At 60.7% G+C, this 50546-nt stretch carries 53 protein-coding genes and 1 pseudogene; 24 read left to right on the top strand and 30 right to left on the bottom strand.

Translation table 11 applies throughout. The annotated features are described in order from the left end of the window. Positions 1 to 125: 125 nt before the first annotated feature. The 17 genes from P775_RS15090 to P775_RS15010 all read right to left on the bottom strand — a co-directional run bounded on the left by P775_RS15090 (position 126) and on the right by P775_RS15010 (position 16662). Complete coding sequence (locus P775_RS15090; protein WP_037275426.1) at positions 126 to 779, bottom strand: methyltransferase family protein; 654 nt, start codon at positions 777 to 779, stop codon at positions 126 to 128. After that, positions 779 to 1048, bottom strand: a complete 270-nt coding sequence (locus P775_RS15085) for a DUF2933 domain-containing protein (RefSeq protein ID WP_009820155.1) — start codon at positions 1046 to 1048, stop codon at positions 779 to 781. Before P775_RS15085 ends, P775_RS15090 begins: the two co-directional genes overlap by 1 nt. A 15-nt stretch (positions 1049 to 1063) precedes the next feature. After that, positions 1064 to 3418: a copper-transporting P-type ATPase gene (locus P775_RS15080; protein WP_180287453.1), complete on the bottom strand. Its 2355-nt coding sequence runs from the start codon at positions 3416 to 3418 to the stop codon at positions 1064 to 1066. After that, entirely contained in the window at positions 3415 to 4362 is a 948-nt protein-coding gene (locus P775_RS15075) for a ribose-phosphate diphosphokinase (protein ID WP_099911754.1), read from the bottom strand. The genes P775_RS15080 and P775_RS15075 overlap by 4 nt, the downstream gene beginning before the upstream one ends. Continuing rightward, positions 4359 to 5867: a thymidine phosphorylase family protein gene (locus P775_RS15070; protein WP_099911753.1), complete on the bottom strand. Its 1509-nt coding sequence runs from the start codon at positions 5865 to 5867 to the stop codon at positions 4359 to 4361. Before P775_RS15070 ends, P775_RS15075 begins: the two co-directional genes overlap by 4 nt. Next, entirely contained in the window at positions 5864 to 7246 is a 1383-nt protein-coding gene (locus P775_RS15065) for an MBL fold metallo-hydrolase RNA specificity domain-containing protein (protein WP_099911752.1), read from the bottom strand. The genes P775_RS15070 and P775_RS15065 overlap by 4 nt, the downstream gene beginning before the upstream one ends. Next, positions 7243 to 7608 carry a DUF5676 family membrane protein gene (locus P775_RS15060; protein ID WP_099911751.1) on the bottom strand — a complete coding sequence of 122 codons (366 nt, stop codon included), beginning with the start codon at positions 7606 to 7608 and terminating at the stop codon, positions 7243 to 7245. Before P775_RS15060 ends, P775_RS15065 begins: the two co-directional genes overlap by 4 nt. Positions 7609 to 8074: 466 nt before the next feature. Further along, the gene (locus P775_RS15055; protein WP_180287452.1) at positions 8075 to 9103 is read right to left on the bottom strand and encodes a phospholipase D-like domain-containing protein; all 1029 of its coding nucleotides are present in this window, start codon (positions 9101 to 9103) and stop codon (positions 8075 to 8077) included. A gap of 241 nt (positions 9104 to 9344) precedes the next feature. After that, positions 9345 to 10325 (bottom strand): NAD(P)/FAD-dependent oxidoreductase, encoded by a 981-nt coding sequence (locus P775_RS15050; RefSeq protein WP_099911749.1) that lies wholly within the window; start codon positions 10323 to 10325, stop codon positions 9345 to 9347. Positions 10326 to 10385: 60 nt separating this feature from the next. Next, complete coding sequence (locus tag P775_RS15045; RefSeq protein ID WP_099911748.1) at positions 10386 to 11081, bottom strand: CBS domain-containing protein; 696 nt, start codon at positions 11079 to 11081, stop codon at positions 10386 to 10388. Positions 11082 to 11120: 39 nt separating this feature from the next. Continuing rightward, on the bottom strand, positions 11121 to 11723 hold the full coding sequence (petA, locus tag P775_RS15040; protein ID WP_099911747.1) for a ubiquinol-cytochrome c reductase iron-sulfur subunit: 603 nt from the start codon (positions 11721 to 11723) through the stop codon (positions 11121 to 11123). Continuing rightward, positions 11720 to 12562: an enoyl-ACP reductase FabI gene (gene fabI, locus P775_RS15035; RefSeq protein WP_099911746.1), complete on the bottom strand. Its 843-nt coding sequence runs from the start codon at positions 12560 to 12562 to the stop codon at positions 11720 to 11722. Before fabI ends, petA begins: the two co-directional genes overlap by 4 nt. Then, complete coding sequence (locus P775_RS15030) at positions 12555 to 12734, bottom strand: hypothetical protein (RefSeq protein WP_008282892.1); 180 nt, start codon at positions 12732 to 12734, stop codon at positions 12555 to 12557. Before P775_RS15030 ends, fabI begins: the two co-directional genes overlap by 8 nt. Continuing rightward, positions 12718 to 14511 carry a DUF3141 domain-containing protein gene (locus tag P775_RS15025; protein ID WP_233145761.1) on the bottom strand — a complete coding sequence of 598 codons (1794 nt, stop codon included), beginning with the start codon at positions 14509 to 14511 and terminating at the stop codon, positions 12718 to 12720. Before P775_RS15025 ends, P775_RS15030 begins: the two co-directional genes overlap by 17 nt. Continuing rightward, positions 14501 to 14833, bottom strand: coding sequence for a hypothetical protein (locus P775_RS15020; RefSeq protein ID WP_180287451.1), 333 nt, complete (start codon positions 14831 to 14833; stop codon positions 14501 to 14503). The genes P775_RS15025 and P775_RS15020 overlap by 11 nt, the downstream gene beginning before the upstream one ends. A gap of 91 nt (positions 14834 to 14924) precedes the next feature. Further along, positions 14925 to 15551: an RNA polymerase sigma factor gene (locus P775_RS15015; RefSeq protein WP_099911745.1), complete on the bottom strand. Its 627-nt coding sequence runs from the start codon at positions 15549 to 15551 to the stop codon at positions 14925 to 14927. A 220-nt stretch (positions 15552 to 15771) separates the two neighbouring features. Continuing rightward, complete coding sequence (locus P775_RS15010) at positions 15772 to 16662, bottom strand: DMT family transporter (RefSeq protein WP_088635788.1); 891 nt, start codon at positions 16660 to 16662, stop codon at positions 15772 to 15774. Positions 16663 to 16917: 255 nt separating this feature from the next. Between P775_RS15010 and P775_RS15005 the strand changes: the two genes are divergently transcribed. From P775_RS15005 to P775_RS14995, 3 genes are all read left to right on the top strand, one after another. Then, positions 16918 to 17586: an RNA polymerase sigma factor gene (locus P775_RS15005; RefSeq protein ID WP_008282897.1), complete on the top strand. Its 669-nt coding sequence runs from the start codon at positions 16918 to 16920 to the stop codon at positions 17584 to 17586. 242 nt (positions 17587 to 17828) lie between these two features. Then, positions 17829 to 19169: an SAM-dependent methyltransferase gene (locus P775_RS15000; RefSeq protein WP_099911744.1), complete on the top strand. Its 1341-nt coding sequence runs from the start codon at positions 17829 to 17831 to the stop codon at positions 19167 to 19169. Between the two features lie 5 nt (positions 19170 to 19174). Next, the gene (locus P775_RS14995; protein WP_218967707.1) at positions 19175 to 20260 is read left to right on the top strand and encodes a type II glyceraldehyde-3-phosphate dehydrogenase; all 1086 of its coding nucleotides are present in this window, start codon (positions 19175 to 19177) and stop codon (positions 20258 to 20260) included. A 45-nt stretch (positions 20261 to 20305) separates the two neighbouring features. Here P775_RS14995 and P775_RS14990 read toward each other — a convergent pair whose 3' ends face one another. The 6 genes from P775_RS14990 to P775_RS14965 are packed head-to-tail and all read right to left on the bottom strand — an operon-like array spanning position 20306 to position 28118. Continuing rightward, positions 20306 to 21076: an SDR family NAD(P)-dependent oxidoreductase gene (locus P775_RS14990; RefSeq protein ID WP_008282900.1), complete on the bottom strand. Its 771-nt coding sequence runs from the start codon at positions 21074 to 21076 to the stop codon at positions 20306 to 20308. 18 nt (positions 21077 to 21094) lie between these two features. Next, positions 21095 to 22006, bottom strand: coding sequence for a carbamate kinase (gene arcC / locus P775_RS14985; RefSeq protein WP_099911742.1), 912 nt, complete (start codon positions 22004 to 22006; stop codon positions 21095 to 21097). Positions 22007 to 22008: 2 nt separating this feature from the next. Beyond that, the gene (argF, locus tag P775_RS14980) at positions 22009 to 23010 is read right to left on the bottom strand and encodes an ornithine carbamoyltransferase (protein ID WP_008282902.1); all 1002 of its coding nucleotides are present in this window, start codon (positions 23008 to 23010) and stop codon (positions 22009 to 22011) included. Between the two features lie 23 nt (positions 23011 to 23033). Next, on the bottom strand, positions 23034 to 24263 hold the full coding sequence (locus tag P775_RS14975; protein WP_088635785.1) for an arginine deiminase: 1230 nt from the start codon (positions 24261 to 24263) through the stop codon (positions 23034 to 23036). Between the two features lie 23 nt (positions 24264 to 24286). After that, positions 24287 to 25735 carry a YfcC family protein gene (locus P775_RS14970; RefSeq protein WP_037275431.1) on the bottom strand — a complete coding sequence of 483 codons (1449 nt, stop codon included), beginning with the start codon at positions 25733 to 25735 and terminating at the stop codon, positions 24287 to 24289. Between the two features lie 16 nt (positions 25736 to 25751). Continuing rightward, entirely contained in the window at positions 25752 to 28118 is a 2367-nt protein-coding gene (locus P775_RS14965) for a heavy metal translocating P-type ATPase (RefSeq protein ID WP_008282905.1), read from the bottom strand. A 319-nt stretch (positions 28119 to 28437) separates the two neighbouring features. Between P775_RS14965 and P775_RS14960 the strand changes: the two genes are divergently transcribed. Next, complete coding sequence (locus P775_RS14960; RefSeq protein ID WP_237183598.1) at positions 28438 to 29163, top strand: DUF6629 family protein; 726 nt, start codon at positions 28438 to 28440, stop codon at positions 29161 to 29163. A 46-nt stretch (positions 29164 to 29209) separates the two neighbouring features. On the opposite strand, the gene P775_RS14955 is transcribed toward P775_RS14960, so the two are convergent. The 5 genes from P775_RS14955 to P775_RS14935 all read right to left on the bottom strand — a co-directional run bounded on the left by P775_RS14955 (position 29210) and on the right by P775_RS14935 (position 32669). Then, positions 29210 to 29773 (bottom strand): RNA polymerase sigma factor, encoded by a 564-nt coding sequence (locus P775_RS14955; protein WP_099911741.1) that lies wholly within the window; start codon positions 29771 to 29773, stop codon positions 29210 to 29212. Positions 29774 to 29804: 31 nt separating this feature from the next. After that, positions 29805 to 30728, bottom strand: coding sequence for a prolipoprotein diacylglyceryl transferase (gene lgt / locus P775_RS14950; RefSeq protein ID WP_037275436.1), 924 nt, complete (start codon positions 30726 to 30728; stop codon positions 29805 to 29807). A gap of 96 nt (positions 30729 to 30824) precedes the next feature. Next, positions 30825 to 31511 carry a TVP38/TMEM64 family protein gene (locus P775_RS14945; protein ID WP_099911740.1) on the bottom strand — a complete coding sequence of 229 codons (687 nt, stop codon included), beginning with the start codon at positions 31509 to 31511 and terminating at the stop codon, positions 30825 to 30827. 38 nt (positions 31512 to 31549) lie between these two features. Beyond that, a complete protein-coding gene (locus tag P775_RS14940; protein WP_037275483.1) occupies positions 31550 to 31936 on the bottom strand; it encodes a DUF302 domain-containing protein in 387 nt (128 codons plus the stop codon). A 145-nt stretch (positions 31937 to 32081) separates the two neighbouring features. Beyond that, complete coding sequence (locus P775_RS14935; protein WP_245875707.1) at positions 32082 to 32669, bottom strand: EF-hand domain-containing protein; 588 nt, start codon at positions 32667 to 32669, stop codon at positions 32082 to 32084. Positions 32670 to 32840: 171 nt separating this feature from the next. On the opposite strand from P775_RS14935, the gene P775_RS14930 reads away from it, so the two are divergent. The 11 genes and pseudogenes from P775_RS14930 (at position 32841) to P775_RS14880 (ending at position 42075) form a co-directional block, all read left to right on the top strand. Then, positions 32841 to 33563 carry a response regulator gene (locus P775_RS14930; protein WP_099911739.1) on the top strand — a complete coding sequence of 241 codons (723 nt, stop codon included), beginning with the start codon at positions 32841 to 32843 and terminating at the stop codon, positions 33561 to 33563. After that, positions 33563 to 34969 (top strand): ATP-binding protein, encoded by a 1407-nt coding sequence (locus tag P775_RS14925; RefSeq protein ID WP_099911738.1) that lies wholly within the window; start codon positions 33563 to 33565, stop codon positions 34967 to 34969. Before P775_RS14930 ends, P775_RS14925 begins: the two co-directional genes overlap by 1 nt. Positions 34970 to 35825: 856 nt before the next feature. Further along, positions 35826 to 36413, top strand: coding sequence for a L,D-transpeptidase (locus P775_RS14915; RefSeq protein ID WP_425439914.1), 588 nt, complete (start codon positions 35826 to 35828; stop codon positions 36411 to 36413). 771 nt (positions 36414 to 37184) lie between these two features. Further along, on the top strand, positions 37185 to 37763 hold the full coding sequence (locus P775_RS14910; RefSeq protein ID WP_099911737.1) for a L,D-transpeptidase: 579 nt from the start codon (positions 37185 to 37187) through the stop codon (positions 37761 to 37763). A gap of 32 nt (positions 37764 to 37795) precedes the next feature. Next, positions 37796 to 38254 (top strand): c-type cytochrome, encoded by a 459-nt coding sequence (locus P775_RS14905; protein WP_099911736.1) that lies wholly within the window; start codon positions 37796 to 37798, stop codon positions 38252 to 38254. 397 nt (positions 38255 to 38651) lie between these two features. Further along, on the top strand, positions 38652 to 39215 hold the full coding sequence (locus P775_RS14895; RefSeq protein WP_099911734.1) for a c-type cytochrome: 564 nt from the start codon (positions 38652 to 38654) through the stop codon (positions 39213 to 39215). Position 39216: 1 nt separating this feature from the next. After that, entirely contained in the window at positions 39217 to 40161 is a 945-nt protein-coding gene (locus P775_RS14890) for a c-type cytochrome (protein WP_099911733.1), read from the top strand. Between the two features lie 224 nt (positions 40162 to 40385). Next, a complete protein-coding gene (locus P775_RS29590) occupies positions 40386 to 40592 on the top strand; it encodes a multicopper oxidase domain-containing protein (protein WP_342749655.1) in 207 nt (68 codons plus the stop codon). A 98-nt stretch (positions 40593 to 40690) separates the two neighbouring features. Then, positions 40691 to 40966, top strand: a pseudogene (locus tag P775_RS29585) (cupredoxin domain-containing protein); the annotation flags it as partial. 108 nt (positions 40967 to 41074) lie between these two features. After that, entirely contained in the window at positions 41075 to 41599 is a 525-nt protein-coding gene (locus P775_RS29580; RefSeq protein WP_342749656.1) for a multicopper oxidase domain-containing protein, read from the top strand. Next, complete coding sequence (locus P775_RS14880) at positions 41599 to 42075, top strand: c-type cytochrome (protein ID WP_099911732.1); 477 nt, start codon at positions 41599 to 41601, stop codon at positions 42073 to 42075. The genes P775_RS29580 and P775_RS14880 overlap by 1 nt, the downstream gene beginning before the upstream one ends. 159 nt (positions 42076 to 42234) lie before the next feature. On the opposite strand, the gene P775_RS29905 is transcribed toward P775_RS14880, so the two are convergent. Together P775_RS29905 and P775_RS14870 are read right to left on the bottom strand one after the other, a co-directional pair. After that, entirely contained in the window at positions 42235 to 42378 is a 144-nt protein-coding gene (locus P775_RS29905) for an integrase core domain-containing protein (protein ID WP_099911755.1), read from the bottom strand. 42 nt (positions 42379 to 42420) lie between these two features. Continuing rightward, entirely contained in the window at positions 42421 to 42627 is a 207-nt protein-coding gene (locus tag P775_RS14870; RefSeq protein ID WP_099911731.1) for a heavy-metal-associated domain-containing protein, read from the bottom strand. Between the two features lie 139 nt (positions 42628 to 42766). Between P775_RS14870 and P775_RS14865 the strand changes: the two genes are divergently transcribed. From P775_RS14865 to P775_RS14825, 9 genes are all read left to right on the top strand, one after another. Beyond that, on the top strand, positions 42767 to 45286 hold the full coding sequence (locus P775_RS14865; protein WP_099911730.1) for a heavy metal translocating P-type ATPase: 2520 nt from the start codon (positions 42767 to 42769) through the stop codon (positions 45284 to 45286). A 13-nt stretch (positions 45287 to 45299) separates the two neighbouring features. Beyond that, positions 45300 to 45701, top strand: a complete 402-nt coding sequence (gene cueR / locus P775_RS14860) for a Cu(I)-responsive transcriptional regulator (protein WP_099911729.1) — start codon at positions 45300 to 45302, stop codon at positions 45699 to 45701. A gap of 110 nt (positions 45702 to 45811) precedes the next feature. Beyond that, on the top strand, positions 45812 to 46150 hold the full coding sequence (locus P775_RS14855; RefSeq protein WP_245875706.1) for an ion channel: 339 nt from the start codon (positions 45812 to 45814) through the stop codon (positions 46148 to 46150). A gap of 95 nt (positions 46151 to 46245) precedes the next feature. Further along, complete coding sequence (locus P775_RS14850) at positions 46246 to 46722, top strand: DUF305 domain-containing protein (RefSeq protein ID WP_099911727.1); 477 nt, start codon at positions 46246 to 46248, stop codon at positions 46720 to 46722. A 10-nt stretch (positions 46723 to 46732) separates the two neighbouring features. Continuing rightward, complete coding sequence (locus P775_RS14845) at positions 46733 to 47491, top strand: MauE/DoxX family redox-associated membrane protein (RefSeq protein WP_099911726.1); 759 nt, start codon at positions 46733 to 46735, stop codon at positions 47489 to 47491. A gap of 47 nt (positions 47492 to 47538) precedes the next feature. After that, the gene (locus tag P775_RS14840) at positions 47539 to 47988 is read left to right on the top strand and encodes a hypothetical protein (protein WP_143520919.1); all 450 of its coding nucleotides are present in this window, start codon (positions 47539 to 47541) and stop codon (positions 47986 to 47988) included. 75 nt (positions 47989 to 48063) lie between these two features. Beyond that, positions 48064 to 48285: a hypothetical protein gene (locus P775_RS14835; protein WP_099911724.1), complete on the top strand. Its 222-nt coding sequence runs from the start codon at positions 48064 to 48066 to the stop codon at positions 48283 to 48285. After that, complete coding sequence (locus P775_RS14830) at positions 48285 to 49748, top strand: TolC family protein (protein ID WP_099911723.1); 1464 nt, start codon at positions 48285 to 48287, stop codon at positions 49746 to 49748. The genes P775_RS14835 and P775_RS14830 overlap by 1 nt, the downstream gene beginning before the upstream one ends. A gap of 11 nt (positions 49749 to 49759) precedes the next feature. Further along, on the top strand, positions 49760 to 50546 hold a 787-nt coding region (locus P775_RS14825), incomplete at its 3' end, for a multicopper oxidase domain-containing protein (RefSeq protein ID WP_180287450.1).

Raw genomic sequence — 50546 nt, 5'->3', positions numbered from 1 at the left:
CCATGGCCGAAGAACTCGCGGCCATCAAATCAACCGTCGCACTTCAAACTTGAATCCAAGGTTTGCAGTCTTCCAAAGATGTTTTAGGCACGCAAATAACACATCAGATCGGCTTTCGCTTCCAATCAGCGTTCAACATTCTGCAGAGTGTTAACGTTTGGTATGAAAGCGGGAACCCGGCTGGCATACCTGTCCCAGCCAGCGCCGAACCGTTCTCGGCTGTCCTTCTCCTCGCCGCGGGCCAGCCGTGCGTACATCCAGACCAGTACCGGAAACATGGCCAGCGTCAGGAGGGTCGGCCATTGCACGAGAAAACCAAGCATGATCAGAACGAACCCCACATATTGAGGATGGCGAATGCGGGCATAGGGGCCTGTCGTCGCAAGCAACCCCTGACGCTGCGCATTCCACAGATGGTGCCATGCCACGGATATGAGCCAGAAGCCGCCGCCGATAAAGACGAAGCTCAGGAGGTGGAACGGCCCGAAATGCGGGTTCGATTGCCAGCCGAACATCATTTCGGGGAGATGTCCGCTGTCGTGGGCAAACCAGTCTACCTCCGGCCAGGTCGATTGCAGCCAGCCGGAAAGAAAGAAGATGGTCAACGGGAACCCGTACATCTCGGTGAAGAGAGCTACGACAAAAGCGCTGAACGCTCCAAAACTGCGCCAGTCGCGTTTTGTCTGCGGCTTGAAGAAACTGAAGGCGAAAATGATGAACACCGCCGAATTGATAAATACCAGCAGCCAGAGTCCATAGGAAGTACCTGCATCGGTCATTACTGGTCGTCTCCCTTACCGTGCCCGCCGTGGCCTCCATGACCGCCGTGCATGAAGAAGTGCATTCCAACGCAAAGCAGCAATGGCAGCCAGATCAGCAATCCGCTGCTCAGGATGTGCACCCGGTGCTCGTAACCCAGAAGAAGGCCGCCAACTGCCAGCGCAACGATCAGATAGATGCCGGCGCGTGATCGCCAGAATGAGGGCGGGCGGTGGGCATGCTCCGATTGACTTTGATTAACATGTGATGGATCAGGTTGATGGGTCACGTTGTGGCTTCCTTTCTAGATCTTTGCGCCGCGAAGGCGCAGCGAATTGAGCACCACCGATATCGACGAGGCGCTCATGGCGAAGGCGGCAAACATCGGGCTGATGAGGATGCCGAAGAACGGAAACAGCACCCCCGCCGCGACAGGCACGCCAGAGGCGTTGTAGATCAGTGCGAAGAACAGGTTCTGCCGGATATTACGCATGGTGGCCCGTGCGAGCCGCCGTGCGCGCACGATACCGTCGAGGTTGCCCTTGACCAGCGTGATGCCCGCGCTTTCGATGGCCACATCGGCCCCGGTGCCCATGGCGATGCCGACATCGGCCTGGGCCAGGGCCGGCGCGTCGTTGACGCCATCGCCGGCCATCGCCACCTTGCGGCCCTGCTGCTGCAATTCCTTGATGATCCGCGCCTTGTCCTCGGGCAGCACGTCGGCCCGGATCTCGTCAATGCCGAGACGTGCGCCGATCGCCTTGGCCGTGCGCTCGTTGTCACCGGTGGCCATGATGACGCGGAATCCCAGTGCATGCAGGTCCTTGATGGCGGCGGGCGTGGTCTCCTTCACCGGATCGGCGACAGCGACGAGACCCGCGATCTCGCCATCCAGCACCACGAACATCACCGTCTCGCCCTCGTCGCGACGGGCATTTGCCTTGGCGGTCAGGTCGCCGGCCTCAAGGCCAAGGTCCCGGATCATCGCCAGGTTGCCTAATGCGACCGCCTTGCCGCCCACGACGCCCTTCACGCCCTTTCCTGTGACCGCCTCGAAGTCGTCCGCGTCCGCCATATTCACATCGCGCTCTTCGGCGCCGCGCACGATGGCCTCGGCGAGGGGGTGTTCCGATCCGCGCTCCAGCGATGCGGCGAGACGCAGGACCTCGGCCTCGTCGTGATCGGGTTGCGGCAGGACGGCGACAAGCTGCGGCTTGCCCATCGTCAACGTGCCGGTCTTGTCGACGATCAAGGTATCGACCTTCTCGAACCGCTCCAGCGCCTCGGCGTTCTTGATCAGCACCCCGGCCTGGGCCCCTCGCCCCGTTGCCGTCATGATCGACATCGGTGTCGCCAGGCCAAGCGCACAGGGACAGGCGATGATCAACACGGCGACAGCCGAGATCAATGCGTAGGACAGCGCCGGGGATGGCCCCCAGACCGCCCACGCGATGAAGGACAGGACCGCGATACCGATCACGGCCGGAACGAAATATCCCGCCACCTTGTCGGCATACTTCTGGATCGGTGCGCGCGAGCGTTGCGCGTTCGACACCATCTCGACGATCTGCGCGAGCATCGTGTCGGACCCGACACGCGTCGCCTCCATCACCAGAGAACCGGTGCCATTGATCGTCGCGCCGGTCAGCGGGTCGCCCTCGGTCTTCTCCACCGGCACAGGTTCACCTGAGATCATGCTTTCATCGACCGAGGACCGGCCGTCCAGCACAACGCCATCGACCGGCACCTTGTCACCGGGACGCACGCGCAGCCGGTCCCCGACCTGTACGTCCTCCAGCGGAATCTCCTCTTCGGACCCGTCGTCTCGGATGACCCTCGCGGTCTTGGCCGCCATGTCGAGAAGCGCGCGGATCGCCTTGCCGGTGCCTTCACGGGCGCGCAATTCCATCACCTGGCCAAGCAGCACGAGCGTCACGATCACCGCCGCCGCCTCGAAATAGACGCCGACATGACCTTCGGCGTCGCGAAATCCGTCCGGGAATATGCCGGGTGCCAGAACGGCGACGACGCTGAAGAGCCAGGCCGCGATTACCCCCATACCGATGAGGGAGAACATGTTGAGATTCATCGTCCGGAACGAATTCCAGCCCCGAACCAGAAACGGCCAGCCGCACCAAAGAACCACCGGGGTCCCGAAAACTAACTCGATCCAGAGGGTTGCGCGCTCGCCGAAAATCTCGCGCACTCCCGGAAAGCCGAGATAGGGACCCATGGTGAGGATCAGAAGCGGAATGGTCAGTACCGTGCCAACCCAGAAACGCCGGGTGAAATCCACCAGTTCGGGGTTCGGGCCGTCGTCCATCGGGACCCCGGACTCAAGCTCCAACCCCATTCCGCAGATCGGGCAGGAGCCGTGCTCGACCTGGCGAACCTGCGGGTGCATCGGACAGGTGTAGACAGCGCCGTCATAGCCCTCCGGGACGGTATCATATCTGCCGTCCGCCGGGGCGGCACCAGCGTGATGGTCATGACCGTGGTGATCATGCCCGGCATGGTTGTCGAGCTCCGCCTCGGGCACAAGATGCATCCCGCATTTCGGGCAATCGCCCGGACCGTTCTGCCGTACCTCAGGGTGCATCGGGCAGACGTAAATGTTGGATTCGGTTTCATGTGCAGCATGGCTTACTTGGTCGTTCATTCGGTTGTCCTCTCGGCGGGATTCGGGTCCAGCCTAATTGTTCCAGCAACTGGAAGGTCAAGGGCTGTCACGACCGAAAGGATCGCTTCGGCCAATAGACCGGCAATTCCGATCGCATTCGTTGGATGGGGTATGGTGTCGGTGGTGATGATTCTTGCCGCACCAGCCGACAGAATGGCGTCCTGAGCGCCGTGCGCAAAGACCGCATGGATAGCCAGGCAGACAGGCGCGGCGGTTCCAGCCGCAAGCAATCTTTCGACGGCGCGTGCCATCGTGACGCCGGAAGATGCGATGTCGTCGAGGATCACTGGCGTGCCTTCGCGCAGCGCCGCGCTTTCCGGCACACTGACATCGACACTGCGGTCACCGGATCTCACCTTGCGCAAGACCTCATAGGGCCGTCCGGCCAGCCGGGCCACCTCGGCGACCCATTGCTGGCTTTCGCTGTCAGGGCCCAGAAGAACGGCGTCTGGCAGGTTCGTGCTGATCCAGGTCGCAAGCAGCGGGGCGGATACGGCGCGAATGGCAGGCATCGGGAAGACATCCTGCAGCCGGGCGATGCGGTGCAGATGCGGATCGACACTCACCAGCCAATCGAAGCTTTCCCCCAGGAATTGCGCAAAGAGCGGCGCGCTGACCGCCTGCCCGCGCTCGAAGCGGCGGTCCTGCCGCATGTAGCCAAGATAAGGCGCGATCAATCCGACGCGACGCGCGCCCATCTCGCGCGCCGTCGCCGCGGCGAAGCGCAAGGGCAGGGCTAGGCGGTCGGGATCGCGCAAAGTCGCCAGAAATGCCACATCGGCCCCGTCCAGATCGCCGGGCAGCGAGATCAGGCTTTCGCCATCTGGGAAGTGGTGCCAGTCGAGAGCGAGCAGGTCCGCCCCAAGCGCGGGTGCCAGGTCTTCGGCAAGCGGCCTCATCTCGGGAAACGCGACAAGGATCATGACACTGCCTCGGACAGCGTCAGCACCCCGGTCTGGGACTCCGCGTAAGCCAGGGCATAGGCCAGTTCGCCTGGTGTCTCGGCATGAAGCTCATAAAGCGGCTGGCCCTTGTCCACCCAATCCCCGATCCGCACCAGAAGGCGGATGCCGGCGCTCTTCTGACGCGGGGCCCCGGCCAGCTTGGCGATGCGTGCGATGCGTCGGTTGTCGATGGCGGTCAACTGGCCCGCATGAGGGGCGCGTATTTCGATCTGCTGCGCTGCGGTTCCGGGTTTGCGGAAACCGCCCTGTGCCGCGCAAATTGCCATGAACTTTGCCTCCGCTGCACCACTATCGAGAAGCGCCTGCGCGCGGTCCCGCCCCCGCCCAGCAACGGCGTGCGGTGCGAGGTCCAGAAGATGTCCGGCCAGATCCAGCGCCCGCGCACGCAGGTCGCCAGGTGCATCCGGCGCGCGCCGCAAAACCGCGAGCACGTCGTGCGCCTCCAGCGCCGGGCCCATGCCACGTCCCACCGGGGCCACGCCATCGCTGATATGTAGCGCCAGGTTCAGACCCAACGCCTTGCCCACCGAAGACAGCCGTATCCCGAGTGCCTCCGCCGCTCCGGCAGACCGCACCTTGGCCGTTGGTCCGACCGGCATGTCGATCAGAACATGGGTGGCACCGGCGGCCGCCTTTTTCGACAGTACGCTCGCTACGAGTTGACCGGTGGAGTCGAAATCGAGGGGGCGTTCGACACGGATAAAATGATCGTCGGCAGGACTGAGGGCGAGCCCGCCACCCCAGACGAGGCAACCGCCCTCGGCTTCGACCACCCGGCGCAGCGCGGCGGCGTCAAGCGCGACGGGCGCCATCACCTCCATGGTGTCGGCGGTTCCGGCAGGCGATGTGATCGCACGGCTCGACGTCTTGGGGATCAGATGCCCCGCCGCCGCGACGATCGCGACGACGATGGGTGTCGTCCGGTTGCCCGGCAATCCGCCGACGCAATGCTTATCGAGGACAGTGTGCTGCCCCCAGTCGAGCGTCTGCCCTGCTTCCTTCATGGCGCGGGTCAGCGCCACGGTTTCGGCCTCGTTCAGCCTGTCGCCGGCGCAGGCGGTCACGAAGGCGGCAAGGTCGAGGTCCGATAACCGGCTGTCGAGCGTGTCGTGCACGATCGTCGCGAACCCGGCCCGGTCCAGCCTCTCGCCATAGGCTTTCGCCCGGATCATAGACGCCGAAGCGGGCGGTTCAGGGTGCGAGAAAGCGGCTTCGTCTCCAATCTCAGCGCCAAGCGCGGCCCACGCGGAAACGGACAATGCCGCCTGGTCCACGGCAAGCCATGCTCCGCGGCCGACGACATTCAGGGTCGCGATGATCCAGCGGTCCTTCAGGTCGATCCGTATGCGTGTCTGGGCAGCAAACCCCTCGGAACGGCAAACGTGACAGTCTTCATGCATGTAGACGACCGGCTGCCGGTAGGTGTCGATGCGGGAAGAGACTAGGGCAAGCGTTTCGGTCATCGCGGCCTGTCCAGGTAGACGGATTCGAGATGTTCGGGCACGCGCGCGGATCGCCCTAGCTCGTGTTCGACGCGGAATCGCAGGGTATCGGCGGCGACAGGTTCCCCATGGGTGAGATAGGTCATCTCGGGGGCGGGACCGGCGGACATCCAGCGCAGGATCTCATCGGCATCGGCATGTCCGGAAAAGGACTGGAGCTGAACCACTTCGGCCTCGATCGGGAACTCCCGTCCGAACATGCGCAATGTCCGCGCGCCTCCGGCCAGCGCCGCGCCGCGCGTGCCACCGGCCTGGAAACCGGAGAGCAAGATCGCGTTCCGCCGATCGCCGCCGAAGCTGGCCAGATGGTGCAGGATACGCCCGCCGGTCAGCATTCCGCTGGCGGAGACGATGATCATCGGGCCCTGGCGCGTGTTCAGCTCCTTGGATTGCTCGACCGTGTTTACCCTCTTGGCGATCTCGAACATCGCAATGCAGTCTTCGCGGCTGACGTGGTGCTCGGCGTGATGACGGTGATAGATCTCGGTCGCATTCACCGCCATCGGGCTGTTGAGGAACACCGGGACATAGGGAATATCGCCGCGCTCCATCAATCGCGCAATGTGCAGCATCAGCCCCTGCGCCCGTCCGACGGCAAAGGACGGGATCAGCACCGTGCCGCCGCGGGCAAAGGTGCGTTTGAGGATCGGAGCCAGTTCGGCTTCTGGGTCCACGTCGGAATGGGACCGGTTGCCATAGGTGGACTCGCAGACCAGAACATCTGCTCCGCCGAATGGCTGGGGCGGTCGCATCAGCGGATCGGGATCATGGCCCAGATCGCCGCTGAAATGGACAACCCTGCCGCCGACCTCAAGCCGGATCTGCGCCGCCCCGAGCAGATGCCCCGCCGGAATGAAACGGGCCGCGATGCCGTCGCCTAAATCTATTCGCCGGTCGAACGGTTGAAGATCAAAGCGGTCCAGCGCGGCCTTTGCATCCTTGAGCGTATAGAGCGGTTTTGGCTTCTTGTGTTTGGAATATCCCCTCCGCGCGGCAAAGCGCGCCTCTTCTTCCTGGATATGGCCGCTGTCGGGCAGAATAAGCCCGCACAGATCTGCCGTTGCTTCTGTGCAAAGAACCCGCCCGCGAAACCCCGCCCGGATCAGTGTCGGCAGATATCCCGAATGGTCCAGATGAGCATGGGTGAGCAGCACAGTGTCGATGGTGTTGACACGCACAGGGAAAGGTTTGCGATTGCGCGCCCGCAACTGCTTGAAGCCCTGGAACAGCCCGCAATCGACCAGAATGCGCCGCCCCAGGGCCTCGACCAGATAGCGCGATCCCGTCACCGTCCCGGCGGCGCCAAGAAAGCGCAGTTTCGGACGTGCGGTCGGGATCATGTCGCTGTTCCCCTTGCCGCGATGGCGTTGTAAAGGCCGCCGAAGATCAGCGCGGCGTACCAACCGTAGAGAAAGCTCTCGACCAGCCCGATGATGAAGCCCACCGGGGTCAGCCAGACGAAACCGGGCAGCAGACCGGACCAGGTTTCATACATTGCATAGGCGGGAAAGATCAGATCGAATGCGATGCACACAAGGTAGGTCAGCGCCAGGAACAGGCTCAGCGCCCAACCAAGCGGCACAACCGGCAGACGCACACGCCCTGCCCCGGCAGACCCGCCCATGACGCAGGCCCCGCACATCATGCGCAGGGCCAGGAAAAGGATCACCGCGACTGCGGTGAAATAGAAAATGGGCATCATGGCTTTCTCCCTTCTTGTCGTGGATCCGGACGGAGCGCGAACACAGCCGCTGGACGGCGCCGGTTCAGGATGGGCGCACCAAGCGCCAGACGCCCATCCTGCGGTGGCTTTGCCTCGGCCCTAGCCGCAGCAGCAGCCGGATTTGGCCGGTTTTGCCTTTGCGGGTTCCGCGACCTGCGGTTCGACATTTGCTTTCGGCTGTGCATCGGTCTTGCCACCGCAACATCCGCCCTGTTTTTGCTGTGCTGTGTCTTGCGTCTGAGAAGTTGATCGGTCGTCCATCTGGACCTCCTTTTGTTTGGTTTCGTTCTATAGACGCGCCCCGACCGGAAGCATTACAGAAATTAGCAACCTGTCGGTCTTCGTTAGTACAGGAGCAAGTGTATCGCTCTGCCGTAGGAAGGCGTCGATATTGCAGACAGAGTTACTGCATCCCGGCAGGCTGTCGGCTGACCGGTGCTATAGGTTACAGCAGCCGCCGCGCGGCCCATCCGATCACCTCGAAACCTCGCGCGCGCCAGCTGCGGGAATGCCAAGCCCGAAGAGTGACTTCGCGGGCATCCGAAAGATCTTGCAGATATTGCGCCTGCAACTGCCCTGCCAGGACGCGGTCATGTGCGACCAGAACCAGCTTCTGATTGACGAACAGGCTTCGGTAGTCGAGGGTAGCTGACCCGATGATCGACCAGCCTGTATCGACGACCGACGTCTTGGCATGCAATGGACGGGGCAGATACTCGTAGACGCTCACGCCCGCCGAGAGAAGCTGCGCATATGCCGCCCGCGTCGCCCAGCCAGCGACCATAGGATCGCTCGTGCGAGGCACCAGCAGACGGACGTCCACGCCGCGACGCGCGGCATCCTGAAGCGCCCGGTCGACCACGGTGCCCGGACCGAAATAGGGCGACGTCAGATAAACGCAGGTCTGTGCCATCCCGATCAGTCCCGCGTGCAGACAGGCAAGCCTCTTTTGACACTTGCGCGAATAGCTCGGTACCAGCAGTCCTTCGATTGCGTCGGCCTCTTCGGGAATGGCGTTTGCCGGAAGCGGGCGGGCGTCCTGCCAGAGCCGGTCGAAGTGACTTGCTGCAAGGTTTGCCAACGGCGCCGGGACACGCACATGTGTATCGCGCTGGCGAGTCTCGCCGTGAAGCCGACGCGAGTTCAACCGGCGGATGTTGAAACCGCCCAGGAACGCTTCCCGGCCATCCACAATGAGAAGCTTGCGGTGGTTGCGTTGGAAATATCGCAGCGGGTGTCGGAGATCAAAGGGACGAAACCAGCGAAACCGCACGCCGCTGCGTTCCAGTTCCCGCCGAAACTTATCGAAGTTCCGCTGGCCGGCACCGAAAGCGTCGAGATGCAACCGCACGTCAAGCCCGGTTCGCGCTTTAGCTGCGAGCAAGGCGACAAAACGCGCCCCGACTTCGTCGGCGACAAAGATGTAGGATTCCATCCAGATCGCTTCAGTCGCGCCCTCGATCGCCGCGATCATCGCATCGAAAAGAGCATCTCCCTCGAAGAACAGCTGGAAAGCGCCCCGCCCTTCGCCCAGATTTGGCACACAGATCGCTTGCCGGGCCTGCGGTATCGTCAGGGAATTTTCACGAGGTGCGTGCGAGTTGCTCATAATCGCGGCTTACCGCCCCACCGGTCCAGTCGCAACATCGGCGTCACGACGCCGGCGCTATGCTTGGAACGCGAATTCGCAAGGAAGCACATCCGTCAGGTGTCCGCTACTTCATGCGCGCCGTGCTGGCACCAGACACAATCGCAGTTGTTGTGGCTGCAACTGCGATCCTGCAAAGGGTTGCGATAGCGAAATCGGGCGAGCGGCAGCAGCAGGCGCTTAGGCAATGACAGCCGGTAGGCCTGGCCCAAGGAGTCGTCCGTGTCGTTTGATCCCAGCTTTCCGACCAGGTAGTCGATCCCGCGAGGCCCGCGTGTTCGCCGATCACCGGGTTTCTGCCCTGCATCGCGGTGCGCGGCAATCGGACATTCCCGAAACCCCCGAAGCCTCTCGGTCTTTGCATTTGCAGCCCGGCGTGACGTTCGAAATATGCCACCGTCGCGGCAAGATATTTTGCCTGATCGCGAAAGCCCGAGAACATGCAACTGGCCACCGTGCCGCGCCCCTGACGCACGAGCAGATAGGCGTAGCCCTTCGGGGCAATCTCCGCCCCGAACGCCAGCCACGTGCCATCGGCCATGGTCGTGTCAAAGACATAGCCCACGGCGATGATATCGGCCCGCCGCGGCCCGCCTGCCAGGATCATATTGCCGGCGGTTCTCTTCACGCGATCATTGAATCGCACCTCTACCCCCGCCGTACGCGCCTGATCCAGCAAGGCCCTGTCGAGCGTTCCCGCTGCATTGCCGCACCGCAACAGGTAGAACAGGGGTTGCGATCCATGCACCCGGTGCGCTGTGGCGCGGCTATCAAAGACGACCCCTTCCGTCACGCCAAGATGATCGAAATCCGCGGCGACCCCTACCTCCGCCAACTCGCCCAGAACGTTCCCGGCGGCGGTCCAGTTTTCAAGGCCTTGAAAGTCGTCGTGGAACCGATGGCCGACATCTTCGTGCCACTCTCGCACCACGACCCGACGATTGGCCTTGGCCAAAACGATTGCACAGACCAGACCTGCGGGACCGGCCCCGACGATTTCAATCGTTTTGTCTTCAGGGTCGGCGGAACCTGGCGTTAGCGCCATCATACGAACCCTCCTCGATGCGATCGACGTCCTGACAGGCCGGGTTTATCTCCGCAATGTGAGTCAGATCCCGTAAGCCCAGGCCGGCAGTCGTCCCATATGGACCTCAACCGTCCTGACACCGGGCACGTTTTCGACGGCAACCCGGATCGCATTCTCCTCGAAATCGCTGTCGGCGACACCCCAGACGGCGACATTCCCCTTGTCCACCGTGTAGTTGATGAGGTTGACCGCTGCACCAGGCACTTCTTTCAGAGCCTCTTCAATCTTCGCACGCAGCACGCGGTCGTCCTCCGACGGCTCCGGCAGCGCCCCATCCTGAAGCGCCGACAAGGCGTGGAGCAGGTTCGCCCGGCTGACGATGCCGACCACTTTGTCGGATCTCACCACCGGCACGCGCTTGATCCGGTGCTTTTCCAGAAGACGCGCGATCTCTGCGACATTGGTGTCTTCGTCTACCGAAACCACATCCCTTGTCATCACGTCTTCGACGCGGTGGCTTTTGAGCTTCACGAAATCCCTGGCAGCATCGCCCGATCCGCCAAGCACCTCGAGCCACCACGACCGACGTGGTCCGTCTGTTTCGCGGACACGCCGCATGAGGTCGCCTTCGCTGACAAGACCCTTCAGATCGCCCTCTTCGTCAACGACGGGCAGCGCGCTGATATTGTGGTCGAGCATGAGGCGAACCGCGTCCTCGATTTGTCCCTCGAGCGGGACCGAGATCACCGATGTTGTCATGATATCCCTAGCGAGCATGTAATAGTCTCCTTCTTGAGTTTTGGCTGGTTCAGCACGTCAGGTGCCGATAACGAGTTGCAGGTCGTCGCCCAGATCGTAAGGTGGGATGTCGAGGTTGCGTGGGGCCGGCCCCTTCCGGATCCGGCCCGAGGTATCGTAATGCGATCCGTGGCACGGGCAGAACCAACCGCCGAATTCGCCCACCGCCGACCCATCCTGCCCCAGCGGAATGCACCCCAGATGGGTGCAGACACCGATGACGATCAGCCATTCGCCATCCTCGCCCGCCGCGCGGTTTTCATCCAGCGCTGGCTCTTCACTACTTGCGTTCGGATTCTCGACCGCTTCGTCAACAGGATCGGGAAGCTGGTCGAGATCGACGGCTCGTGCAGCCTCAATTGCGGCTGGTGACCGGCGCCAGACGAAGACCGGGCGCCCCTGCCATTTCACGGTAATACGTTGACCCGGTTCGACACCGGCAAGATCGACCCTGACCGTGCCGGACGCGGTCACATCCGCAGAGGGGTTCATCGAATTGATCAACGGCCAGACCGCCGCGCCTGCGGCAATCGCGCCGGTTGAGGCCGTTGCATAATAAAGGAAATCGCGGCGCTCTGTTGCGGGCAACTGATTGGTTTCGTCAATTGTCTGGCGCATCATGATTCCTCCGATTTGACGTTCATTTTGGCTGCGGCGACAGGGCTTTCGACGTGAACACCCGCATCGACATGCAGCACCTCGCCCGTGATGCCGTCGGTATAGTCGCTGGCGAACAGCAGGGCGGCGCGGCCCACCTCGTCGGCCGTGACGTTGCGCCGCAAAGGGGCAACTCGCGCGGTCGCGTCCAGAAGACCCGCAAAGCCGGTCAACCCGGACGCCGCGCGGGTCATCACGGGTCCCGCCGAAATGGCGTTGACGCGGATGTTCGATGGCCCGAGTTCGTGAGCCAGATAGCGCACGGTGGCCTCAAGCGCCGCCTTGACCGGCCCCATCACGTTGTAATTCTCCACCACACGTTCGCCACCCAGATAGCTCAGAGTGATCAGGCTGCCGCCTCTTTTCATCAGGGGCTCGGCAAGATGCGCCATGCGGATCAGCGAATGGACGGACACATGCATCGCTTGGGAAAACCCTGCAGCCGAACAGTCAGTCAGGCGGCCATGAAGGTCGCCGGGCGGCACGCTGCCCACGGCATGAAGGATGAAATCCAATTTTCCCCAGCGGTCCGTGATGGCGTCGAAGACAGCGTCGAGTTCGTGCGGCGCATTCACGTCACAGGGCAGCAGGATCGGCGCTTCGAGACGTGCAGCTAATGGCACCACATGAGGTTTGGTGCGCTCATCGACATAGGTGATGGCGAGCTCGGCACCCGCTTGACGGAAATGCAGGGCAGCAGGCCACGCCAGACTGCGATCATTGGCGATGCCGACAACCAGACCCTTCCGGCCGGACAGATCAAGCAGTTCCGCAGGATCGCAGCATGCGTCGAATTCAGGCATCCTCCGACACTGCCTCGGTATCGGCGGAAGCTTCGGACTTCTTGTCGTGCGCACCATGACGCTTGGCCGACTTGCCATGTTTGTGTCCGCCATGTCCGTGCCCGAAAAGGTGCATTGCGGCCATTCCGCCGAAGACGAGAACCAAAACCCAGTTTTCAAAAAGCCATTCCATAATTGTTCATTCCTTTTTTTGATGAGGCCGACGGTTTTTCCGCCTGTGTGGTTGCTGCGGCGAACGGGAAATTGCCGAACATCGCGCCAAAGACATGGGTGATCCAGGCATCGCGTCCCTTGCGCCATGCGCCTATACCCTCGCCGGTGCGCGCCGACAGCGCACGCTCGGCCACGATCGCGGGGTGGTCGTCCGGCAATGGTGAGCGCGTCTCGCGCAGCGTTTCGGCGGTGGACTTGATCAGGGCCATCCACGGGTTCACCTGTTCGGAGAACATCGTTCTGGTCCAGCGCATGGGGTGCAGCGCACGGAGCGCCTCAGCGCTGGCCGGGGTCGTCGCGGCGCGGATCCAAGGACTGACGAAAGTCGAATAGACCGCCTCGTTGATCCGCGATATCTGCGCCACTTGTTTCAAGGCCGCATCGTCCGATGCAATGCCCAGATCATCGACCTCGCGCGGTTCGAATCGCACCTCAAAATCGCCGGTCTCGCAGTCCGGGTCACCCGACGGGTTGTCGATCACCATCTCGTAGAGACCCGGGGAAAGGGCCTCGACATCGTCCAGGCTTTCCAGAATCGCACGATGCTGGAGCCGCGCGACGGAGCCGGAGACGAAGATGCCCAGATGCCCGACACGCGGATGCGTCATATAGACGATGCGCTGCCCGGCTGCCTTGAGCGCATCGGTATCGGGATAAAGCTTGCCAATCCACCCCATTGCCTGTTCGGGCGGCGTGATGTTGTCACCGTCCGAGGCGAAGATGATCAGCGGATTGCTGATGCGCTTAAGATCGACGGTGCAATGCGCATCCAGCTGCATCTCGCCCTGTTCCAGCCGGTTGCCGATGAACAGGTTCTGCGTGATGCCGAGGATTTCCTCGCGGCTGAGCGTGTAGTAGCCATTCCACCAGCGTTCGAACTCAAGGAACCGCTCGCGTTCGGTGTCGGCATGGGCAAAGAGGTTCGCGTATTTGTCCCAGATCGCCTTTTCGGGTTGCAAGGTCTCAAAATTCTGTGCCAGCCAGGCACCGTCGAACCGCCCGTCCCCCAGATCGGAGATCATATGGGCGGCCCATGCCCCGCCCGACAGTGCGCCCATCATCCGCATCGGGCTGCTTGCCGCCTCGCCCGACCAGTAGCTGAGCGGCGAGCCGTTCAGTACAATCGGACCGGTCAGACCGTCGCAATCCGCCGCCAGCAGCGTGGCCGCCCAACCGGCCTGGCAATTGCCGTAGAGCACGGGGCCTGTGTCCGGGTGACGGCGAGCGACCTCGGAGACGAAGTCGCGCAAGGCATAATGCACATCCGACAGCGTCTGACCTGGCATGGGCTCGGGGTAGAAGATCACGAAATAGACCGGATGGCCCTCGTGCATCGCCATGCCGACCTCGCTGTCGCGCTTGAAGCCGCCGATACCGGGCCCGTGCCCGGCGCGCGGATCAATGACGATCACGGGCGGCTTGGCCTCGTCCACGCAATCGTCCCAGCAATCGTCGCCGACCCGCGTGATCCTGAGCAGCGCGTAGTTGGCCGACCGCTCAAAGGTGCGTGCGTCCAGCAGCAGTTCGTAATCGAAATCCAGAAGCGGCGGCATGCCCTGCCGCTCATGCGCGATCATATTGTCGGCGCGTTCACGCAGCGTGTCGAGAAGCAGCACCCAGCGTTCAAAGGCGTCTTGGACGTAAGGCACGTTACTAGCGGTCGTTGCGTTACCGGAAACGGGTGCAAGAAATTGTTCCGGGGTCACTGTCGCAAGGCGCAGGCTCTTATTCATCATCAGCTTCCTCTTGATTGGTAGTGTCTATGGAGGGTCGTCCAGCGAGCATCACACGCACGAAATCCTTCGCCACATCCTCGCGCAGACCGGAAAGGAGATAGGTCGCATCGCGAGACGCAATACCCAGCGCGCGTGCCGCAAGCGTCGGGGGTTGTTTCATCACTTCCACACGGTTGAACAACGCGCGTGCCATCGGGGCATCTGCGTACGCGGAAGTCTCGGCACATGCGCAGGTCATCCGGGATAAAAAGACGCGAAGATCGTCATCGGATGATGGTTGACGGGGTACTCCCGAGTTCCAATCCGACGTGATACGTGGCATGTTCAATTTCTCCTGCGGTTGTGCCTTCGGGCACACTCACAGAAGAAGACGCTGGATCATGGAAATCGTTACAGACCCGACTTCGCTGCGATCAGGATAGTTGTCCCTCTTCTTCGCAATCAGTCTCGTGTTTGTCGTTCTCGCAGCCCTCGGGCGGACAGTAACAATCGTCCCGGTCCTCTTGGCAGCACTTGCCGCAATGCGTTGTAAGCGCCTCGCGCAAAGCAGTGCGTGCCCGGTGTAGCCGGACACCAAGTGCGTTGCGGTTAAGCCGCAGATCGGCTGCCACGCTTTCGCGATCTTCTTCGCCGAAATCGATGCGCCGGATCAGTTCGGCATCCGCCGGGCGCAGTTCGGAAATCAACCCGCCATGGCAGGTGCACAGCCGCGCCATCTGTGAGGGCGCATCGGCAATCCATCCCTCTGGTTCGCGCGCCGCCGCCGCCGCCAGCCGGCTACGCCGGGTCCCTTTGCGGTAGTGATCGTTCAAAGTGGACCGCAGGATTGTGTAGAGCCACGCATCCATTCGTTCGACCTCTCGGAGCTGATCCTTGCGTGACAGCACGCGGATGCAGAAGTCTTGCAGGACATCCTCTGCATCTGCGCGGTTGCCAAGCCGTTTGACCAGAAATCCCATAAACGCTCCGCGCCCGTCCAACAGGGCGCGTTCCGGCGAAGCGTCGGGCACATCGGGCTTGCCACTGTCTTGCGATGCCATGATGTCTCTGCCCTTTCCAAGAGGTTTGCGAAGGTGCGATCAGCGCTGATTCGAGCATTGTCTCTCTAACGTACAATGCGCGCAGTCATTCTAAGAACAATTTGCCCCTCCGCGCGTCACTCTGAATAAGCAACACACATTCGTATCGAAGCAAACAGGCTTTCGACGAAGACAATAGCCAAAACGACCGTTTGAAAACAGGTTAACAGGTTGTTCTGTATTATCGACCTTGAGACCGCCGTGCTCCCTTAAGATTGACGAACACGATCCCCAAAATGACCAGCGCAATACCGGAAAATTGAATCCCGGACAGGCGTTCCCCGAAAAACAAGGCACCAATTGAAAGACCGAAGATTGGAACAAGAAAGCTGAACACAATCGCCCGGTTCAGCTCAACTGCCTCCAGCACGGAAAACCAGAGCCAATACACCAGCGCTGAGCCGAACAGGGCCAGCCCCAAAAGCGATGCCGTGAAGACCGCGTTCCATTGAATGGCGTTTTGATCTTCCAGCGCGAGGGCTGCGAACGCGAGCGGCGCGCTGCCGATGAGCAACTGTAACCCCATTGCAAAAAGCCCGTCCACTTTGCCGGCGATGGACTTGATGGCCACGTTGCTGATGGTCACCCCAACCGCGGCCAAAACGATATAGGCGAAACCGATGGCCGACCCCTCTTGCCCTCCATCAAGCAATTGCGGCAGCGCGATCACGAGGATTCCCATGAATCCGATCGAAAGGCCGACCCAACCGACCTTCGGCAGCCTTTCGCCAAGCCATACAACACCCAGTATTGCGGCCAGCAGCGGCTGCGCGTTTGCGATGACCGTGGCGAGGCCCGGAGACACGAATTCTGCTGCATGAAACATGCCCAGAAATCCCAAACTTGTCGCACCAATCCCGACGATCCCCAAGGTCAACCACGTGCGCCAACCGCGCGGGAATGGTCTGCGCAAAATCATGGCCAGACCCACCAAAGTTGCTCCGGCCAGAACTGCGCGCATTGTCGCAAAAGTCAGATGCGGCGAGTATTGCAGCCCTGCCGTGATCAACGGAAAGCACGCCGCCCACAGGAACATGGCCAAAACGATTTTGGTTATGACAGTCGGCGACATCGAGATTTCCTTTCCAAGTCAGAAGTGGCAGGAATTGCAGAAATTTTCCGATGTGCCAACTCAGGGGCGAAGTAAGAAGACGCTGCGGCAGCCGAAACCTTACGCATTCCTGGGCATACGCCCGTTGGCCCGGGTTCCAAAAGACCGCGCCTGTGCATACCCAACAGCAAAACCACCAACAATCAGGTCACCCGAAGCACCCGAAAAAGTGTAACGTTCTCGATGGTTCGGCGTCTTACTTTTCAGAGGTGTATCATGAATCACGACCCGAATGATCGGTTATCCACAGCAGATCAGCCCAACACAGCCGCCAAGGATGCGGACATCGCTGTCCGTCGCTCGCTGGTGGAAGGTCGGCAGCATATCCTGAATTTCCTGCGTCGGCGACTGGGAGATCCGGAGGCAGCCGAGGATGTCCTGCAAACGTTCATGCTGCGCGCCATTGACCGCTCCGAGCAACTTCGCGATGTGCGCGCCGTTCGTGGCTGGCTCGGCCAGATTCTGGCGTCGTCCATCGCCGACTACGGTCGCAAGGTTTCGCGAAGGCGCCAGAGGGAGGTAGTCATGGCCCCAACCGACCTGGACAGCGTCCAAAACGGGTTCGACGAAGAACTCGACGAGGCGATATGCAATTGTCTGTACAAGCTGTTGCCGACGCTCAGACCGGAATATGCCGAAGTAATCTGGCGCGTCGATCTTCAGGAGCAGCCGCGCGATGCTGTCGCCAAAGACCTTGGCATCACCTTGAACAACATCACGGTCCGCCTTCACCGGGGTCGGCAGGCGTTGAAGACAAGGTTGGAACAGATGTGCCTGACCTGCCCGGTTCATGGCTTTCTCGATTGCGATTGCGACGCAGCGGAAAAGGCCCGCGCTCGTTTTCAAGCGATGAAGGACGACGCCGGAGCGAAAACGACGGACTGAGCCCCGATGTGCTGGCCCTCTCTCACCGGCGTGTCTGCAATTCACGGATCGCGTTCTATTGTCCGCCAGCGAGGACACGCCGATCCGTTTTCCAAGGGTTCCGCCTACGCACGCCTGTGCACCGCGGGCACCGTGTCGGCAGGCCGCTGCGCTGTAATGAACCTTGTCATCTTTCGTCTGTTTTATCAGAAAGCGGCGGTTGACGCCGCCTGCCGACAAAAAACAAGACGGAGCAAGCGATCATGTCCAATAGCGAAACCTCTCCCGACGAACGCTTTGAACAAGAAGGTAGCCGGATTGAAACCGGACGTCTCGCACCGGGACGGGCGGCCATGTGGTTGCTCGCCAAATCGCTGCGACGCCTCGTTCAAAACGGACGCCTCACCATCTACGATCCCTGCGGCCAGACGTGGCATTTCGGCCCCGGCGGCGAACCCGCCGTTTCCGTCCGTTTGACCGAAAAGGTGCTGCCTGTGCAACTTCTGGTGAACCCCAGCATTGCACTTGGCGAGGCTTATATGGACGGGACGCTGCGCATTGAAACTGGCAGCCTGCGCGACCTCCTCTCGATCTGCATGACCGACATAGATACTATCGACGCATTGCCTGGCAGACGATTGACCCGCTGGCTGGACGCATTCCTGAGCCGCAGGCTGCATCATAATCCGATCAGCCGGTCTCACGCGAACGTGGCGCATCACTACGACATCTCGACCGAACTCTACGACCTTTTTCTGGATGCGGATCGACAATACTCCTGCGCCTACTTCCCGATCGGGACCGAAACGTTGGACGAGGCCCAGGCCTTCAAGAAAAAGCACATCGCAGCAAAGCTCTTGATGCGACCCGGTCTGGAGGTTCTCGACATCGGCTCGGGCTGGGGCGGGCTGGCGATGGAGCTTGCCCAGCAACACGAGGCGCGCGTGACCGGGCTCAGCCTCTCGACCGAACAGATTGCCGCTGCCCGCGAACGTGCCCAGCAAACCGGCCTGTTTGATCAGGTGGCCTTTGAACGGCGCGATTACCGCGAAGAGCATGGGCTATACGATCGCGTCGTGTCCGTAGGTATGTTCGAGCATGTGGGCCGCAGCGGATTCGATGCGTTTTTTACCACCCTTCAGCGCGTTCTCAGGCCCGATGGCGTCGCACTTTTGCATGCGATCGGCAGGATGGCGCCCAAAGGCGGCAGCGATCCGTGGATCCGCAAATACGTCTTCCCCGGGGGCTATCTGCCCACGCTGTCCGAAACCATCGCGGCAGCAGAGCGTGCGGGAATGTGGGTCACGGATGTCGAGGTCCTGCGGTTGCATTATGCCGAGACTCTGCGCCACTGGTCCGAACGATTTGCCCAGGAACGCGAAACAGCGCGCATGCTTTACGACGAGCGGTTCTGCCGTATGTGGGAATTCTATCTGGCTGTCTGCGAAATGGCGTTCCGGAATGGGCGGTTGATGGTCTTCCAGATCCAGCTTGCCAAGCGCCGTGATGCGGTTCCGCTGACCCGTGACTATATCGCCAAGGTCAAGGCAGGCGAATCCGCCTGGGATATTTCGACCGGCACAGAATTCACGAGAGCGGGATGACTGACATGAGACCTATCAGAGTTGCCGTAAACGGATACGGCGTGATCGGCAAACGTGTGGCAGACGCAGTGGTCGCACAAGAGGACATGGACCTCGTTGGCGTGGCGGATGTCACCTCCGACTGGCGCGCCCGCATGGCGCGCGCGGTTGGCGTGGCGGATGTCACCTCCGACTGGCGCGCCCGCATGGCGCGCGCGAAGGGTTTCGCGCTTTATGCCGCCGACCCGGATCGCACCCCGGCCATGCGAGAGGCCGGCCTTGACGTGGCCGGAGGGCTCGACGACCTGCTTGCTACCGCAGACATCGTGGTGGACAGCACGCCCAAGAAAGTGGCTGTGCGCAATGTGGAAACCTATCGCGAAAGAGGCATCCGGTTCATCGTTCATGGCGGCGAAAAACACGAGGTGACCGGCCATTCCTTTGTTGCCGAAGCAAACTATGCAAGCGCGATTGGGCGCGATCGCACCCGCGTGGTGTCCTGCAACACGACGTCGATCGTCCGCACCCTCACAGCGCTGAAAGTTGCAGGGCTTCTTGGCTCAGCGCGCGGAACGCTCCTGCGGCGCGCCACCGACCCGTGGGAAAGCCATCTGGGTGGAATCATGAACACGCTTGTGCCCGAACCCGATATTCCCAGCCATCAGGGCCCGGATGCACAAAGCGTCGATCCCGATCTCGACGTGATCACGATGGCCGTGAAGGTGCCGCAGACCCTTGCCCATCTGCATTATTGGTCGGTCAGGATGCCGCGCAAGGCGTCCAAAGACGAGGTACTCGAAGCGTTCCGCGCCTCCTCCCGCATCGCGTTGATCCGGATGGCGGACGGGCTGGGCGCACTTAACGCGGTCAAGGAGATGATGGCCGATTTCGGGCGTCCCAACGACAGCCTCTATGAGGTGGCTCTGTGGGAGGACATGCTCAAGGTCGAGGGCGACGAATTGTACTATGCCTACATGGTCGACAACCAAGCCATCGTGATCCCCGAAACCATCGACGCGATCCGCGCCCTGACGGAAGCCGAGCGAGACGGATCGGCGTCGATTGCGCGTACGAACGCGGCGCTTGGGGTCGGGACATTTACGGCGACCTGACAGCCCCCTAGCAACAGGTTCCAAACCCATAGGGCAGAGACCCGATCAGCCCGCCGACATGCCCCCGTCGATGGGATACTGCGCTCCCGTGATGAAGGCGGACTCGTCGGAGGCGAGGAACAGGACCAGATTGGCGATTTCTATGCTTTCACCATAGCGACCCAGCGGAATCGTGCCGGCAAGCTGTTGCTTCACTTCGTCGCCGTGGCCGGGATTGAACCCTTCCTCCAGCGACCGCATCATCCGCGTGTTGACCGGCGAGGGATGCACCGAGTTGACACGCACGTTGTGGCCTGCGACCTCTATCGCGGCGGCGCGCGTCAAACCGACAACGGCATGTTTCGACGTGATATAGGGCGCGACGTTCGGGCTGCCCTTGAGGCCCGCGATCGACGACATGTTGATCACGCTGCCCGATTGCTGCCCAGTCATCACGGGCAAGACATGCTGCAACCCAAGGAAAGCGCCGCGCACATTAACCGCCATCACGCGGTCAAAATCCTCGATCTTCTGATCGACCAGCGGCGCGACCATGCCTTCGACTCCGGCGTTGTTGAAGAACACGTCGATGCGCCCGAACTTCTCGACGGTCTGCGCGACGTATCTTTTGCAATCTTCGACCGATGAGACGTCGGCGGCGATTGTCAGCAGGTCGTCCGGATTGCCCAGATCCCCCGCAGCATCCGACAGGTCGTCAACGTGGAGGTCCACAAGCGCAACCTTGGCCCCCTCACTCAAGAAAAGCCGGGCGGTTTCCAGACCGATGCCTGCCGCTCCTCCAGTGATCAGGGTGACTTTTTCTGCCAGACGTTTCATCGAATATGCTCCTTGGGTTTAGTTGTTTACGATCATCGTGCCCGCCTTGCCATCTAGCAGGGCAAGCGCATCCTCCAGGCGACCCACGGAGGCGAAACGCGCACGATCGGATACGAAAGCCGCGGCGGCGGCCACCTTCGGCGCCATCGAGCCGTCGGGCAAGTCCAGACGCACTGCGTCCTCCGGCGACACCTGCCTAATAGCCGATTGCGTTTCGGTGCCGAAGTCGCGGAACACGGCCTCGACGTCAGTCAGCAGCAACAGCGCGTCGGCGTTCAGCTTGTGTGCCAGAAGCGCCGTCGCGTGATCCTTGTCGATCACCGCCTCGACCCCGATCAGCGAACCGTCGGCACGCCGGACGACCGGAATGCCACCGCCGCCTGCGCAGATCAGCGTCACGTCCTGCTCGAGCAGCAGTTCCAGCACCTTCAGGTCGGGAATGCCACTCGGCATCGGCGACGGCACCACGCGGCGCCAATGCGCGCCATCCGCAGCAATGCTCCACCCCCGCGCCTGCGCGAGCCGTTCGGCTTCCGCCTTGTCATAGACCGGGCCGATGAACTTGGTGGGTTTGGCGAAGGCCGGGTCTTTGGGATCGACCTCGATCTGGGTCAGCAGGGTCGCGACCGGGCGGTCATGGCCCAGGGCGTTTTCAAGCGCCTGCTCGATCATGTAACCGATCATGCCATCGGTTTCCGCCCCCAGCACATCCAGCGGGAACACTGCATCGGGTTTGTAGGCCGCACCCTGCAATGCAAGCAGGCCGATTTGCGGCCCGTTGCCGTGGGTGACGACCAGCCGGTGTCCGGCCTTGATGATCTGCGCCAGCGCGGTAGCCGCGGTGGCGACGTTCTCGCGCTGCGCCTTGGCGGTCAGCGGCTCGCCACGGCGCAACAATGCATTGCCCCCCAATGCGGCGACAACCAGCACCGCTAGTTGCCCAGCGTGGCGACGAGCACCGCCTTAATCGTGTGCAGCCGGTTCTCGGCCTGATCGAACACGATGGAGGCCGGGCTTTCGAACACCTCTTCGGTGACTTCCATCGCCGTGATGCCGAATTCCTCTTCGATATCGGCGCCGACTTCGGTCTCGGCATTGTGGAAGGCGGGCAGGCAATGCATGAACTTGGCCCTCGGATTGCCGGTTTTGGCCATCACATCGGAATTCACCTGATAGGGCGTCAGCAGCTCGATCCGTTCCGCCCATTTTTCCTTGGGCTCACCCATCGACACCCAGACATCGGTATAGACGAAATCGACGTCTTTCACCGCGGCGTCCACATCCTCGGTGATCGTGATCCGCGCGCCGGTCTGCACGGCGACGTCATCGGCCTCGTCGCGGATCGCCTGGCCCGGCCACAGGCTTTCGGGCGCGCACAGGCGCACATCCATGCCCATCTTCGCCCCGCCGATCAGCAGGCTGTCACCCATGTTGTTGCCCGCATCGCCCATGAAGCAATAGGCGATCTCGCGCAGCGGCTTGTCGGAATGTTCCTGCATGGTCAGGAAATCGGCAAGGATCTGCGTCGGGTGGAATTCGTCCGTCAGCCCGTTATAGACGGGCACGCCAGCGTATTGCGCCAGCGTCTCGACGATAGGGTGACCAAATCCGCGATATTCGATCGCGTCATAGACCCGGCCTAGCACGCGCGCGGTGTCCTTGACGGTTTCCTTCTTGCCCAGATGCGACCCCGAGGGGCCAAGATAGGTCACATGCGCGCCCTGATCGTGGGCCGCCACCTCAAAGCCGACGCGGGTGCGGGTGCTGTCCTTCTCGAAGATCAGGGCGATTTCCTTGCCGGTCAGGCGCGGAACTTCAGTGCCGGCGTATTTCGCCGCCTTCAGGTCGGCGGAGAGTTTCAGCAAGAAGCTGATTTCCTGCGGCGTGAAGTCGCGCAGGGCCAGGAAATGGCGGTTTCTCAGATTGTAGGACATGGGATTTCCTTATCGTCGGTGGTTCAGATTGCGTCGCGGATCGTCGGGCAACTCATGCAGTGGCTGCCGCCCCTGCCCCGGCCGAGTTCGGCACCGGGGATGGCCAGCACCTCGATCCCGGCCTCCTTCAGTGCGGCGTTGGTGTCGTCGTTGCGGTCATAGCCGATGACGACGCCGGGGCGCAGCGCCAGCACGTTGTTGCCATCATTCCACTGTTCGCGCGATTGCTCCGCGGCGTCGGCCCCGCCGGTGGGCACTAGATGCAGTTTCTTGTGGCCCAGAATTTCAGCGGTGATCTCGAATATGTGGCGCGCATCCCGGCGGATATCGAGCGCGGCCTTGCCCTGACCGGGGCGCAGGTCATAGCAGGTGATCGCATCCGCCACCTCCTTGAAAGTGGTCACCACATCGCCCCCGCAATGGGTGAAAACGGTGTCCAGATGCATCGCCGCGCGCGAACTGGGCATCTGGCAGGCGATCACCCGCGTCACGTCGCCACCCTCGAACAGCGCCTCGGCCAGTTGGCCCACCGCCTGCGGGGTCGATCGTTCGCCCATGCCGACCATGACGACACCGTGCCCGATTGGCATGATGTCGCCGCCTTCCAGCGTGGCCGTCCCGAATTCCCGCGTCGGATCGCCGAACCAGACCCGCACTCGATCCGCGAATGTCGGATAAAACCGGTAGACTGCTGCCATCAGCAGCGTTTCGGGCCGCCGTGCCGCGAAATGCATCGGGTTCAGGCTCACGCCGCCATAAACCCAGGCTGAATTGTCGCGGGTAAAGATGAAATTTGGCAGCGGCGGCAGCACGAAACCGTGGGGGCCAAGGTAGCTGCCGAACATGCCGGAGGGCGTGAAAGGCAGATCGTCCACCCGGATGCCGCCGACCAGCAAACGGGCCAGTTCCGTGCCGGGCAGACCCTCCATCCAGGCACGCAAGTCGTCCCGCATCCCCACGCCGACGTCATTGCGGGTGATGCGGTGGTCGAGAACCCAGGCGCGCGCGTCGGAAATGTCCAGCGTCTCGCCCAGCAGCGCCATCGCATCCAACACCTCGACCCCTTCGCCGCGCATGACATCGGCAAAGACGGCGTGATCCTTGATCGCCTGTTTGACCCAGAACACATCGTCGAACAGCAGGTCTTCGCGGTTGTCCGGTGTCAGACGGCGATGCGCCAGGCCGGGTGGCGATACGATCACCTGCCGCAATGTACCGGCTTCGGAATGAACGCCCAATTTTGGTTCAGACATCTGGAATGCCTCCTTCTTTCTAATCAGAGAATGGCGGCCAGGCTGATCCCGGCCGAGATGAAGACGACGAGGATCAGCAGCAGGGGCCAGACGAAGACGACCCAGCGGTCGAACGACACGCGCCCGATGGCCAGACCGCCGATCACAACCGCAGAGGTGGGCGTGATCAGATTCACGAGCCCGCTCGCCGATTGATAGGCCGTCACCACGAGGTCACGGCCGACCCCCGCGAAATCCCCCAACGGGGCAAGGATCGGCATCGACAGGACGGCCAGGCCGGACGACGACGGCACGAGAAAGCTCATCCCGATCTCGATCCAAAGCATCAGGTTGATGAACGCGACTTCCGGCAGGCCGCCGAGGGTATCGGCGGCACTATTCAGGATCGTGTCGGCAATCAGGCCCTGCTCCATGATCACCACGATGCCGCGCGCCAGACCGATCACCAGCGCAACTCCCAGAAGATCCTTCGCTCCGTCGACAAAGGACGACGTTAGCTTCTTCTCCCCCATGCGGGCGACCAGCCCGACGACGATGGCCATGCCGAAGAACAGCGCGCCCATCCGAGCCATCCACCATCCCTGGCTCGAGACACCCCAAATCATTACCGCAAAGGTCGTAAAAAACAGGATCAGGACCAGCTTCTGAGTTCCGCTCAGCTTCGGCTCCTCGAACGTTGCATCCGTCTCGTTCAGAAAAAACTGCCGGTCGCTGTCGCGTTGCGCAGCGACGACGGACCGGGCCGGGTCGGCCTTAACCTTCGAGGCATAGCGCATGACGTAGGCCACGCAGATCGCGAGGCCGCCCAACAGAAGGACCAGCCGCAGCGCAATACCATCCGTGAACGGGATGCCTGCCGCGTTAGACGCGATCACCGTGGCGAAGGGGTTGATTGTCGATCCCAGCGTGCCGATCCCGGCACCGATCAGGATGATCGCCACGCCGGTCACGGAATCGTAGCCCGCCGCGATCACCACCGGGATCAGAAGCGCGTAAAAGGCCAGCGTTTCCTCGGCCATGCCATAGGTCGTGCCGCCCAGGGCAAAGAGCGACATCAGGATCGGGATCATCCAGATCTCGCGCCCCTTCAGCCGCACCATCGCCGTCTGGATGCCGGTGTCGATGGCATTCGTGGCATTCACCACGCCCAGAAAGCCGCCCAAAAGCAGTACGAACAGCGCCACGTCGATGGCATTTGCGGCATAGCTGTCGGGATCATAAAACCCCGCCACCGGTGCCAGCATGACGTCGATGACCCCCTGTGGATTGGGCTCGACCGTTTGATACGTACCCGGCACGGCGATCTCGCGCCCGACCTCTTCGTTCATGGCGCGGTCATATTGGCCCGCAGGGATAATCCAGGTCAGCGCCGCGACAACGATGATCAGGCCGAACAGGATGGAATACGCGGTGGGAAACCGCGCCGCCATGCCCTTCCCGTCCGGTGTCTTGGTCGATGATGTGTCAGACATCTCAAGTCCCCCTTATTCAATGTGATTTCTGCGAGTGTCCGGCGTGAAGCGGCACCTGGCCTGCCTGCGCATCGCCCTGACCGCCGCCGCTGGCGGACCCACTCTTGCCCGCACCAATACCTTCCAGCCGCGTTCGTTTCAGCAGCAGCGCGTTGACCGCCACCAGCGCGGAGCTGCCCGACATGGCAAGTGCTGCCACGGCGGGGCTGATGATCAACGGATAAAACACCCCTGCCGCCATCGGAAAGGCGACCACGTTGTAAGCCACGGCCCAGAACAGGTTCTGGTGCATCTTGCGCAAGGTGGCGCGCGACAACTCGATGGCCCCCACGACATCGTAGGGATCGCTTTTCATCAGCACGACATCGGCGCTTTCCATCGCCACGTCGGTGCCCGCACCGATGGCAAATCCGACATCGGCCTGGGTCAACGCGGGTGCGTCGTTGACACCGTCACCGACCATGCCGACCTTCTTACCCTGGGCCTGAAGCTCTTTGACCTTCTCGGCCTTTTGGCCCGGAAGAACATCTGCCAGCACAATGTCGATGCCCAGCTCGCCCGCGATCCGCCTTGCGGTACCTTCGTTGTCGCCGGTCAGCATCGCCACCTCGACGCCGCGTGCGCGCAGCTTGGCCACGGTGGCCTTGGCGCTCGGACGCGGCGCATCAGCGATGGCGATCAGGCCCAGCATCCGTCCGCCCTGCGCCACATGCACAACCGTGCGGCCCTCGCCCTTCAGGCGCTCGGCCTCCGCCGTCAGGGTGCCGACGTCGATACCCTCCTCGTCCATCAGGCGCCGATTGCCGACCAGCACGGTCTTGCCTGCGACTTCGGCGCGCGCGCCGCGGCCTTCGAGGTTGAGAAACTCGGCCATCTGCGGGACGTCGAGGTCCGCCGCGCGTTCGACAATGGCGAGCGCCAGCGGGTGGTCCGAGCCGCGATCGACGGCCGCCGCAGCCCGCAGCGCGTCATCCTCCGCGCCGCCTTCGGCGGCAACGACCTCGACCACGCGCGGTTCGCCCATGGTCAACGTGCCGGTCTTGTCGAAGACGATCACGTCAAGCTTGGTCGCGTCTTCCAGCGCACCGGCATTCTTGAACAGGATACCGTGCTGCGCCCCTAACCCTGTGCCCACCATCACCGCCATCGGCGTAGCAAGCCCAAGCGCGTCCGGGCAGGCGATGACGAAGACGGTGATCGTCAGCGTCAGCGCGAACAAAAGCGGAGAGCCGATCCACCAGAACCAGACCGCGAAGGTTGCAAGTCCGATCACGACGGCGATCAGCACCAGCCATTGTGAGGCTTTGTCGGCCAGAAGCTGGGCGGGTGCCTTGGAGTTCTGCGCCTCCTGCACCAGCTTGACGATCTGCGCCAGCGCGGTGTCGGCCCCGACCTTGGTGGCGCGGTACCGGAAACTGCCGCTCTTGTTGATGGTGGCGCCGATCACGGTGTCGCCGACGGCCTTGTTGACCGGCATGGATTCGCCTGTCAGCATGGATTCGTCGACCAGCGACGCGCCTTCGACAACCTCGCCATCCACCGGGATCTTGTTGCCGGGCCGGATCAGCACGATCTCGCCCTCAAGTACTTCGGAGGTAGGCACCTCAACGTCTTGCCCATCGCGGATAACGGTCGCCATCGGCGGTGCAAGATCGAGCAGTGCGCGGATTGCAGCGGACGCCCCGGCCCGCGCGCGCATCTCCAGCCAGTGACCCAACAGGATGAACACCAGCAGCACCGCCACCGCCTCGTAGAATTGCACGCCCGGAAAGAAGAAGGTAGACCCGACGCTGAACACATAACCGGTGCCAACCGACAGCACGACCAGGACCGCCATGTTCAGGATGCCGTTGCGCAGGGCGCGCCAGGCGGCGACGAAGAACGGCCAGCTTGGCCAGATAATCGCGGCACTACCCAGGAAGAACAGCCACAGATCCAGTTCCAGCCCGAAGGGCGGCGCGGGTGGCGTGAACAGGCCACCCATCGGCGAATAAGTGAAGATCGGGATGGTGAACAGCAGCGCCACCCAGAAGCGGTTGCGCATGTCGCGGACCATGCTGGCCATGTCCATACCACCGCCGTGGCCCATCTCGTGCGCCATCGCGTCGTGGCCAGCCGGGGCCTCCGCGCCAGACATTTGATGGTCGGCGTGGCAGACATGGTTCGGAACCCGCTCCCCGGCGCAGTGGAATCCGCAGGCCTCAACCGTGTTGCGCAGCTCTTCCTCGCCCACTGCCGTCTCATCGTAGTGGACTGTCACGCTTGCCGATGCCGGGTTCGCTTCGGCGCTGTGCACGCCGCCGAGAGCTGACAAATGGCGTTCGACCGCGAGATGATCGAGTTCCTCGAACAGCCCGCGGACCTCAAGGGTCAATTTTTTCAATGTTGGCTCCTGTCGATTTTCCTTGCGATCGAGAACGACCGTTTAGGTAAATAGACGTTGCCGGTCTCCAAACCTTACAGTTCCATCCGAAAGGCATTGATTTGCATGAAAGCCACTGGCGATTCCTCAACTCGGCAATTCGAATACTTTGCCGACGGGGCGCGCCAAGTCTCCGCAGAGGCCTCGTGCTCAGGGAGGTAATCGCGACTGAGCTGCGCCCGCGACCGTCCCATCGCAATGGGTGGTCAGCGGCGCCGAGAGGACTCCCGTAATGAGCCGGTTGCTTTTCAACGCCCAGTTTGTGCCTTAGGTTTGCACTTTGGGCCGTCCCAAAAAAATATGTCGGAGAAAGAATTCCATGTGCTTGTCCGCGCAAGTCAGCTTTGCCGCCAGCGTTTTTCTTGTTGGCGGCGGCACGGCCATTTCAATTGTGGCGTGGCGGCGAAACAAACGGTATCTTCCGCTTGCCCTGATGCCGCTTTTTGCCGGACTGCAACAGTTTACCGAGGGTTTTGTCTGGGTCGGCATGAACGGAAACGATCCCCTGACGGTCTTATGGGGAGCTATGGGGTTCATTTTTTTCACCTGGTTCATGTGGCCGATCTGGGTGCCATACTCGGTCTACGTTCTGGAACCGGACGACAGCCCTCGGAAGCGGTTGTTCCGCCTCATGGCGTTGATCGGACTGGCCTTCGGTCTATTGCTTTACATCCCGCACGGGCTGAACAGCAGCATGGTCGTGGTCGAGATCAACAACCAGTCGCTGGCCTATGAAAAATCAATGTGGCTTGATTACATGATGCCACGCTGGCTGACCAATACGATCTATGTGACCCTTATCACCCTGCCGCCAGCGCTGTCGCATTACAAACATATGCGCCATTTCGCCCTGACGCTGGTGGCGGTGATCGTGATCGATATCGCCTTTCTCCAGTTTGCCTACATTTCGTTTTTCTGCCTGCTGGCGGGGCTCGCAACGCTGCATCTGGTGTACATCATTTTGACCAACAAATGCGCCCGTGAATGCCCTGAATTGTTCGCCTGATTCCGTCGCCTAGCTTTGCTTGTCGCAGTAGGGGATCGCTTCGGCGCTAGACTGGGCAGTAGCAATCATCGGGATCCTCCAGGCAGCAGGCTCCACAATGGTATTGGATCGCCTCGCGCAGAGCAGCGCGCGCCCTGTGCAGCCGAACGCCAAGGGCATTGCGGTTCAACCCCATATCGGCGGCCACGATTTTCCGATCCTCTTCACCGAAATCGATCCGCCGGATCAATTTGGCATCAACGGTACGAAGCTCGGTAAGCAGCCTGCTCGGACAAGTGCAGGGCCGCGCCATCTGCACCGGCGCATCGGCAACCAACTGATGTGGGTCTCGTGCGACAGCTACGGCCAAGCGGTTGCGCCGAGTGGCTTTGCGGAAATGATCGTTCATGGTGGACCGGAGGATCGCGTATAGCCATGCATCCATGCGTTCCACGTCGCGAAGCTGATCCTTGCGAGTCAGCACCCGAATGCAGAACTCTTGGAAAACGTCCTCGGAATCCGCGCGGTTGCCGAGCCGTTTCGCGAGGAAGCCAAGAAACGCTTTTCGGCCTTCGACCAGTGCGTTCTCGGTCGCTGTTCCACTATATTGTTCTTCCACATTGCTGTTCATTCGAGTTCCTCCTTTTATTGGCTCCACTTAATCACACGACGGTATTTGGCCTCTGGTCGGCCGCGCTTCCGAAGTGACTGAAGGAGTAAAAAATCAGAGCCAGTCCTGTCACGATCATCGGCGCGGAAAGCACTTGACCCATCGTCAGCCCCCATTCGCCGAAATGAAGCGCGTGACCGATCGGATTCTCGGCGGTCACGAACTGCATGTCCGGCTGCCGGAACAGTTCCACGAAGCTTCTGGCAAGGCCGTACCCAGTAAGGAAAACCCCGGTCAGAGCACCGGGGGCCTTCAGCCAGCCGCGCCGCCAGGCGAGATAGAGCAGGAGTGTTCCGAGCAGCAGCCCTTCCAGAAGCGCCTCGTATAGCTGCGAAGGGTGTCGGGCGCAGAGCCCGGTGATGCCGTCACAGACTTGCGCCGCCTCGCCCGGAAAGATTATCGCCCAAGGAACGTCCGTAGGCCGCCCCCAAAGCTCGTTGTTGGTGAAATTCGCCAGCCGTCCCAGAAACAGCCCCGGCGGAGTTGCCAGCGCAAGCAGGTCTGCGGTGCTGAGCAGGGATCTTTTCTGACGAAGACAGAATATCAGCGCCGCAATCCCTACACCCGCAAAACCGCCGTGGAACGACATGCCGCCCTGCCACACCTTGAGGATTTCCAGCGGGTTGGCCAGGTAATAGCCGGGCTGATAAAACAGCACGAAACCCAGGCGCCCACCCACGATCACGCCCAGTATGATCCATGTCAGAAGGTTCTCGATCTGCTCGCGATCAAGTGGCGGACCGGCCGGGGGCCAGAGTGCCGGGCGATTGACTGCGGCCAGACAGATGCGCCATCCGATGAGGATGCCGACGATATAGGCCAGCGCGTACCAACGCAGCGCGAATGTGAAACTGCCGATTTCGATCGAGAACAGATCGGTTCCGATGTCCGGAAATGGTATCGCTGCGGTCAACATTGAGGGAGTCCCTGTTCTTTGCTTTGGAACCGAAAACCGAAATGCCCCTGGCGCTCAATCCATGGTGCTCGTTTCAGAAGATGGTGTGCGTCACGATCAGTCATGGCGTAATCTACATCTTTGCCAGTCCCTGACGCCGATGAAGACGAGCGGGGTCAGGGTCAGAGCGCCCAGTCCGATTGCAGCCCAGGCAGCACGGGAGGTGTCTCCGCTGACGGCTTCGTTGCCGAAATGCGCGAGTACGAAACTGGCAGGAATAATTCCGGCTAACGTGGCCAGTCCGAAGCGCCAGAAATGCAGTCGGCTGAGCCCCGCTGCATAGCTGACAATATCGAACGAAACGAATGGTAACAGCCGACTGATAAAAACCGTGAATGTCAGCGCGTTCTGAGAGCCAAGCCAGCCAACATCGATCTTGTCGCCAAACCATTGCCGCAATACGTCCCGACCCAAAAACCGGGCGAGAACGAAGGCTGCAAGAGCGCCGAATTCGGCACCGAGAACGATGTAAACTGTTCCGACGGTGTGGCCGTAGGCCGCGCCTGCAGCCAGTGCGATGGGTGCACTTGGGATCGGCGTGGCCACGATCGCTATCGTCATCAGTCCGACGACTAAAATTGGCCCCCAGATACCTGCAGCCATGACCCAAGCAGAGATCCTGTCGCCGTTCAGGCGGGTCAGGGTGTCGGGCAGCGGTCCGAACGCAAGGACCAGCAAGGCCGCCGCGAATGCCAGCGCGATGGCGGTCTTGACGGTTGGTGTGAGCGTATTGTTACGGTTCATCTGCGCCTCATGTCAGGTCAAGGGCATCGAGAGAGACTTCAGGCCGCGTCCAAAGCGGCCCGGAGCAAATCGCGGACTTGATCGGCGACTTCGTGCAACTCGGCGTTCTCTACCGCTTGCATAGAGGCCACAGGGTCAATGGCGCTGATTTCGGTGCCTCCGTCCATCTGGCGCAGAATCACATTGCAGGGCAGCATCGCGCCGATGCGCGGCTCGATTTCGATGGCCTTGTGGGCCATGCCCGGATTGCAGGCACCAAGGATGCGATAGGGCGCCATCTCCACACCCAGCTTCTTTTTCATCGTCGCCTTCACGTCGATCTCGGTCAGTACGCCAAAGCCCTTTTCTGTCAATGCATCGCGGACGCGCATTTCAGCGTCGCCCAAGGCGACATCTTTCAAGACACGATCATAGGTATAGGCCAATTCGATTTTCTCCCTTTCGGATTTTCTGTGGTTGCTGCTCATTGCCTGGACTTGGCAAGTCCGGACGCGGTCTGGTGTTGCGTCCGGATGTTTTCGGATCAGACGTTTGGGGAAGCGGCGCCAGTCAGAGCTGGCGCCGAACCTCTCAATTGTCGTTCATCATGGTGCCGTCGCCCATGCCCTGGCCATTGCCGGGCTGACCCTGCGACTGCGCCATGTTCGACCGCATCATCTGCATCCGTTCCATCATTTCGGCAGGCGCCACCATCTCTTCCGCCGTCACCGCGCCGTCACCGTCGGCATCGAGGTGCTGGAATCGGTCCACCATCATCTCGCGGATCATCGCGCTGTGAAGCGTTTCGAACTCTGCAATCGAGAGGGAGCCGTCGCCATCGCCGTCATATTCGGCAAGCTTGGCCTGCAGCTGCGTGCGCATCTCTTCAGGAGTGACCTTGCCGTCGCCATCAGCGTCCAGCATCTTCGTCATGCCTCCGCCCATCGGGCCCATAACGCCCATCATGCCGCCGCCCATCATGTTGCCATGCATGCGCTGCATCATATCCATCATTCCGTCCATGCCCCCCATCATGCCGGGGCCACCGCTCTGCATCATGCCGGACCCGGGCTTCGCACCAGGTTGTCCGCCGTGTCCGTGATTGGAATCCGCGAAAGCTGCACCGCCAAGGACGGTTGCAGTCAGGGTCATTGCAGCTAATAGGGTATTGCGTTTCATTTAGGTCACCTCGTGCAAGTGTTTCGATATGGAACATATGGTAGCTGATTGTCGCGACGGAATGTCGGCAGCCCAGGCGTTTTGTATCAGCAGGTCACAAACGCGGCGCCTGTTACACTTTGTTACAAATCTCTTCGGGAACACACCCGACTTTCATCTAGAGGAAGCGTTATGAGCGAGCTGCCACACATTCTTGTCGTCGATGACCACCGTGAAATACGCGATGCTGTGACGCGTTATCTCAAGAAGAATGGGATGCGCGCGACCTCGGCGCGTGATGCGGTCGACATGGATGCGAAGCTCGCGAACGGGCAGTATGACCTTATCGTCCTCGACGTTATGATGCCGGGGGAAGACGGTCTGTCCGTGTGCCGCCGTTTATCTGCAACCGGAACTGTGCCGATCCTGATGCTGACCGCGCTCGGAGGGGAAACTGATCGTATTGTTGGCCTCGAAATCGGTGCAGATGACTATCTTTCGAAACCCTTCAACCCGCGTGAACTGGTCGCCCGCATCAAGGCCATCCTGCGCCGTTCGACGAAAGTCGAGCCCTTCGCGGGCAAACTATCGGGCCGACGCATCGCGTTTGCTGATTGGATACTGGATACGGATAGTCGGGTGCTATCGAACGCGGAAGGTGTGCAGATCGACCTGACTGGCTCAGAGTTCAAGCTGCTGACGATCCTGCTGGAACGCCCTCGCTTTGTACTGAGCCGCGATCAGCTGCTTGATCTCTCGGCCGGTCGAGCGCCGTCAGTCTTTGACCGGACCATAGACAACCAGATCAGTCGGCTCCGCCGTAAGATCGAGCTTGATCCGTCGCGCCCTCGCATCGTCACCACAGTGCGCGGCGGCGGCTATTGCCTTGCTGCCGATGTCCGCGAGTTGAGCTGATGCCACGCCTTGTCGACAGTCTTCGAGGGCAGTTGGTCCTGCTGATCATTGCGGCGCTCGCTGTCGCCCAGACGATCAGCCTGTGGCTGTTTGTCGATGAGCGGGGCCTAGCTGTGCGTGCGGCCCTGGGTTTCGAGGCGGCAGGTCGGGCCGCGAACGTCGCGCTGTTGCTCGAAGAGGCGCCAGTTTCGTTGCATCTGGCAATTCTTCGAGCAGCGAATTCTCCATTGGTCCGTTTTGATGTTTCTGAGCAATCCTTGGTGGACCACAACAGCCATGCCGATAGAGCTATCGAAGCACGTGTCCGCAGTCTCTTAGGTTTCGCCAGAGACCGTGAGATCCGCGTCGAGCTGCATGAGGTCGAGCATGGCATTCTGCCAATGCCACATCTTGTACCAGAGATGGCGGAAATGCATCTCGCGATGATGCGTGGCGAGCTATCCGCGATCGAAATGCAGCTGTCGATTGCGCTGAAGGACGGCCAATGGCTGAATGTCGGAACGCGGTTTGAACCGCCGCCATTGCAATGGCCCTGGATATCGATCGTCAGTTTTGGGATCACGGCAGCGATCATCCTAATCACGGCCTGCTGGTTTCTTCTGACCCGTCTGACTCGTCCGCTCCTGCGCATTTCACGTGCAACAGATACTCTTGGACGAGGGGAAGCCGTTGGTCCTTTGCCGCTCGTCGGCCCCAACGAGGTGCGCGGGCTCACGCAGGCATTCAATCAGATGCAGGAAAGGCTGACACGCTTCGTTACGGACAGGACACAAATACTCGCTGCGTTGGGCCATGATTTGCGTTCTCCTTTGACAGCCATGCGGGTGCGGGCCGAGATGGTGGACGAGGACGAAACACGCGAGAGTCTTGTCGCCTCAATCTCGGAAATGCAGAGGATGGTCGATGCAACGCTCGCCTTTGCACAGGGCATGGCCAGCGCCGAAGCCTACGAGACGGTGGATTTGGGCGCCTACCTGCAGCAGTTGCAGGCCGACATGATCGACGGATTCACGATGAATACGGCTAACAGCATAAACGTTCGCTTGCGGCCCCAATCTGTGCGCCGCGCGCTACGCAACATCATCGAGAACGCACAGCGCTATGGCGGAGGGGCCGAAGTCACTTTTGGGTATGACGCCGAACATGTCCAAATTCGCGTTGCAGACAACGGTCCTGGGATTCCCGAGGCCGAACTCGAACAGGTATTTGAGCCGTTTTTCCGGCTCGAAAAATCTCGCTCTCGCGAAACGGGCGGAACCGGCCTTGGCCTGTCGATCGCGCGAACAATCATCCGGGGCCATGGTGGAGATGTGGCGCTGTCGAACCGCGCCGAAGGCGGTCTCCTCGTGATCGTCACTTTACCGCTCGAAACGGTACCTGATCAGCAAGCATCTAGCATATCATGATAAAGTGGATGTCCGTCGCAATTCCGTCAGCACTTTTAGTGTTCGCCGGTGTCGCGCTCGCCAAGTCAGCGGATAGTTGGGGAGAGGGTTTCGATCATACGATCTAGGGACGTGGATACGGCATGTTCGGCCGTTTGATGATGCTGTAGTTTTGGTGGGCGATCATTGCATTGATCGTGTTTGCTGTTCGCGACTTTTCCGCGAAATCCGGCTCAGGCAGCACATCGGACGCGGCCGGAATTCTGCGCGAACACTATACTTAGGGCAAAATCGACGTAGAGGAGAACGAGCGCGCAAGGCGAAACTCGGATTGTGACACAGAGCAGGGCGTTCCAATGCCCACCGAATTGTGAGCCATCAACTATTGACCTTCCCGCATAGGAAGGCTGCACCCGTCCAGCATGACTGCTGAAGAATTAGGAAACCGCGATGATACCTGAGATCGGACAATTTGCCGTTGCCCTCGCGCTCGGCACTGGTTCAGATCGTGCTCCCCAAGTTCGGTGCCGCCCATGGCAATGCCCCTTGGATGCGTAGCACGCGGGTTTCATCCATCGCAAAGCTGGTTTTCATTGGTATCGCGTTCGCGGCGCTGATTAAGCTTTCGTGGTCAGCGATTTCACGGTGACGAACGTTGTCGAGAACTCGCATTTGCTCAAAGAGATGCTCTTCTGATGATCTGGATGGATGGTTACGCCTTCAAAACGACAATCGCGTGCTCGGCGAGAAGGAATGCGCCCGCGTTGCCCACGGGTTGGCTCGTGGACTCATCTCGGATTTGGCCTTGGATGACCCCAGACGGTAAGCGGTTCTCCAGAGAATGTCTGAACTGGAATAGCAAGTGAGGAAGTTTGGCGTGCATCGAAGGACTTTCATCGGCGGAACGTTTGGATTGGCCCTTTCGGCCGTCGGACATCAAGCAAAGGCACATCCGCCCAAGAAATTGCCGGATTACAACTTGCCCGTAGAGATGCTGCCGAGGGTCGTTCCCATCAGCGTGAGCTTTGCACCCTTCGAGATTCATGTTTTCCCGGGAGAGTTTGGTCTCTATTGGACCCTGCCAGGAAATATCGCGGTGCGCTATGTCGTCGGGATCGGACGACCAGGTCTCTATGAGGCTGGCGAGTTCTATGTCGGCGCAAAGAAGGAATGGCCGAGTTGGACACCTACGCCTGGCATGTTGCGCCGAGAGCCAGGAGTTTACTCCAGATGGAGAGACGGAATGCCCGGCGGCCTAAACAATCCATTGGGGTCACGCGCTCTTTACCTGTTTCAACCAGGCCGTGGCGATACTTTCTTGAGGATTCACGGCACCAATGACCCGTCCACTTTGGCACGCAGGGTGTCGAATGGTTGCGCCCGGATGGTCAACGATCAGATGATCGATCTCTACGACCGCGTCCCGATGGACACGCGTGTTGTTCTGTATCCCCCGACGGCGTAACCTGCGCCGTGGTGCCTTTCATACTCTCGCTGGCGCGCAGGAAGGGCTGTCAGAGGTTTCGGAACCCCTACTGATTCATAGCGACCCGGCCCGATGCGGCGTCCGACAGCGCGTCAAGCACGACCTCAGTGACAGTTCCGGCATGACGATCCCATCCGGGCCGTCAGGACCATCTACAACGTTGAATGGAATTCCGTAGCGCCCGAAGCTCTCCAGATAGCGCGAGATCGATTCTTCGGGACGCGTCCAATCCGCCTGCATGGCGACGATACCAGGCTGACGCAGTCGCGAAGCGACGGGCTCCCGGTCGAGAACCAGCGCCTAGTTCGCTTTGCAGGTCAGACACCAGTCGGCCGTTACGTCCTCAAAGACGACCAGTCCGATCAAGATATGACGCGCGATTTCGGACCGGTTGAATTTGGTCCAATCGGTTGCTGCGGCTGGCCGGAGTTCCCCGACTCCGACAGAAATCCGGCCAGTGCCAACGCGTCCACGGCCAGGACCGCAGCACCTGGAATTCTCGCCACATCCGGTATCCGGCAAAGCGACAGGAACGTCACTGCTTCGAGGCTGGCCGGTCCGACCCAGACGGTTACTTCTGTTGGTTCTGCACTGGTAACAGATTAGGGTACCGGCCTCCAGCATGGGAACGTCAACGTTACAAACCGATACAAAGATCACTGTTATGTCAGACAGGCTCGGCTTGACCCTCCAGTGCTGGAAGGTGGTTTGTATGCTCCAAACAGGCATGAAGACAGGAGCAAGTATAATATGGCAGAGCAGGCGCGCAGGCTGATTGATAGACGTCGTTTCATCTTGGCTGCGACAGGCGGTGCAACCGCGTTGGCCGCACCGTCGTTACTTTTGGCTCAGGAAGCGGCGTCGACACGTCGCAACGTATCGTCTTTCCGCACGCACGAATGGCGGGACCATTTCGACACTCTTGGCAATGGTATCATCATTTCAGATACGACAACAAAGGTGCTGCAGCACTGGACCGCAGATGGCGAGACGCGCATCTACCCGACTTCCGTTCCTCTGACTGATGAGTTGACGAGGCGAGGGTACACGGAAGTCGTCGAAAAACGAGAGAACCCAAGCTGGGCTCCAACACCTTCGATGCGTGAGCGGAACCCTGAATGGCCCCCGTTTGTCGCTGGTGGGGACCCCACCAATCCGCTGGGGACGCGCGCACTATATTTATCGTGGCAGTATTACCGCATCCACGGAACGCAGGATACACGAAAGATCGGGCGCAAATCGTCAAATGGATGTATCGGACTCTACAATGAACATATCGAGGAAGTCTTCGACAGAACGCCGGTGGGAACACAAGTCAAACTTATCTGAAGCCGACAGATTGTTGCGAAGGACCGTAGATAATGAATAAGATTCTTCTGGCCGTAGTGGCATTTTTGTTGGTCGGCGGCCTAGCGATCTATTGGAACGCGACCTCATCTGGGCAACAGTCCGCAGGTCATTCGATGGTGCCACCGGACACAAACGGTATCGCGCATGGGGCGCCCATCGTGGAGGTTTCACTACCGGCCGAATTGTCAACGAATGCGCAGATCGGGAAACGTGCCTTCGAGGCAAAATGTGCGGAATGTCACGGCGCCAACGCCGCAGGCCAAAATGGCGTTGCGCCGCCGCTTGTGCACAAAATCTATGAGCCTTCGCATCACTCTGACATGGCTTTCGTCTTGGCGGCGAAAAATGGGGTCAGATCGCATCACTGGAATTTTGGCAATATGCCTCCGGTAGACGGACTTACCGATGCTGATGTGAAGATGATCGCGGGCTATGTTCGCGAGCTCCAGGCAGAGAACGGCATTTTCTAGCATTATGCGTGGCGGACTTCATCTCTTCGCATTCCTGCGCGCAGTGTTTCTCTGTGCGCTTTTCGCGTTTAGCCTCGGGCTGCAGACTGCAGAAGCGCATATGGATGCTCGGATCGTTTCAGTTGAGACGATCGCGCTAAGCAACGACGATCATATAGAGATATACACCGTTATCGAAGGCGACTTGAGCCACTGCCACCCTGGCCTTGATTGCGCAGTTACCGCCATTGCAGTCGAAACGACGCCAGCGCCCCGTGGGATCAGCGTCCACGGCGAAAGACTGCAATGGCGGTAACATCCGGCTGAACGGATTCGACCTAGCTGAAGAGCCTCCACCTCCACGCCGCTTCGTCTGATCTGAATTGGGCACTCATACACAGAGATAAAGGAACTGAACATGAACACCAATAGAATTATTGCCATCGCAGCGGCCATCGGCATTGCATCGGCGGCCATTGCGCATACGGGCGCTACCGGGATCGTAAAAGAACGTATGGTCGCGATGTCGGCTATGGGGGATGCCATAAAGGCGGTCACGCCAATGATGAGCGGCGAAGCGGACTATGACGCCGCAGCTGTCCGCGAAGCCGCCGAGGCGATCGGCATGCATGCTGGCGAGTCGATGACAGAGCTCTTTCCCGAAGACAACGAGAATATGGCATCCTATGTCAAGGACGCCATCTGGGAGGACTGGGAGACCTTTGCCGAACTCGCTGAGCGGCTTCACACCTCTTCTGAGGGTCTCGCCCTTGCGGCCGGGAATGGATTGGCCGGGTCGCAGGACGGCATGACCGATGCCGGGGCAATGATGGGCGGCAGCGACATGATGGGCGGAGGGATGATGGCCGACGCCACGATGGGCCGGGAAGAGCTGGCAGAAATGTCGGCCGATGCGGTGTTCGCGATGGTCAGCGACACCTGTTCATCATGTCATACAAAGTTCCGTAAAGAAGCCAAGTGACATGGGGCGGGTTGTTATTGCAGGCACTGTGGGGCTGACCCTTTTGGGCGCCACCGCGGCCGCGATGCTGGCTGCGTGGCCGATAGGCCGCGAGGCAGGGAAGATTGAATTGGCGGGTGATTTGCAGCGCGGGGCCTATCTGGCGCGCGCCAGTGGCTGCATCGCATGTCACACGAATTTCGAGGACGGAGGCGCGCCGCTTGCAGGTGGCGCGCCTCTGAAAACTGATTTCGGTACTTTCTATCCGCCGAACATCACAACGGACCCTGAACACGGGATCGGTGGCTGGAACGTCGAACAGTTCGCGATGGCGATCAGGCAGGGTGTCGCACCCGATGGCACCCCCTACTACCCCGCCTTCACCTATCCCTTCTATGCGGACTTTTCAGATCAGGACGTCGCCGATCTCTGGACGGCTTTTCAGACGGTCGCGCCTGTGGCCGAATCCGCTCCTTCGCACGAAGTCGGATTTCCGTTCAATCTGCGTTGGGGATTGAAGCTCTGGCGCGCTGCCTACTTGAGCGACCCCCAAACCGAGCCGGTCGAGGGTAGAAGCGATGAGTGGAACCGGGGCCGCGAACTCGTACAGGGGGCCACACATTGCGGGGCTTGCCATACCGGTCGCAATCTGGCTGGCGGACGGATTGAAAATGCGGTCTTTGCGGGCAACGATGCGCTGCCTGGAGGGAATAAGGCTCCATCCATTCTTCCCGATGTTCTGGCGGAGCGTGGCTGGAGCGTCGCGAACCTGAGCTATGCCCTGCAAAGCGGTGTGACACCATCGGGCGATGTGTTCGGGGGAAGCATGGGAGAGGTCGTCCAGTATGGCACGCGGTTCCTGTCCAAGGCAGATTTGCGCGCGATGGCGGTCTATCTTCTGGATAGCGAGTTGCCGGAAGAAGAGGGGATGGTGGCCTTACCGGTGCCTCAGCCGAAATACGATTAACGAAGTGGGGCGCAAAGGCGCCCCACTCCATCCAAGGATACGACAAAGAGATGAAACGACGGGATTTCCTTTTGCGCAGCGCTACTGCGGCCGCAGCACTCGCATTGCCGAGTACAGCCCGCACAGAGACGTTGCAGTTTGTTGAACTCCAAGCGCGATCGGCTGCGATCCAGCTGGCGCCACCGTCCTATCAGATGACGGAAATCTGGGGCTAGGACGGCGTTATGCCCGGCCCGGAACTGCGGATCGCGCAGGGTGCACGGGTTCAACGAAAATTCCTGAACGAGATGCCGCAGGCAAGCGCTATCCACTGGCACGGAATCCGGATCGACAACGCGATGGACGGCGTTGCAGGGCTGACGCAAGCCGCCGTCGAACCGGGCGAGAGTTTCGATTACGACTTCGTTGCACCTGATGCCGGAACTTATTAATATCATGGCATAATAGGTCGGTTGAGCAGGTCGCCCGCGGGCTCTACGGTGCGCTGATCGTCGAGGAGGCTGAGGCTCCGGATGTAGATCGAGAGGACGTGCTGATCCTCGACGATTGGCTTCTCGATCCCGAGACAGCGCAGATCGATCCCGATTTCACGTCGCGCCACGATCGCAGTCATGCGGGCCGACGCGGCAATTTCATTGCGACGAATGGGCACTATGATTACTCTCTCGATGTGCGGCAGAATGAGCGCCTTCGTTTGCGCTTGATCAATGCCGCCAATGCGAGAATATTTGTCCTGTCGCTCGCAGGGATGGAAGGCTGGACCGTCGCGCTCGACGGGATGCCTTTGAGCAAGCCAGAGCCTTTCAATGACCCGCTCATCCTCGGGCCCGGTCAGCGCGCCGACGTGATCGTCGACGTGACCGCTAAGTTTGGGGAGATGGCGCATCTGATACGCATTGAGGATCAGGAAGGCATGTCGCAAGTGGCCTTTCCCGTCGGCGGTCAGGCCATGGCCGCGCGCCGCAGAGCCCCTGCTGCCCTGCCCAAAAATCTGAAGATGGAGCTGCCCGACCTTGAAAGTGCCGTTTACATGCGCCTGAACATGCAAGGTGGCGCGATGGGTACACTGGACGCCGCGATCCTGAACGGACAACGCAAGACGTTTCGCAAACTTGTCGAGGCGAACGAATTCTGGGCCTTCAATGATACTATCGGAATGACTGAGACGCCCCTTGCCAACGTGGCCGCCGGACAGGCAGTAAAGCTCGAAATCTACAACGACACGTCCTTTCCGCACGCGATGCACCTGCACGGAATGCATTTCTGCGAGATCGGCCAGAACGGTGCACTCGGGCCGCTCCGTGACACTCTTCTGATGTTCGGCGGTGAGACTCGGACAATCGGGTTCATCGCCGACAATCCGGGCGACTGGCTCTTTCACTGCCACATGCTCAGCCACGCGGCCTCTGGCATGATGACCTGGATGCGAGTAACGTAATGCGAAGATACTTGGCGCTATCGGTGATTTTACTGGGTGCGGCAGCGGCCGGTGGCTGGCTCATGAGCACGGTTGGCCCGCAGACTGTATCCATGCCGGAAGCTTTCGATGTCGCACAGGGTGAGGATCTCTACATAGAAAACTGCGCGGCCTGCCACGGCGCCAATCTGGAAGGACAGCCGGATTGGCGTTCTCCTGGACCCAATGGCGTCCTGCCTGCACCGCCGCATGACGAAACTGGTCATACCTGGCATCATCGTGATGGCGTGTTGTTTGACTATACCAAGCTGGGCGGCGATGCCACGCTCGCGCTCCAGGGCGTCGTCTTCCAAAGTGGCATGCCCGGGTTCGGCGATCAGCTGTCGGACGCCGAAATCTGGAACATCATCGCTTACATCAAATCAACTTGGCCCGAGCGTCAGCGCGCCGTTCAAGCTGAACGAAGTGCTGCACAGCGACAGCGGGAGGGAAACTGAAATGCGTCGTTCTCCAATTATCGCTATGGCGATTGGTCTTGCAATTGCCCCTTTGCGTCAATCGCCCAAGATTTGACTGACGAGCGGATTAAGGAGCTTGAAGTGGTCCCACTTATTCGGACAGTTTTGCGGCTTGGCTAAGATGTAATCTGGCTGGTTTCATGCCGCCTTTTGGGTTCGTTCCGTGTCGAAGAATGCATCGTCGGGTGATCGTTTGTCGAGAGCGGTATGTGGTCGCTCTTTGTTGTAGAACCCGATCCAGTCATTGATCGATGAGGCGCGCGAGGTAGCCGAATAGCACAGCCGTGCGGAATAGGCGTCGGTTAAGCCGACGCCGACCCAATCTCATGTCGCAGCGGGCGCTGCCACGTCGTATCCCGCGTCGCGGATCGCTTCGGTCACCGCCCGGGCGCTTAGAAAACTCTCGACCGACACCGCTCGTATGCCAAGATCGCAAGAAACGGTCGCAGTAGGATCGATTGCCTTGATCGCTTTTTCGATTGCTGCGGTGCAATGACCGCAGCTCATTTCCGGAACATTGAATCTGCTCATGTCCATCTCCTTAATTCCCACTCTTAGGTGGGTGCTTCCAGTACTGTAAGGTCAAGTGTGGAAAAAAACATTCCGAAAAGGTTGACCTTCCAGTTGATGGAAGCCCTAGTTGTTATTTTTATTGACAAAGGAGACACTCATGCCAGTCACACAAAACCTGCGGGTCTCTATCCAGAACATGTCCTGCGCATCCTGCGTCGGCCGGGTTGAACGCGCGCTCTCGGCGCTGCCCGGGATCGACGAGGTCAATGTGAATCTGGCGGCCGAAACCGCGCAGGTGCGGATCGACTCGGAGACCCGGATACCCGAGTTGATTGAGGCGCTGGATCGGACCGGCTATCCCGCCCGCACCCAGACAGTGCGCCTGAACGTCTCGTCCATGTCCTGCGCGTCCTGTGTCGGTCGTGTCGACAAGGCGCTGGCGACGGTACCCGGGGTTCTGGAGGTCAATGTCAATCTCGCCTCTGAGACTGCGACCGTGACCTATGTCGAGGGCGCGGTGGAGCTCTTCGATCTGCTAACAGCCGCCGAAGCGGCGGGCTACCCGGCTGAACCGGCGGACAGCGCTCTGCCCGATGAGCGCAGCGCCCGCAAGGAAGGCGAAGCGCGCGACCTAGCCCGGAGGACAGCCTTGGCGGCGCTGCTCGCGCTGCCGGTGTTCCTGCTCGAGATGGGGGCGCACCTGGTGCCGGGGATGCACGAGATGATCGGCCGCACCATCGGCCACCAGACAAGCTGGATAATCCAGTTCATACTGACGACCGTTGTGCTGTTCTGGCCCGGGCGCCATTTCTACGCCAGGGGCTTTCCCGCCTTACTGAAGGGTGCGCCCGACATGAACAGCCTCGTGGCTGTCGGCACCGGGGCGGCCTATCTCTATTCCATTACAGCCCTCTTTGCACCTTGGTTGCTGCCCGAAGCCGCCCGCGCAGTCTATTTCGAGGCAGCGGCGGTAATCGTCGTGCTGATCCTCTTGGGCCGCTGGATGGAAGCGCGCGCCAAGGGCCGCACCGGCGCCGCGATTCAGAAGCTTCTCGGCCTTCAGGCCCGAACCGCGCGGATTCTGGTGGACGGAGAGCCAAAGGATGTTGCTATAGAGAGCATACGCACAGGCGATATCCTCGTCGTGCGCCCCGGCGAGCGCATCGCGGTGGACGGCGAGGTGTCAGAGGGTACCGCGCATGTTGACGAAAGCATGATCACCGGGGAGCCGGTTCCCGCCGCGAAGGCAAAAGGCGATCCCGTGACCGGCGGCACCGTCAACGGTACCGGCAGCTTCCGGTTCCGCGCGACACGTGTTGGTGCCGACACGACGCTGGCGCAGATCATCCGCATGGTTGAACAGGCGCAAGGCGCCAAGCTGCCAATCCAGGGCCTGGTGGACCGGATCACGTTGTGGTTCGTTCCGGCGGTCATGGGACTGGCAGCAGTGACTGTTGTGGTCTGGCTGATTTTTGGCCCCTCCCCTGCCTTGTCCTACGCGTTGGTGGCGGGCGTGTCGGTGCTGATCATCGCCTGTCCCTGTGCAATGGGACTGGCCACGCCGACCTCTATCATGGTGGGCACCGGGCGCGCGGCCGAGATGGGCGTGCTTTTTCGCAAAGGCGACGCGCTGCAACTACTGACTTCGGTGGACGTCGTTGCGCTCGATAAGACTGGCACCGTGACACAAGGCCGCCCCGAACTGACCGACATGGTAATGGCGGACGGGTTCGACCGGGCCGAGGTCCTGGCGCTTGTCGCCGCGGTCGAAGCTCAGTCGGAGCACCCCATCGCCGAGGCCGTCGTGAGGTCAGCCAAGGCCGAGAACGCCGCGCGCCACGACGTTGAGAGCTTCGAGTCGATCACGGGCTACGGTGTCCGGGCCAGGGTTGCAGGGCGTGAGGTGCTTGTCGGTGCGGATCGCTTGATGTCTCGTGAAGGGCTGAGCATCGAGACGCTTGCCGAGGCGGAACGCCGCTTGGCCGAGCAAGGCCGTACGGCGCTGTTTGCGGCGGTGAATGGTCGAGTTGCGGCAGTTATTGGCGTGGCCGATCCGGTCAAGCCTGCCAGCGCCGCTGCCATCGACGCGCTGCACCGCCTCGGGCTGAAGGTCGCCATGATCACCGGCGACAAGCGCGAGACGGCCGAAGCCATCGCCCGCGAGACCGGTATCGACCACGTGATCGCGGGCGTTCTGCCCGATGGCAAGGTGGCCGCTCTGGACGAGCTTCGCCAAGGCGGCCGACGGATCGCCTTCGTGGGCGACGGCATCAACGACGCGCCCGCGCTGGCCCATGCCGATGTCGGCATCGCCATCGGCACCGGCACCGACGTCGCCATTGAATCGGCCGATGTGGTGCTGATGTCGGGCGATCTGCGCGGCGTGGTCAACGCATTTGAGGTGTCCAGCCGCACCATGCGCAACATCCGTCAGAACCTGTTCTGGGCCTTCGGTTACAACGTCGCGCTGATCCCGGTGGCCGCGGGCGCACTTTACCCCGCATTTGGCTTGTTGCTCTCGCCTGTCCTGGCTGCCGGAGCGATGGCGCTGAGTTCGATCTTCGTTCTGACCAACGCCCTGAGGCTGCGCCGGGTCCGACCCGCTATGGATGAAGCCAGGGCGGTCGGTCATGGAGAAGCGGCTTCGCTATCCTCTATCCCTGTCGCCGTTAAATAAGGAGAACTTGAACATGAACATTGGAGATGTCGCCGCCCTCTCAGGCCTGCCCGCCAAGACGATCCGCTATTACGAGGATATCGGGCTTGTGAAGCCGCTGCGCAGTTCGAACGGATATCGCACGTTCCGTGAAAGTGACGCGCATAAGCTCGCGTTTCTTGGCCGCTCCCGTGCACTCGGTTTCAGCATAGAAGACTGCCGCAATCTGCTTGCGCTCTATGAAGACGAGAAACGCGCCAGTGCTGAAGTCAAAGATATCGCCAAGCAACATCTTGAACGGATTGACCACAAGATCGCGGAAATGAAGCAAATGCGTGCGACGCTGGCACACTTGGTTCACGCTTGTGCTGGTGATCACCGCCCTGACTGTCCGATCCTCGCGGATTTGGCCACGAAACAGGGCGATGAAGATTAACTGAAGAATATAGGCTAGCGAGGTCTGCGGGGTTGACTTGGGCAATTATTCTTACGGTTCTGCTCTTCGGATTGAGCGGGCTTGTGCACGTCCGCGCAATGACCTTCGTAATGGACTCCACCAAGCGTTCTACGTTCACCCAGTCGAGCCGCCTTTTGTTTGCTCTCTATTGTTTGGGGACCGCGCACATAGTTGAAGCCGGGCTTTATGCGCTTGGGTTCAGTTTCGGCGAGATCATGGGTATCGGCGGTTTCGCACAAGAGAACGTAGATTCATTTATGGAGGTTTTCTACTTTTCCGTCGTAAATTACTCGTCCTTGGGACTTGGCGATATTTATCCAACAGGCCATTTGAGGTTTCTTGCTGGCATCGAGGCTCTGAATGGCTTTCTGCTCATCAGCTGCTCGGCTTCTACCATCTTTCTCGTGGCCACGAGAGGCAAGGAATAGAACCGCCATAACATCTCAAACCTCAGAAAACTTGGAACCCTCCTACGCTGGAATGACGTTCAGACAGCAGAGATTTGAAGAATGAGGAGCATTCCATGTCCTACACACGCTTTTTCCTGATGATCCTGACGTCCACCGTGGTGATGTTCGGTCTGATGTATCTGAACACCTACGCCCTGGATCACGTCTTTTTCAGCGAAACGCGCAGCTATATGGCGCTTTACATGGGCGCGGTGATGGCGGTCATCATGTTGGCCTTCATGCTGGGGATGTATACCAATCGCGCAGCCAACATTGCGATTTTTGCCGGCGGCATCGTCGTCTTTGCGCTGTCTTTGTTCCTTGTGCGAAGCCAAAGCACGATCGACGACACATCGTGGATGCGCGCGATGATCCCGCACCACTCCATCGCGATCCTGACGAGTGAACGCGCCAATATTTCCGACCCGCGGGTGCGCGCGCTCGCCGACGGCATCATCGAGGCGCAGAGGCTGGAGATCGCCGAGATGAAGGCGTTGATCGCCGACCTCGAAGGTGGACCGGCCGCAACCCCGGAAATCGACGGAAAGTAAGGAGACCTCCATGCCCCGCGACGACAGCAAGACGGCGCAACTCTACCGGATGGTGATGCCTGGCCACACCTGCCCCTATGGCCTCAAGTCCAAGGACTTGCTGGAGCGTGAAGGCTACACGGTCGAGGATCACCCGCTCGAGACTCGCGACGCTACCGATGCCTTTATGCAGAACCACGATGTGGAAACGACACCACAGACTTTCATCGGGGGTGAGCGGATCGGCGGTTACGATGATTTGCGCATCCATTTCGGCAAGGACAAGCCAAGGCCAGAGCAGTCAGATACCTCCTACCAGCCGGTGATCGCGATCTTTGCGGTCGCCTTCCTGATGGCTGTGGGGCTGTCCTGGGCCAGCTTCGGCTCGGTCCTGACTCTGCGGGCGTTCGAGTGGTTCATTTCGATCTCCATGTGTTTTCTCGCCGTGCAGAAACTCCAGGATATCGAGAGCTTTTCGACCATGTTCCTGAATTACGATCTGCTGGCGGTTCGCTGGGTGCCCTATGGCAAGGTCTATCCATTCGGCGAAGCGCTGGCCGGTATCCTGATGACCGCTGGCGCGCTGATCTGGATCGCCGCCCCCGTCGCCATCGTGATCGGCGCCATCGGCGCCATATCGGTGATCAAGGCGGTCTACATCGACAAACGCGAACTGAAATGCGCCTGCGTTGGCGGGTCGAGCAACGTGCCGCTGGGCTTCGTGTCGCTGACCGAAAACCTGATGATGCTGGGCATGGGGCTTTGGATGCTGGTGCGGACTCTGGCGTGAGAGTCACAGATCACGGGAAAGTTGGCAACCTTCCAGCGCAGGAGCGATTGACAGGATCGCGCTCTGCCGGCATTCATGGCGAGATGAAACAAAGACCCGCCCTTTTCAGAGTGTTGCAGGCGCTGTCGTGCCTGGCCTTTGCATTGGCCCTGGTGCTGTCACCGCCGTCGTCGGCGCATGCGCACGAGGCGATGCACGGGGTCTCTGCACAGGGAGTGTCGGCACACGAAACCGTTGCAGGCGCGGATATGCAGGCCGATGACGGACACGCTCATGATCACGCGCAGGCGCAGCATTGCGCTGCCTCGTCCGACGCGGCAGAGACTTCGGCCGGAGCGGGCCAGTGCTGTAACGGGATCTGTCTGAGCGTTGTTCTGGCCGACACGGTGCGTCTGCCGGTGTCGACAGAGACGTTCGCGCATCAACAGATATCGACGGTGCGTCTGATCGCATTCGATCCTGTCGGCGTGTTGCGCCCGCCCAAACACCTGATCTGATCGCGGCCCCCGTGCGGGGGTCTAGGGTCGCGCAGCCATGCCGCGCGGCCATAATGACAGACTCAAGGTAATCAGATGAAAACGACATATATTGCGGGGGTTTGCGCCCTCGGACTCGGGGCCTGTGCACAGGTGCCGACACCGCTTCCGGACGTCACGGCAGAACAGGCCGTGGCAAATTCCGCCGTCGCCTCGCCGATCTCCTATGCCGATCCGCTGGCAGGCTACAGCTACCGCGCGCCGACCGGGCCGCGCAACTGGCGTCAGGTCAATGATGAACAGGCGGAGGGCAATTGATGCGACACCTTCGCAAATCCCTCATCGTCGTGCTGCCGCTGGCGCTGTCGGCCTGTGCCACAGCTGTCCCCGGCATTTATACCGAGTCCAAGGCCGGGTTTGCCGCCGTGTCGGACCAGACGTCGGCAGCGATCGGCAAGCGCACTGTTTTTGCGCAGACGCAGGCTGACAACGACGCGATCAAACGCGAGGTGCAGGCCCTTGTGCACAAGAAAACGATTTCGGCGGACACCGCCGTGCAGGTCGCGCTGCTGAACAACAAAGGGCTTCAGGCGGCTTACGCCAATGTCGGCCTGTCAGCCGCCGAAGCGTGGCAGCAGGCGACACCACAGAACCCGGTGGTCTCCATAGGTGTGCTGGGTATCGGAGCGGCGGAACTCGGCGCCTACCGGGCCATCGAGGGGTTGATCCGCGCGAACGTGCTGGACGCCACTACGCGCCAGCAGCGCATGGCCCTTGCGGATGTGAACTTTCGCGCAGCACAGGCGGGCGCAGTCAGTGACACGCTGATGCTGGCCAACGATACCCGCACGGCCTGGGTCAATGCAGTCTCGGCGTTCGAGGCTGTCAGCTACCTCAGCCGCGCCAAGGCGACATCGGACGCCGGTTCGGAACTGGCGCGCAAATTGGGTGAGACCGGGGCGCTGAACCGCGCCGGGCAGGCCCGCGAACAGGCGTTCAACGCCGAACTCGCCGGCCAACTGGCACAGGCGCGTCTGAACGCCGCCCGCGCCAAGGAACAGCTGACCCGGCTCATGGGTTTGTGGGGCAGCGACCTCGATTATTTCGTCCCCGATGCTCTGCCCGCCCTGCCGCGTTCGGTCGGTCGGATCACCAGCCTCGAGGCCCGCGCGCTGAGCAACCGCGTCGATCTGCGTATTGCCAAGCTGGGCCTTGAGGCACAGGCGGCGGCCTTCGGTCTGACCGACAAGACGCGCATCGTCAGCGATCTCGAGATCGTCGGCGGGTTCGAGGCGGAACGCGAGGTCGGCGAAGACGGCGACATCGAAACCGCGACCACGCCGCAGGTGGAACTGGAGTTTGCCATCCCGATCTACGACACCGGCAAGGCCCGGATGCGCAAAGCGGAACTGAGCTATCTTCAGGCGGCCAACGTGCTGGCGGAAAAGGCCGTGACTGTCCGGTCGGAAGCCCGCAGCGCCGAAACCTCCTACCACGCCTCCTACAAGATCGCGCGGCACTACCGCGACGTGTTGGTGCCGTTACGCGCCACGGTCGAGGAAGAAGGTCTGCTGTCCTACAACGGCATGATCACCAATACCTTCGAGCTGCTGACCGATGTGCGCGAAAAGCTTAGCGCAGAGCTGGAAGCCGCCAACGCCAAACGTGACTTCTACCTCGCTCAGGCCGACCTGACCGCTGCCATCTACGGCGGCGGCGCAGGCGGTGCAGGCGGCGGTGAAGGCACTGCAATTGCCGCCGGTGGCGGCGCTGGACATTGAGGAGAACCGACATGCTGAACAGACGTCAAATGCTGGGTGCCGGTGCCGCAGGAGCGGCACTGGTCTCCACCCAAGCCTGGGGTCAGACGATGAACAGGGGCCTGCCCGAGGCGGCCGTGATGGACAGCGCCACAACGCTGGTCACACCGCGCCCCTCATCCGGGCCGGACTATACACCCGTCGTCACGCTCAACGGCTGGACCCTGCCGCACCGGATGAACAACGGCGTGAAGGAGTTCCACCTTGTTGCCGAACCGGTGGAGCGTGAGTTGGCCGACGGCATGATCGCGCATTTGTGGGGCTACAACGGCCAATCCACCGGCCCGACGATCGAAGCAGTCGAAGGCGACCGGGTGCGCATCTACGTCACCAATAGGCTGCCGGAAGGCACAACGGTGCACTGGCACGGGCTCATTCTTCCTTCAGGCATGGATGGGGTCTCCGGATTGAGCCATCCAAGCATCCCGCCGGGCAAAACCTTCGTCTACGAATTCGACTTGGTGAAGTCCGGAACGTTCATGTACCACCCCCACGGCGATGAAATGACCCAGATGGCGATGGGGATGATGGGCATGTTCGTGGTCCACCCCAAGGATCCCACATTCATGCCGGTGGATCGTGATTTCCTGATCATGCTGAATGCTTTCGACATCGATCCGGGTACCTATGTACCCCGCATCATGACGATGACGGATTTCAACCTTTGGACCTGGAACAGCCGGATCTTCCCCGACATTGATCCGCTGGTCGTGAACAAGGGCGACCGGGTGCGAGTACGGGTTGGGAACCTTACGATGA

The organism is Puniceibacterium antarcticum (assembly GCF_002760615.1).
Classification (GTDB): Bacteria; Pseudomonadota; Alphaproteobacteria; order Rhodobacterales; family Rhodobacteraceae; genus Puniceibacterium; species Puniceibacterium antarcticum.
The sequence above is the reverse complement of the archived record's forward strand: the minus strand, read 5'-3'. Positions and strand labels throughout refer to the sequence as shown.

Excerpts from the sequence above, each read along its gene's own strand:
- P775_RS14910 (WP_099911737.1), top strand. The coding sequence starts at position 37,185 with ATGGCAGAGCAGGCGCGCAGGCTGATTGATAGACGTCGTTTCATCTTG.
- P775_RS14895 (WP_099911734.1), top strand. The coding sequence starts at position 38,652 with ATGAACACCAATAGAATTATTGCCATCGCAGCGGCCATCGGCATTGCA.
- P775_RS29580 (WP_342749656.1), top strand. The coding sequence starts at position 41,075 with ATGTCGCAAGTGGCCTTTCCCGTCGGCGGTCAGGCCATGGCCGCGCGC.
- P775_RS15010 (WP_088635788.1), bottom strand. The coding sequence starts at position 16,662 with ATGTCGCCGACTGTCATAACCAAAATCGTTTTGGCCATGTTCCTGTGG.
- P775_RS14835 (WP_099911724.1), top strand. The coding sequence starts at position 48,064 with ATGAAAACGACATATATTGCGGGGGTTTGCGCCCTCGGACTCGGGGCC.
- P775_RS14845 (WP_099911726.1), top strand. The coding sequence starts at position 46,733 with ATGCCCCGCGACGACAGCAAGACGGCGCAACTCTACCGGATGGTGATG.
- fabI (WP_099911746.1), bottom strand. The coding sequence starts at position 12,562 with ATGCCTGAATTCGACGCATGCTGCGATCCTGCGGAACTGCTTGATCTG.
- P775_RS14880 (WP_099911732.1), top strand. The coding sequence starts at position 41,599 with ATGCGAAGATACTTGGCGCTATCGGTGATTTTACTGGGTGCGGCAGCG.
- P775_RS29590 (WP_342749655.1), top strand. The coding sequence starts at position 40,386 with ATGCCCGGCCCGGAACTGCGGATCGCGCAGGGTGCACGGGTTCAACGA.
- P775_RS15020 (WP_180287451.1), bottom strand. The coding sequence starts at position 14,833 with ATGCCACGTATCACGTCGGATTGGAACTCGGGAGTACCCCGTCAACCA.
- petA (WP_099911747.1), bottom strand. The coding sequence starts at position 11,723 with ATGATGCGCCAGACAATTGACGAAACCAATCAGTTGCCCGCAACAGAG.
- P775_RS15075 (WP_099911754.1), bottom strand. The coding sequence starts at position 4,362 with ATGATCCTTGTCGCGTTTCCCGAGATGAGGCCGCTTGCCGAAGACCTG.
- P775_RS15045 (WP_099911748.1), bottom strand. The coding sequence starts at position 11,081 with ATGCTCGCTAGGGATATCATGACAACATCGGTGATCTCGGTCCCGCTC.
- P775_RS15070 (WP_099911753.1), bottom strand. The coding sequence starts at position 5,867 with ATGACCGAAACGCTTGCCCTAGTCTCTTCCCGCATCGACACCTACCGG.
- cueR (WP_099911729.1), top strand. The coding sequence starts at position 45,300 with ATGAACATTGGAGATGTCGCCGCCCTCTCAGGCCTGCCCGCCAAGACG.
- P775_RS15000 (WP_099911744.1), top strand. The coding sequence starts at position 17,829 with ATGTCCAATAGCGAAACCTCTCCCGACGAACGCTTTGAACAAGAAGGT.
- P775_RS15055 (WP_180287452.1), bottom strand. The coding sequence starts at position 9,103 with ATGATCGCGGCGATCGAGGGCGCGACTGAAGCGATCTGGATGGAATCC.
- P775_RS15065 (WP_099911752.1), bottom strand. The coding sequence starts at position 7,246 with ATGATCCCGACCGCACGTCCGAAACTGCGCTTTCTTGGCGCCGCCGGG.
- P775_RS14930 (WP_099911739.1), top strand. The coding sequence starts at position 32,841 with ATGAGCGAGCTGCCACACATTCTTGTCGTCGATGACCACCGTGAAATA.
- P775_RS15025 (WP_233145761.1), bottom strand. The coding sequence starts at position 14,511 with ATGATGAATAAGAGCCTGCGCCTTGCGACAGTGACCCCGGAACAATTT.
- P775_RS14970 (WP_037275431.1), bottom strand. The coding sequence starts at position 25,735 with ATGTCTGACACATCATCGACCAAGACACCGGACGGGAAGGGCATGGCG.
- P775_RS15080 (WP_180287453.1), bottom strand. The coding sequence starts at position 3,418 with ATGAACGACCAAGTAAGCCATGCTGCACATGAAACCGAATCCAACATT.
- P775_RS14995 (WP_218967707.1), top strand. The coding sequence starts at position 19,175 with ATGAGACCTATCAGAGTTGCCGTAAACGGATACGGCGTGATCGGCAAA.
- P775_RS14865 (WP_099911730.1), top strand. The coding sequence starts at position 42,767 with ATGCCAGTCACACAAAACCTGCGGGTCTCTATCCAGAACATGTCCTGC.
- lgt (WP_037275436.1), bottom strand. The coding sequence starts at position 30,728 with ATGTTGACCGCAGCGATACCATTTCCGGACATCGGAACCGATCTGTTC.
- P775_RS14925 (WP_099911738.1), top strand. The coding sequence starts at position 33,563 with ATGCCACGCCTTGTCGACAGTCTTCGAGGGCAGTTGGTCCTGCTGATC.
- P775_RS14990 (WP_008282900.1), bottom strand. The coding sequence starts at position 21,076 with ATGAAACGTCTGGCAGAAAAAGTCACCCTGATCACTGGAGGAGCGGCA.
- P775_RS14905 (WP_099911736.1), top strand. The coding sequence starts at position 37,796 with ATGAATAAGATTCTTCTGGCCGTAGTGGCATTTTTGTTGGTCGGCGGC.
- P775_RS14935 (WP_245875707.1), bottom strand. The coding sequence starts at position 32,669 with ATGAAACGCAATACCCTATTAGCTGCAATGACCCTGACTGCAACCGTC.
- P775_RS14850 (WP_099911727.1), top strand. The coding sequence starts at position 46,246 with ATGTCCTACACACGCTTTTTCCTGATGATCCTGACGTCCACCGTGGTG.
- P775_RS14830 (WP_099911723.1), top strand. The coding sequence starts at position 48,285 with ATGCGACACCTTCGCAAATCCCTCATCGTCGTGCTGCCGCTGGCGCTG.
- P775_RS14955 (WP_099911741.1), bottom strand. The coding sequence starts at position 29,773 with ATGAACAGCAATGTGGAAGAACAATATAGTGGAACAGCGACCGAGAAC.
- P775_RS15005 (WP_008282897.1), top strand. The coding sequence starts at position 16,918 with ATGAATCACGACCCGAATGATCGGTTATCCACAGCAGATCAGCCCAAC.
- P775_RS15015 (WP_099911745.1), bottom strand. The coding sequence starts at position 15,551 with ATGGCATCGCAAGACAGTGGCAAGCCCGATGTGCCCGACGCTTCGCCG.
- P775_RS14870 (WP_099911731.1), bottom strand. The coding sequence starts at position 42,627 with ATGAGCAGATTCAATGTTCCGGAAATGAGCTGCGGTCATTGCACCGCA.
- P775_RS14975 (WP_088635785.1), bottom strand. The coding sequence starts at position 24,263 with ATGTCTGAACCAAAATTGGGCGTTCATTCCGAAGCCGGTACATTGCGG.
- P775_RS14855 (WP_245875706.1), top strand. The coding sequence starts at position 45,812 with ATGGACTCCACCAAGCGTTCTACGTTCACCCAGTCGAGCCGCCTTTTG.
- P775_RS15090 (WP_037275426.1), bottom strand. The coding sequence starts at position 779 with ATGACCGATGCAGGTACTTCCTATGGACTCTGGCTGCTGGTATTTATC.
- P775_RS15050 (WP_099911749.1), bottom strand. The coding sequence starts at position 10,325 with ATGATGGCGCTAACGCCAGGTTCCGCCGACCCTGAAGACAAAACGATT.
- P775_RS14945 (WP_099911740.1), bottom strand. The coding sequence starts at position 31,511 with ATGAACCGTAACAATACGCTCACACCAACCGTCAAGACCGCCATCGCG.
- P775_RS15060 (WP_099911751.1), bottom strand. The coding sequence starts at position 7,608 with ATGATGCCCATTTTCTATTTCACCGCAGTCGCGGTGATCCTTTTCCTG.
- argF (WP_008282902.1), bottom strand. The coding sequence starts at position 23,010 with ATGTCCTACAATCTGAGAAACCGCCATTTCCTGGCCCTGCGCGACTTC.
- P775_RS15030 (WP_008282892.1), bottom strand. The coding sequence starts at position 12,734 with ATGGAATGGCTTTTTGAAAACTGGGTTTTGGTTCTCGTCTTCGGCGGA.
- P775_RS14890 (WP_099911733.1), top strand. The coding sequence starts at position 39,217 with ATGGGGCGGGTTGTTATTGCAGGCACTGTGGGGCTGACCCTTTTGGGC.